At 68.5% G+C, this 57,067-nt stretch carries 46 protein-coding genes (1 of these 46 running past the window's edge); 27 read left to right on the plus strand and 19 right to left on the minus strand.

What is annotated here, in order from left to right; genetic code table 11:
- From A5624_RS25815 to A5624_RS25910, 20 genes are all read left to right on the plus strand, one after another.
- Nucleotides 1-12, plus strand: partial view of a DUF6541 family protein gene (locus tag A5624_RS25815; protein WP_066873029.1) — the 3' end only. It extends 1,986 nt beyond the left edge of the window; only the last 12 of its 1,998 coding nucleotides appear in the window; its start codon lies off the left edge, out of view; its stop codon occupies nt 10-12.
- A gap of 78 nt (nt 13-90) precedes the next feature.
- Entirely contained in the window at nt 91-546 is a 456-nt protein-coding gene (locus A5624_RS25820; RefSeq protein WP_231998015.1) for a bacterial proteasome activator family protein, read from the plus strand.
- A 20-nt stretch (nt 547-566) separates the two neighbouring features.
- Nucleotides 567-1,406: an ABC transporter ATP-binding protein gene (locus tag A5624_RS25825; RefSeq protein WP_066873034.1), complete on the plus strand. Its 840-nt coding sequence runs from the start codon at nt 567-569 to the stop codon at nt 1,404-1,406.
- Nucleotides 1,399-2,313 (plus strand): glycosyltransferase, encoded by a 915-nt coding sequence (locus A5624_RS25830; RefSeq protein WP_066873037.1) that lies wholly within the window; start codon nt 1,399-1,401, stop codon nt 2,311-2,313. Before A5624_RS25825 ends, A5624_RS25830 begins: the two co-directional genes overlap by 8 nt.
- Nucleotides 2,310-3,140, plus strand: coding sequence for an ABC transporter permease (locus A5624_RS25835; protein ID WP_066873040.1), 831 nt, complete (start codon nt 2,310-2,312; stop codon nt 3,138-3,140). The genes A5624_RS25830 and A5624_RS25835 overlap by 4 nt, the downstream gene beginning before the upstream one ends.
- 94 nt (nt 3,141-3,234) lie before the next feature.
- Complete coding sequence (locus tag A5624_RS25840; RefSeq protein WP_066873043.1) at nt 3,235-3,639, plus strand: nuclear transport factor 2 family protein; 405 nt, start codon at nt 3,235-3,237, stop codon at nt 3,637-3,639.
- Between the two features lie 95 nt (nt 3,640-3,734).
- On the plus strand, nt 3,735-4,214 hold the full coding sequence (locus A5624_RS25845; RefSeq protein WP_066873046.1) for a GreA/GreB family elongation factor: 480 nt from the start codon (nt 3,735-3,737) through the stop codon (nt 4,212-4,214).
- Between the two features lie 111 nt (nt 4,215-4,325).
- Nucleotides 4,326-4,691: a GtrA family protein gene (locus A5624_RS25850; RefSeq protein WP_156748758.1), complete on the plus strand. Its 366-nt coding sequence runs from the start codon at nt 4,326-4,328 to the stop codon at nt 4,689-4,691.
- A 32-nt stretch (nt 4,692-4,723) separates the two neighbouring features.
- Nucleotides 4,724-6,115 carry an FAD-binding oxidoreductase gene (locus tag A5624_RS25855; RefSeq protein WP_066873052.1) on the plus strand — a complete coding sequence of 464 codons (1,392 nt, stop codon included), beginning with the start codon at nt 4,724-4,726 and terminating at the stop codon, nt 6,113-6,115.
- Nucleotides 6,116-6,880: a decaprenylphospho-beta-D-erythro-pentofuranosid-2-ulose 2-reductase gene (locus A5624_RS25860; RefSeq protein ID WP_066873055.1), complete on the plus strand. Its 765-nt coding sequence runs from the start codon at nt 6,116-6,118 to the stop codon at nt 6,878-6,880. It abuts the gene before it with no gap.
- 2 nt (nt 6,881-6,882) lie between these two features.
- Entirely contained in the window at nt 6,883-8,904 is a 2,022-nt protein-coding gene (locus A5624_RS25865; protein ID WP_066873059.1) for a galactan 5-O-arabinofuranosyltransferase, read from the plus strand.
- Between the two features lie 6 nt (nt 8,905-8,910).
- Complete coding sequence (locus tag A5624_RS25870) at nt 8,911-12,189, plus strand: arabinosyltransferase domain-containing protein (protein ID WP_156749210.1); 3,279 nt, start codon at nt 8,911-8,913, stop codon at nt 12,187-12,189.
- Between the two features lie 99 nt (nt 12,190-12,288).
- Nucleotides 12,289-12,612, plus strand: coding sequence for a helix-turn-helix transcriptional regulator (locus A5624_RS25875; RefSeq protein WP_066873066.1), 324 nt, complete (start codon nt 12,289-12,291; stop codon nt 12,610-12,612).
- Nucleotides 12,609-13,094, plus strand: coding sequence for an SRPBCC family protein (locus A5624_RS25880; RefSeq protein WP_066873069.1), 486 nt, complete (start codon nt 12,609-12,611; stop codon nt 13,092-13,094). The genes A5624_RS25875 and A5624_RS25880 overlap by 4 nt, the downstream gene beginning before the upstream one ends.
- On the plus strand, nt 13,091-13,714 hold the full coding sequence (locus A5624_RS25885; protein WP_066873078.1) for a maleylpyruvate isomerase family mycothiol-dependent enzyme: 624 nt from the start codon (nt 13,091-13,093) through the stop codon (nt 13,712-13,714). Before A5624_RS25880 ends, A5624_RS25885 begins: the two co-directional genes overlap by 4 nt.
- 67 nt (nt 13,715-13,781) lie before the next feature.
- A complete protein-coding gene (locus A5624_RS25890) occupies nt 13,782-17,108 on the plus strand; it encodes an arabinosyltransferase domain-containing protein (protein WP_066873081.1) in 3,327 nt (1,108 codons plus the stop codon).
- Nucleotides 17,109-17,185: 77 nt separating this feature from the next.
- On the plus strand, nt 17,186-20,425 hold the full coding sequence (locus tag A5624_RS25895; protein WP_066873168.1) for an arabinosyltransferase domain-containing protein: 3,240 nt from the start codon (nt 17,186-17,188) through the stop codon (nt 20,423-20,425).
- A gap of 171 nt (nt 20,426-20,596) precedes the next feature.
- Nucleotides 20,597-21,112 (plus strand): hypothetical protein, encoded by a 516-nt coding sequence (locus A5624_RS25900; protein WP_066873084.1) that lies wholly within the window; start codon nt 20,597-20,599, stop codon nt 21,110-21,112.
- 120 nt (nt 21,113-21,232) lie between these two features.
- Nucleotides 21,233-21,682 carry an FHA domain-containing protein gene (locus A5624_RS25905; RefSeq protein WP_066873087.1) on the plus strand — a complete coding sequence of 150 codons (450 nt, stop codon included), beginning with the start codon at nt 21,233-21,235 and terminating at the stop codon, nt 21,680-21,682.
- Nucleotides 21,683-21,881: 199 nt separating this feature from the next.
- A complete protein-coding gene (locus A5624_RS25910) occupies nt 21,882-23,663 on the plus strand; it encodes an acyl-CoA dehydrogenase family protein (protein WP_066873090.1) in 1,782 nt (593 codons plus the stop codon).
- Nucleotides 23,664-23,734: 71 nt separating this feature from the next.
- Here the strand turns inward: A5624_RS25910 and A5624_RS25915 are convergent, their stop codons facing one another.
- The 11 genes from A5624_RS25915 to glf all read right to left on the minus strand — a co-directional run bounded on the left by A5624_RS25915 (nt 23,735) and on the right by glf (nt 43,130).
- Nucleotides 23,735-25,300 (minus strand): acyl-CoA carboxylase subunit beta, encoded by a 1,566-nt coding sequence (locus tag A5624_RS25915; protein ID WP_156748756.1) that lies wholly within the window; start codon nt 25,298-25,300, stop codon nt 23,735-23,737.
- An 8-nt stretch (nt 25,301-25,308) separates the two neighbouring features.
- Nucleotides 25,309-30,594 (minus strand): polyketide synthase Pks13, encoded by a 5,286-nt coding sequence (gene pks13 / locus A5624_RS25920; RefSeq protein ID WP_369827527.1) that lies wholly within the window; start codon nt 30,592-30,594, stop codon nt 25,309-25,311.
- A 91-nt stretch (nt 30,595-30,685) separates the two neighbouring features.
- On the minus strand, nt 30,686-32,584 hold the full coding sequence (gene fadD32, locus A5624_RS25925; protein WP_066873097.1) for a long-chain-fatty-acid--AMP ligase FadD32: 1,899 nt from the start codon (nt 32,582-32,584) through the stop codon (nt 30,686-30,688).
- Between the two features lie 326 nt (nt 32,585-32,910).
- On the minus strand, nt 32,911-33,921 hold the full coding sequence (locus tag A5624_RS25930) for a cutinase family protein (protein WP_066873099.1): 1,011 nt from the start codon (nt 33,919-33,921) through the stop codon (nt 32,911-32,913).
- A 276-nt stretch (nt 33,922-34,197) separates the two neighbouring features.
- Nucleotides 34,198-35,109, minus strand: coding sequence for an esterase family protein (locus tag A5624_RS25935; protein ID WP_066873101.1), 912 nt, complete (start codon nt 35,107-35,109; stop codon nt 34,198-34,200).
- Nucleotides 35,110-35,259: 150 nt separating this feature from the next.
- Nucleotides 35,260-36,303, minus strand: a complete 1,044-nt coding sequence (gene ag85A, locus A5624_RS25940) for a diacylglycerol acyltransferase/mycolyltransferase Ag85A (RefSeq protein WP_066873104.1) — start codon at nt 36,301-36,303, stop codon at nt 35,260-35,262.
- 342 nt (nt 36,304-36,645) lie between these two features.
- Entirely contained in the window at nt 36,646-38,619 is a 1,974-nt protein-coding gene (gene aftB / locus A5624_RS25945; protein ID WP_304441856.1) for a terminal beta-(1->2)-arabinofuranosyltransferase, read from the minus strand.
- Nucleotides 38,606-39,514 (minus strand): decaprenyl-phosphate phosphoribosyltransferase, encoded by a 909-nt coding sequence (locus tag A5624_RS25950; RefSeq protein WP_066873110.1) that lies wholly within the window; start codon nt 39,512-39,514, stop codon nt 38,606-38,608. Before A5624_RS25950 ends, aftB begins: the two co-directional genes overlap by 14 nt.
- Nucleotides 39,507-40,043: a phosphatase PAP2 family protein gene (locus A5624_RS25955; protein WP_197497877.1), complete on the minus strand. Its 537-nt coding sequence runs from the start codon at nt 40,041-40,043 to the stop codon at nt 39,507-39,509. Before A5624_RS25955 ends, A5624_RS25950 begins: the two co-directional genes overlap by 8 nt.
- On the minus strand, nt 40,036-41,922 hold the full coding sequence (locus A5624_RS25960) for a glycosyltransferase (RefSeq protein WP_066873112.1): 1,887 nt from the start codon (nt 41,920-41,922) through the stop codon (nt 40,036-40,038). The genes A5624_RS25955 and A5624_RS25960 overlap by 8 nt, the downstream gene beginning before the upstream one ends.
- A complete protein-coding gene (gene glf / locus A5624_RS25965; RefSeq protein WP_066873119.1) occupies nt 41,922-43,130 on the minus strand; it encodes a UDP-galactopyranose mutase in 1,209 nt (402 codons plus the stop codon). The genes A5624_RS25960 and glf overlap by 1 nt, the downstream gene beginning before the upstream one ends.
- 252 nt (nt 43,131-43,382) lie before the next feature.
- Between glf and A5624_RS25970 the strand changes: the two genes are divergently transcribed.
- Together A5624_RS25970 and A5624_RS25975 are read left to right on the plus strand one after the other, a co-directional pair.
- The gene (locus tag A5624_RS25970) at nt 43,383-44,453 is read left to right on the plus strand and encodes a PirG (RefSeq protein WP_197508039.1); all 1,071 of its coding nucleotides are present in this window, start codon (nt 43,383-43,385) and stop codon (nt 44,451-44,453) included.
- 128 nt (nt 44,454-44,581) lie between these two features.
- Nucleotides 44,582-46,222 carry an LGFP repeat-containing protein gene (locus A5624_RS25975; protein WP_197519036.1) on the plus strand — a complete coding sequence of 547 codons (1,641 nt, stop codon included), beginning with the start codon at nt 44,582-44,584 and terminating at the stop codon, nt 46,220-46,222.
- A gap of 7 nt (nt 46,223-46,229) precedes the next feature.
- On the opposite strand, the gene A5624_RS25980 is transcribed toward A5624_RS25975, so the two are convergent.
- Genes A5624_RS25980 through A5624_RS25995 form a run of 4 tightly spaced genes read right to left on the minus strand, consistent with a single transcriptional unit; the run spans nt 46,230 to nt 49,409 of the window.
- Nucleotides 46,230-47,045: a Cof-type HAD-IIB family hydrolase gene (locus A5624_RS25980; protein WP_066873127.1), complete on the minus strand. Its 816-nt coding sequence runs from the start codon at nt 47,043-47,045 to the stop codon at nt 46,230-46,232.
- 34 nt (nt 47,046-47,079) lie between these two features.
- Complete coding sequence (locus A5624_RS25985) at nt 47,080-47,865, minus strand: 1-acyl-sn-glycerol-3-phosphate acyltransferase (RefSeq protein WP_066873131.1); 786 nt, start codon at nt 47,863-47,865, stop codon at nt 47,080-47,082.
- Nucleotides 47,866-47,879: 14 nt separating this feature from the next.
- Nucleotides 47,880-48,635, minus strand: a complete 756-nt coding sequence (locus A5624_RS25990; RefSeq protein ID WP_066873133.1) for a 1-acyl-sn-glycerol-3-phosphate acyltransferase — start codon at nt 48,633-48,635, stop codon at nt 47,880-47,882.
- A 3-nt stretch (nt 48,636-48,638) separates the two neighbouring features.
- A complete protein-coding gene (locus A5624_RS25995) occupies nt 48,639-49,409 on the minus strand; it encodes a 1-acyl-sn-glycerol-3-phosphate acyltransferase (RefSeq protein ID WP_066873135.1) in 771 nt (256 codons plus the stop codon).
- A 76-nt stretch (nt 49,410-49,485) separates the two neighbouring features.
- Between A5624_RS25995 and A5624_RS26000 the strand changes: the two genes are divergently transcribed.
- The 3 genes from A5624_RS26000 to A5624_RS26010 all read left to right on the plus strand — a co-directional run bounded on the left by A5624_RS26000 (nt 49,486) and on the right by A5624_RS26010 (nt 52,213).
- The gene (locus A5624_RS26000) at nt 49,486-50,250 is read left to right on the plus strand and encodes a phosphotransferase (RefSeq protein WP_066873138.1); all 765 of its coding nucleotides are present in this window, start codon (nt 49,486-49,488) and stop codon (nt 50,248-50,250) included.
- Nucleotides 50,251-50,333: 83 nt separating this feature from the next.
- Nucleotides 50,334-51,884, plus strand: coding sequence for an MBL fold metallo-hydrolase (locus A5624_RS26005; RefSeq protein ID WP_066873141.1), 1,551 nt, complete (start codon nt 50,334-50,336; stop codon nt 51,882-51,884).
- The gene (locus A5624_RS26010) at nt 51,881-52,213 is read left to right on the plus strand and encodes a hypothetical protein (RefSeq protein ID WP_066873143.1); all 333 of its coding nucleotides are present in this window, start codon (nt 51,881-51,883) and stop codon (nt 52,211-52,213) included. The genes A5624_RS26005 and A5624_RS26010 overlap by 4 nt, the downstream gene beginning before the upstream one ends.
- Here A5624_RS26010 and A5624_RS26015 read toward each other — a convergent pair.
- Together A5624_RS26015 and A5624_RS26020 are read right to left on the minus strand one after the other, a co-directional pair.
- The gene (locus A5624_RS26015; protein ID WP_066873145.1) at nt 52,210-53,784 is read right to left on the minus strand and encodes an NAD(P)/FAD-dependent oxidoreductase; all 1,575 of its coding nucleotides are present in this window, start codon (nt 53,782-53,784) and stop codon (nt 52,210-52,212) included. The genes A5624_RS26010 and A5624_RS26015 overlap by 4 nt on opposite strands.
- A gap of 48 nt (nt 53,785-53,832) precedes the next feature.
- Nucleotides 53,833-54,456, minus strand: coding sequence for a TetR/AcrR family transcriptional regulator (locus A5624_RS26020; RefSeq protein ID WP_066873147.1), 624 nt, complete (start codon nt 54,454-54,456; stop codon nt 53,833-53,835).
- 69 nt (nt 54,457-54,525) lie between these two features.
- Between A5624_RS26020 and A5624_RS26025 the strand changes: the two genes are divergently transcribed.
- On the plus strand, nt 54,526-55,011 hold the full coding sequence (locus A5624_RS26025; RefSeq protein ID WP_066873148.1) for a DUF2834 domain-containing protein: 486 nt from the start codon (nt 54,526-54,528) through the stop codon (nt 55,009-55,011).
- On the opposite strand, the gene A5624_RS26030 is transcribed toward A5624_RS26025, so the two are convergent.
- The gene (locus A5624_RS26030; RefSeq protein ID WP_066873150.1) at nt 55,008-55,580 is read right to left on the minus strand and encodes a class I SAM-dependent methyltransferase; all 573 of its coding nucleotides are present in this window, start codon (nt 55,578-55,580) and stop codon (nt 55,008-55,010) included. The two genes, A5624_RS26025 and A5624_RS26030, sit on opposite strands and share 4 nt — an antisense overlap.
- Before the next feature lie 55 nt (nt 55,581-55,635).
- On the opposite strand from A5624_RS26030, the gene A5624_RS26035 reads away from it, so the two are divergent.
- Nucleotides 55,636-56,385, plus strand: a complete 750-nt coding sequence (locus A5624_RS26035) for a helix-turn-helix transcriptional regulator (protein WP_066873152.1) — start codon at nt 55,636-55,638, stop codon at nt 56,383-56,385.
- Nucleotides 56,386-56,388: 3 nt separating this feature from the next.
- Here the strand turns inward: A5624_RS26035 and A5624_RS26040 are convergent.
- Nucleotides 56,389-57,067 (minus strand): aminoacyl--tRNA ligase-related protein (locus tag A5624_RS26040; RefSeq protein ID WP_082975872.1); only part of this gene is annotated, 679 nt, incomplete at its 5' end.

Genomic DNA, 57,067 nt, shown 5'->3' on the forward strand with positions numbered 1-57,067 from the left:
CCCCACTCATAGTCCACAAAGGATGGTGAAGAGTTGAGTACCCGCAACGATGACGACGGCGTCGAGATCATCGGGGGCGTCGACCCGCGGATGATGGCACTGGCCGAGGACGACGGCGCCGACGAGCGTTCCCTGACCGATCTGGTCGAGCAGCCCGCCAAGGTGATGCGGATCGGGACCATGATCAAGCAACTGCTCGAGGAGGTGCGCGCCGCACCGCTCGACGAGGCCAGCCGTAACCGGCTGCGCGAGATCCACGCGACCAGCATCCGGGAACTGGAGGAGGGCCTGGCACCGGAGCTGCGCGAGGAGCTGGACCGCCTGACCCTGCCCTTCAACGAGGACGCGGCGCCGTCCGACGCCGAATTGCGGATCGCGCAGGCACAGTTGGTCGGCTGGCTGGAAGGACTGTTCCACGGCATCCAGACCGCGCTGTTCGCCCAGCAGATGGCCGCCCGCGCGCAGCTGGAAAAGATGCGCCAGGGAGCGCTGCCGCCGGGCATGGGTAAGCCGGGCGGCGCGCCCGGGCACGGTCAGTACCTGTAAGCGAACTCGAGTAGTTAACGGTGTCGGGTCCTCACATCGAGACGCACAACGCATGGGTGGAATTTCCCATCTTCGATGCGAAGTCGCGTTCGTTGAAGAAGGCCTTCCTCGGTAAGGCCGGCGGCACGATCGGCCGCAACAGCTCCAACGTCGTTGTGGTCGAAGCGCTGCGCGACATCACCATGTCCCTCGAGCTGGGCGACCGGGTGGGGCTGGTGGGCCACAACGGCGCGGGCAAATCGACTCTGCTGCGCCTACTTTCGGGCATCTACGAACCCACCCGCGGATGGGCGACGGTCACCGGCCGGGTCGCGCCGGTCTTCGATCTCGGGGTCGGCATGGACCCCGAGATCTCCGGCTACGAGAACATCATCATTCGCGGCCTGTTCCTGGGCCAGACGCGAAAGCAGATGCTGTCCAAGGTCGATGAGATCGCCGAGTTCACCGAACTGGGCGACTACCTGTCGATGCCGCTGCGCACCTATTCCACCGGCATGCGGGTTCGGCTGGCGATGGGCGTGGTCACCAGCATCGACCCCGAGATCCTGCTGCTCGACGAGGGCATCGGCGCGGTGGACGCCGATTTCTTGAAGAAGGCGCAGTCGCGGTTGCAGAGTCTGGTGGAGCGCTCCGGAATCCTGGTGTTCGCCAGCCATTCCAACGAATTCCTGGCCCGGTTGTGCAAGACGGCGATGTGGATCGATCACGGCGTCATCCGCATGTCGGGCGGCATCGAGGACGTGGTGCGCGCGTACGAAGGCGAAGACGCGGCCCGGCACGTCCGCGAGGTGCTGGAAGAGACGCAGCAAGCGAGTCGGGTCGAGACACCCCTGGCCCAAAGAGCATCCGGGGATGAGTGAGACCGTCTTCGCCGTCGTCGTCACCCATCGGCGCCCCGACGAGCTGGCCAAGTCGCTCGATGTGCTGAGCACGCAGACCCGGCTGCCCGATCACCTGATCGTGGTGGACAACGATTTTTCCGGCGACGGCCGGGTGCGCGACCTGGTGGCCGGCCAGCCTATCCCCACCACCTACCTGGCTTCTCGCCGAAACCTGGGCGGCGCAGGGGGTTTCGCGCTCGGCATGCTGCACGCGCTGGCCCAGGGCGCCGATTGGGTGTGGCTGGCCGACGACGACGGGCGCCCGCAGGATTCGGGCGTGCTGGCCACCCTGCTGGCGTGTGCCGAGAAGTACGGCCTGGCCGAGGTGTCGCCGATGGTGTGCAACATGGCCGATCCGGAGCGGCTGGCGTTCCCGTTGCGTCGCGGCCTGGTATGGCGCAGGCGCACAAGCGAATTACGCACCGAGGCGGGCCAGGACCTGCTGCCCGGGATCGCGTCGCTGTTCAACGGCGCGTTGTTTCGGGCCGCCACCCTGGACGCCGTCGGTGTCCCGGATCTGCGGCTGTTCATCCGCGGCGACGAGGTGGAACTGCACCGCCGGCTGGTGCGATCCGGCCTGCCGTTCGGGACCTGCCTGGACACCGTCTACCTGCATCCCTGCGGATCCGATGAGTTCCGGCCGATCCTGGGCGGCCGGATGCACACCCAATATCCCGACAACCCCACCAAGCGGTTTTACACCTACCGCAACCGCGGCTACCTGCTGGCGCAGCCCGGCCTGCGCAAGCTGGTGGTGCAGGAGTGGGTCCGGTTCGGCTGGTTCTTCCTGGTGAGCCGTCAAGACCCGCGGGGACTGGCCGAGTGGATCCGGTTGCGGCGCTTGGGGCGTCGCGAGCAGTTCGGGAAACCGAAAGGAACGCAGTGACTTTCGTTGACGCGGCGGCACAGTCGCGCACCTTTACCCGCGCCCGCAGCGATCTCGTCGACGGCTTCCGCCGTCATGAGCTGTGGTTGCACCTGGGCTGGCAGGACATCAAGCAGCGCTACCGGCGTTCGGTGCTGGGGCCGTTCTGGATCACCATCGCGACCGGTACCACCGCCGTCGCGATGGGCGGCTTGTACTCCAAGCTGTTTCATCTCGAGCTGTCGGTGCATCTGCCGTACGTCACGCTGGGGCTGATCATCTGGAACCTGATCAACGCCGCCATCCTGGAAGGCGCCGACGTCTTCGTCGCCAACGAGGGTCTGATCAAGCAGTTGCCCACGCCGCTGAGCGTGCACGTCTACCGGCTGGTGTGGCGGCAGATGATCCTGTTCGCGCACAACATCGTCATCTACGTCGTCATCGCGATGATCTTCCCCAAACCCTGGTCGTGGGCCGACCTTTCGGTGCTCCCCGCGCTGGCGCTGATCGTGCTGAACTGCATCTGGGTGTCGCTGTGTTTCGGCATCCTGGCCACCCGCTACCGCGACATCGGCCCGTTGCTGTTTTCGATTGTGCAGCTGCTGTTCTTCATGACGCCGATCATCTGGAACGACGACACCCTGCGGCAACAGGGCGCCGGGCGCTGGTCGAAGATCGTCGAACTCAACCCCCTGCTGCACTACCTCGACATCGTGCGCGCCCCGCTGCTGGGCTCGCATCAGGAACTGCGGCACTGGGCCGTGGTGCTGGTGCTGACCGCCGTCGGCTGGCTGCTGGCCGCCTTCGCGATGCGCCAATATCGCGCCCGGGTGCCGTACTGGGTGTAGCGGTCGAGGTTATCCACGGCCCGGGATTCGCCGGGGGACGCAAACCTTGCGGTCCGACGCCGTTTGAGTGGCCGAGAATCTAGTGTCACCAGTTATGGCTGGCTCTGACGATCCGATGGCGGCTGTACGGGCATACATCGATGCTTTCAACGAGGGTGACGTGGCGGGAATGGCCACGGCGTGCGCCGACCCGATGCAGATTCTTGACGGAATGCCGCCCCACGTGTGGCAGGGACCGACTGCTGCCGAGGACTGGTACACGGACGCAATGGCGGAGGGCGAACACCTCGGGGTAACCGATTACCACATCGGACTGGGCGAGCCGAAGCATGTCGATGTCACCAGCGATTACGCGTACGTGTACGTTCCCGCCACCTTCGACTACAACCGCCAGGGCAAAGCAGTCAACCAAACCGACGCGGGCTTTACGGTGGCGCTCCGCAGGATCGAAGGGAACTGGCGGCTCACTGCTTGGGCGTGGTCGAAGGGCAATGTGTAGCGGCGATGGGGCCGCCGTTCTAGGTGGTGGCGGGGGCCCCGTCGTGGTGTCACACTGAAACGCCACCTGAGCAACCGGTCGAAAGGTCCACCGACGTGAGCAAAAAGGTCCCATCGGCAGCGGACGCCGCGCGGAACAACCTCGAAGCGGAGCTGGACCGGCTACGGCAACGGCGCGAGCGCCTCGAGGCCGAGGTCAAGAACGACCGCGGGATGGTGGGCGACCACGGTGACGCAGCCGAGGCGATCCAGCGCGCGGAGGAACTGGTGGTGCTCACCGACCGGATCTCCGAATTGGACCGGCGCCTACGGGCCGGGCCGTCGGACACCGACGCGTCGGAGACGCTGCCCGGCGGCACCGAGGTGACGCTGCGGTTCGCCGACGGTGAAGTGGTCACGATGCAGGTGATCTCCATCGTCGAGGAGACTCCCGTCGGCGGGGAGGGCGAGACGTTGACCGCGCGCAGTCCGCTGGCCCAGGCCCTGGCCGGCCGCAAACCCGGCGACACGGTCACCTATTCGACGCCGCAGGGCGAGAACCAGGTCGAGTTGATCTCGGTCAAGCTGCCCCGCTGACGCTCGCCGGGAAAAGCCCGGCGGCCCCGTAGACTCCCCTCGATGGTTGCCCCGCTGCCCGATTCCGCGTCCGAGGACGTGCGCCCGGGCTTGCCCCTCACGACGCAGGTCATCCGGTTCGTCGTCACCGGTGGCCTGGCGGGAATCGTGGACTTCGGGCTCTACCTGCTGCTGTGGAAGGTCCTGGGCGTCCAGGTCGACCTGTCCAAGGCCACCAGCTTCATCGTCGGCACCATCACCGCCTACCTGATCAACCGCCGCTGGACCTTCCAGGCGAATCCCAGTACCGCCCGGTTCGTCGCCGTCATGGTTCTCTACGCCGTCACGTTCGCGGTCCAGGTCGGGCTCAACCACCTGTGCCTGGCGTTGCTGCACTACCGGGGGTGGGCGCCGCTGGTCGCATTCGTGATCGCCCAGGGCACCGCGACGGTGATCAACTTCGTGGTGCAGCGGGCCGTAATCTTCCGCATCCGCTGAGCCGCCATCGGCAGGCGGTACCCTCTTTGACGATGTCGAGCACCGATCCCGTGACCAAGCCCGCCCAGTTGATGGGCTTCGGGCGCACCGCGCCGTCGGTGGCCCAGGTGCTCTCCACCCGCGATCCCGAGGTGATCGCGAAGGCCGTGGCCCGGGTGGCCGACTCGGACGATCCCAAGGGCCGGGGCGTGATCGCCCGCGGCCTGGGCCGCTCCTACGGCGACAACGCCCAAAACGGCGGCGGCCTGGTGATCGACATGACCGCGCTCAACCGCATCCACTCGATCAGCGCCGACACCCAGCTGGTCGACGTCGACGCCGGGGTCAGCCTGGACCAGTTGATGAAGGCCGCGCTGCCGTTCGGGCTCTGGGTCCCGGTGCTGCCGGGAACCCGTCAGGTCACCGTCGGCGGCGCGATCGCCTGCGACATCCACGGCAAGAACCACCACAGCGCGGGCAGCTTCGGTAACCACGTCCGCTCGATGGACCTGCTCATGGCCGACGGCACCGTCCGCACCATCACCCCCGACGGCGAGGACGCGGACCTGTTCTGGGCGACCGTCGGAGGCAACGGCCTGACCGGGATCGTGCTGCGCGCCACCATCGCCATGACTCCGACGGAGACGGCATATTTCATCGCCGACGGCATCGCCACCAAGGACCTCGACGAGACGGTCGCCGTTCACCTCGACGGCAGCGAAGCCAACTACACCTACTCCAGCGCCTGGTTCGACCTGATCAGCCCGCCACCGAAGCTGGGCCGCGCCGCGGTCAGCCGGGGCAGCCTGGCCAAGCTGGACCAGCTACCCAAGAAGCTGGCCAAGAACCCGCTGAAATTCGATGCGCCGCAGCTGTTGACGGTGCCGGACGTGTTTCCCGTCAGCGCCATGAACAAGCTGTCGTTCATGGCGATCGGCGAGGTGTATTACCGGCTGGGCGGAACCTACAGCGGCAAGATCCAGAACCTGTCGCAGTTCTACCACATGCTTGACCTGGTCAGCGGCTGGAATAATGCTTACGGCCCAAGGGGTTTCGCCCAACACCAATTCCTGGTTCCGCCGGACGCGATGGACGAATTCAAGGCCATCATCCGCTGGATCCAGACCAGCGGGCACTACTCGGCGCTCAACGTGTTCAAGCTCTTCGGCCCGGGCAACCGCGCGCCGCTGAGTTTCCCGATGGCCGGCTGGAACGTCGCCATGGACTTCCCCAACAGGCCGGGGATCAATGAGTTCCTCAACGAACTCGACCGGCGCGTCCTGGAATTCGGCGGAAGGGTATACACCGCCAAGGATTCCCGGGTGAGCGCAGAAACCTTCCACGCCATGTATCCGCGCATCGACGAATGGATCGCGATACGCCGCAAGGCCGACCCCCTGCGGGTGTTCGCCTCCGACATGGCCCGACGTTTGGAGCTGCTGTAAATGGTGCTCGATGCCGTAGGTAATCCGCAGACCATCCTGCTGCTCGGCGGTACCTCCGAGATCGGCCTGGCCATCTGCGAACGCTACCTGCAGAACGCGCACGCGCGAATTGTCCTGGCTGCCATGCCCAATGATCCGGCCCGGGACGCCGCGGTGGCCCAGATGAAGGCCGCCGGTGCGCGCTCGGTCGAGCTGATCGACTTCGAGGCCACCGACCCCGACACCCACCCGAAGATGATCGAGGCGGCCTTCGCCAACGGAGATATAGACGTCGCGATCGTCGCCTTCGGCATTCTCGGTGACGCCGAGGAGTTGTGGCAGAACCAGCAGAAAGCGGTGCTGGCCGCCGAAATCAACTACACCGCAGCGGTTTCGGTGGGCGTGCTGCTCGGTGAGAAAATGCGCGCCCAGGGCTTCGGGCAGATCATCGCGATGAGCTCGGCCGCCGGTGAGCGGGTGCGGCGGTCCAACTTCGTCTACGGCTCCACCAAGGCCGGGTTGGACGGATTCTATTTGGGGCTCGGAGAGGCGTTGCGTGAGTACGGGGTTCGCGTGCTGGTGATCCGGCCCGGCCAGGTGCGTACCCGGATGAGCGCGCACGTCAAGGAAGCCCCGCTCACCGTCGATAAGGAATACGTCGCCAACCTCGCGGTGACTGCGGCCGCCAAAGGTAAGGAATTGGTTTGGGCACCAGCAGCATTCCGCTATGTGATGATGGTGTTGCGACACGTCCCGCGTCCCATCTTCCGCAAGCTTCCCATTTGATCATGCGCAACGCGCTGGCCACCCTCGGCCAGATGGCCTTGGCGGCGCTGGTCGCGGTAGCCGTCGCGGTGGTCTCGCTGATCGCCATCTCCCGGGTGCAATGGCCGGCGTTCCCGTCCTCCAACCAACTGCACGCCCTGACCACCGTCGGGCAGGTCGGCTGCCTGGCCGGGCTGGTCGCCGTCGGCTGGGCGTGGCGGCGCTGCAGCCGTCCCCGCGGCCGGCGGTTGACCCGGTTGGGTGGGCTGGTCTTCGTGTCGGCGTTCACCGTGGTGACGCTGGGCATGCCGCTGGGGGCGACCAAGCTGTACCTGTTCGGCATCTCCGTCGACCAGCAGTTCCGCACCGAGTACGTCACCCGGCTCGCCGACAGCCCCGCCCTGCGCGACATGACCTACCTCGGGCTGCCGCCGTATTACCCGCCGGGCTGGTTCTGGATCGGCGGGCGCGCCGCCGCGCTCGGCGGCACACCGGCGTGGGAGATCTTCAAGCCGTGGGCCATCACGTCGATCACCATCGCGGTCGCGGTCGCGCTGGTGCTGTGGTGGCGCCTGGTCCGGTTCGAATACGCGCTGATCGTCACCGCCGCGACGGCCGCGGTGACGCTGGCCTACGGCTCGCCCGAGCCGTACTCGGCGATGATCACCGTGCTGTTGCCGCCGATGCTGGTGCTGACCTGGTCGGGCCTGCGCGCCGGTGAGCGCGGGACTGGCCGCGCTCCTGACGCCGAGCGTGAAACTAACTGCACAGTCGATTCCGAGCGTGAAACTAACTTCACACTCGCGGCAGGGGTGCGCGCGGAGCCGGACGCGCCTGGTCGTGCGGGGTGGAGCGCGGTGATCGCCGCCGGGCTGTTTCTGGGCTGGACGGCCACCTGGTACACGCTGCTGTTCGGGTTCACCGCGTTCACGGTCGCACTGATGGCCCTGTGGCTGGCCGGCGTGCGCTGGCGGCGCAACCGGCACAGCGGCGGCGTCAAGGCCGCCCTCGATCCGCTGCGGCGGTTGGCCGTCATCGCCGGCATCGCCGTCGTGATCGCCTGCACCACCTGGTTGCCGTTCGTGTTGCGGGCGCTGCACAACCCGATCAGCAACACCGGCAGCGCCCAGCATTACCTGCCGGCCGACGGCGCGCAGCTGACGTTCCCGATGCTGCAGTTCACGCTGCTGGGCGTCGTCTGCCTGATCGGCACCCTGTGGCTGGTGGTGCGGGCCCGTTCGTCGGTGCGGGCGGGCGCCCTGGCCATCGGCGTGCTGGCGATCTATTTGTGGTCGCTGCTGTCGATGCTCACCACGCTGGCGCGCACCACCCTGTTGTCCTTCCGGCTGCAGCCGACCCTGAGCGTGCTGCTGGTCGCCGCCGGGGCCTTCGGCTTCGTCGAACTCGCCCAGGCGCTGGCCGCCGCGGGCCGCGACCGCGGCTGGGGCCGCGCCGTCTCCCCGGTGGCCGGCGTGATCGGGCTGGCCGCCGCGATCGCGTTCAGCCAGGACATCCCCGACGTGCTGCGGCCCGACCTCACCATCGCCTACACCGACACCGACGGTCAGGGCCAACGCGGGGACCGCCGCCCGCCCAGCGCCGAGAAGTTTTACGCCACAATCGATCACGCCATCACCCAGGTGACCGGCAAGCCGCGCGATCAGACCGTCGTGATGACCGCCGACTACAGCTTCCTGTCCTTCTACCCGTACTGGGGATTTCAGGGCCTCACCTCGCACTACGCCAACCCGCTCGCGCAGTTCGACCTGCGGGCCGCGCAGATCAACAAGTGGTCCAACCTCAAGACCGCCGACGAGCTGCTCCATGCCCTGGACACCTGCCCCTGGCCCCCGCCCACGGTTTTCCTCATGCGCCGCGGCGCCGCGGGCAACTACACGCTGCGGCTGGCCGAGGACGTCTACCCCAACCAGCCCAATGTGCGGCGCTACACCGTCGATCTGCGCGGCGCCCTGTTCGACAGCCCGCGTTTCGCCGTCCAGAGCGTCGGCCCGTTCGTGCTGGCCATCCGCAAGCCGGGGGCGTAACCGCTGATGAGCACCGACACCACGCCTCAAACGGGGCCTCAAACGGCCGAAGAACTAGCATCTAGCTCCGTGAACGACACGGGAGCGAATCACCGGATCGCCCGGCTGGTTGCCTCCGTCGCCGGGCTGCTCGGCGTGCTGCTGGCGATCGCCACCCCGCTGCTCCCGGTCAACCAGACCACCGCCCAACTGAACTGGCCGCAGAACGGCACCTTCGGCAGCGTCGACGCCCCGCTGATCGGCTACGTGGCCACCGATTTGAACATCACCGTCCCGTGTGACGCCGCCGCCGGACTGGCCGGACCCGGCAACGCCGGCAAGACGGTGTTGTTGTCGACGGTGCCCAAGCAGGCACCCAAGGCCGTCGACCGGGGCCTGCTGATCGTGCGCGCCAACAACGACCTGGTGCTGGTGGTGCGCAACGTCCCGGTGGTGACCGCTCCGCTGAGCGAGGTGCTCAGTCCGGCCTGCCAGCGATTGACCTTCACCGCGCACGCCGAGAAGGTCACGGCCGAATTCGTCGGACTCACGCAGGGACCCAACGCCGAGCATCCCGGCTCGCCGCTGCGCGGCGAGAAAAGCGGCTACGACTTCCGGCCGCAGATCGTCGGGGTCTTCACCGACCTGAGCGGACCGGCGCCGTCGGGCCTGCACTTCTCGGCGACCATCGACACCCGCTACAGCAGCAGCCCCACCCCGCTGAAGATGGCCGCGATGATCCTGGGGCTGGTGCTGACCGCCGCCGCCCTGGTCGCGCTGCACATCCTCGACACCGCAGACGGCACCCGGCACCGCCGCTTCCTGCCGGCCCGTTGGTGGTCGATCGGCGGGCTGGACGCGCTGGTGATCGGCGTGCTGGTGTGGTGGCATTTCGTCGGCGCCAACACGTCCGACGACGGCTACATCCTGACCATGGCACGGGTCTCCGAGCACGCCGGCTACATGGCCAACTACTACCGCTGGTTCGGCACGCCCGAAGCGCCGTTCGGCTGGTACTACGACCTGCTGGCGCTGTGGGCCCACGTGAGCACCACCAGCGTCTGGATGCGGTTGCCCACCCTGGTGATGGCGCTGACGTGCTGGTGGGTGATCAGCCGCGAGGTCATGCCCCGGCTGGGTCATGCCGTCAAACAGAACCGGGCCGCGGCCTGGACCGCCGCGGGCATGTTCCTGGCCGTCTGGCTGCCGCTCGACAACGGCCTGCGGCCCGAGCCGATCATCGCCCTGGGCATCCTGCTGACCTGGTGCTCGGTGGAACGCGCGGTGGCCACCAGCCGGCTGCTGCCGGTGGCGATCGCCTGCATCATCGGCGCGCTGACCCTGTTCTCCGGGCCGACGGGCATCGCCTCGATCGGCGCGCTGCTGGTCGCGATCGGGCCGCTGCGGACCATCCTGCATCGCCGCTCCACGCGGTTCGGTGCGCTGCCGCTGATAGCCCCGCTGCTGGCCGCCGCCACCGTCACCGCGATCCTGATCTTCCGCGACCAGACCCTGACCGGCGAGATCCAGGCCAGCATGCTCAAGCGGGCCGTCGGCCCCAGCCTGAGTTGGTTCGACGAACACATTCGCTACGAGCGGCTGTTCATGGCCAGCCCGGACGGGTCGGTCGCCCGCCGCTTCGCCGTGCTGGCGCTGGTTCTCGCGCTCGGCGTCACGGTGGCAATGTCGTTGCGCAAGGGCCGGATTCCGGGCACGGCCGCCGGGCCGAGCCGGCGCATCGTCGGCATCACCATCATCTCCTTCGCCGCGATGATGTTCACCCCCACCAAATGGACCCACCACTTCGGGGTGTTCGCCGGGCTGGCCGGACCGCTGGGCGCGCTGGCCGCGGTCGCGGTGACCGCGGTGGCGATGCGGTCGCGGCGCAACCGGACCGTGTACGCCGCGGTGGTGCTGTTCCTGGTGGCGTTGTCGTTCGCCAGCGTCAACGGCTGGTGGTACGTCTCGAATTTCGGCGTGCCCTGGTCCAACGAGTTCCCGGCCTGGCACTACGCCTTCGCCACCGCGCTGCTCGGGTTGACCGCGGCGGTGCTGCTGCTGGCCGCCTGGTTCCACTTCGTCGCCCCGGACAACGGGCCGCCCAGAACCCGGCTGGGCGCCCGAGTGGCCGGAATCATCCAGTCCCCCTTGGCAATTGCCACATGGGTCCTGGTGGTGTTCGAGGTGGCCTCGCTGACCCTGGCGATGACCGACCAGTATCCGGCGTGGTCGGTCGGTCGCTCCAATCTGCAAGCGCTGACCGGGAAGTCGTGCGGACTGGCCGAGGACGTGCTGGTGGAGCAGGAGCCCAACGCCGGCATGCTGGCGCCGGTGAACGCTTCGGTCGCCGACGCATTGGGCGCCGGCCTGTCGGAAGGCTTCACGCCCAACGGAATTCCCGCCGACGTGCGCGCGGACCCGGTGATGGAACGGCCGGGTGACCGCAGCTTCGTCAACGACGAGGAGAAGACCGGCAGCAACCAGGCCGGCACCGAGGGCGGCACCACCCCGGCACCGGGCATCAACGGCTCGTCGGCCCAGCTGCCCTTCAACCTCGATCCCGCCCGCACGCCGGTGCTCGGCAGCTGGCGCTCGGGCATCCAGATTCCCGCGCACCTGCGGTCCAGCTGGTATCGACTGCCGGCGCGCGACAACGCGCGCCCGCTGCTGGTGGTGAGCGCCGCCGGGCGCTTCGACCCCCGCGAGGTCCAGGTGCAGTGGGCCACCGACGATCAGGCGGCCGGCGGACACCCCGGCGGTTCGTTCCAATTCGCCGACGTGGGGGCGTCGCCGGCCTGGCGCAACCTGCGGTTGCCACTGTCGGCGATCCCGAGCTCGGCCACCCAGATCCGGCTGGTCGCCGACGACGAGGACTTGGCCCCCCAGCACTGGATCGCGCTGACCCCGCCCAGGATTCCGCAGCTGCGCACGCTGCAGGACGTGGTGGGCTCCGCCGACCCGGTGTTCCTCGACTGGCTCGTCGGGCTCGCCTTCCCGTGCCAGCGACCGTTCGGTCACCAGAACGGCGTCGACGAGACGCCGAGATGGCGCATCCTGCCCGACCGATTCGGCGCCGAGGCCAACTCGCCGGTGATGGACAACAACGGCGGCGGCCCGCTGGGGGTGACCGAGCTGTTGGTCAAGGCGACCACGATGGCCACCTACCTCAAGGACGACTGGTCTCGCGACTGGGGTTCGCTGCAGCGGCTGACGCCCTACTACCCGGACGCGCAGCCCGCCCACCTGCTGCTGGGGACGGCCACCCGCAGCGGCCTGTGGGGCCCGGCACCGCTGCGTAAAACCTAGGCGCACGGCGCTTTTCTCGAGGGCTTCGCCGCACGGGTGCGACGGCCCGCGCGGGCCGACCCTTGCCGTCCGCCGTCGGTAAGCCTAGGCTTACGGTTCGTGGTCACTTACCAAACGGGTGACGTCTGGCTGGCGCTGGCGGATGGGACGCGGCGGGCCATCGTGGAGCGTCTTGCCCACGGCCCGTCGGCGGTCGGCGAGTTGGCCCGCGACCTGCCGGTCAGCAGACCGGCGGTGTCCCAGCATCTCAAGGTGCTCAAGTCCGCCGGGCTGGTGCGCGACCGCGCCGCGGGCACCCGCCGCGTCTATCAGCTCGATCCGGCCGGCCTGCAAGCGCTGCGCGCCGATCTTGACCGGTTCTGGACCCAGGCGCTGGCCGGCTACGCGCAGACCATCGACGAGATGAACGAGGGAGCAACATGACCCAGCGGATTGGAAACGTCAACCACCACGTCGTCGTCAACGCCCCCATCGAGCGCGCGTTCGCCGTCTTCACCGAGCAGTTCGGCGCGTTCAAGCCGCGCGAGCACAACCTGTTGGCGGTCCCGATCGCCGAGACGGTGTTCGAACCCCAAGTGGGCGGCCATATTTACGACCGAGGCGTCGACGGCAGCGTGTGCCGATGGGCGCGGATCCTGGTCTACGAGCCGCCACACCGCGTGGTGTTCAGCTGGGACATCGGTCCGACATGGCAGCTGGAAACCGACCCGGCCAAGACGAGCGAGGTCGACGTCCGCTTCACCGCCGAGTCCGGTGAACGCACCCGGGTCGACCTCGTACACCGCCACCTGGACCGGCACGGGCCGGGCTGGGAGTCCGTCGCCGACGGCGTCGACGGCGACGCGGGTTGGCCGTTGTACCTCGGCCGGTACCGGGAGTTGATCGTCGGCGGTGATCCGCGATGAGCGCCGACCTGATGACCATGGCCCGCGCCGAGCGGGCCGACCTCGCCGAATTCCTGGCCACCCTGGCGCCGCAAGACTGGCAGGCGCCCACCCTGTGCACCCGCTGGAGCGTCAAAGACGTTGTCGCGCATGTGATCAGCTACGAGGAGCTGGGCGCGCTGGGGTTGCTGAAACGGTTCGCCAAGGGCGCGATCGTGCGGGCGAACCAGGTGGGTGTCGACGAATTCGCGGCCCTGACCCCGCAACAGCTGCTGGAATTCCTGCGCGGCCACCTCCAACCGCGGGGACTGACAGCGGGTTTCGGCGGGATGATCGCGCTCGTCGACGGCACCATCCATCACCAGGACATCCGCCGCGCGCTCGACCGGCCGCGGCAGGTGCCGCCCGATCGGCTCGAGCGGATCCTTCCGCTGGTGCCCGGCAATCCCCGGCTCGGCGCCGGACGCAGGATCCGGGGCCTGCGCCTGCGCGCCACCGACGTCGAGTGGACGCACGGCGACGGGCCCGAGGTGACCGGCCCCGGCGAGGCGCTCCTGCTGGCCATGACCGGGCGTCCGGCCGCCCTGGCCGACCTGGACGGTCCGGGGCTGGCCACGCTGGCGGGCCGAGTCCGCGGATAGCGTCCCCGGTGCCCGCGCGGCCCCGCGTCCTCATCGGACAAAGCAGCGTCGCTTACGATCGAGCCTCGTGCCCCACGACGGTAAAGAGCGATCGCAGCGGATCCCCCGGTCGGTGGCCGCCATCGCGGGAATCGTGGGCCTGCTGCTGTGCCTGTCCGTCCCGCTGCTTCCGGTGCGGCAGACCACCGCAACGGTCCTGTGGCCACAGGGCAGCACGGACGGGCACGTCAGCCAGATCACCGCGCCGCTGGTGTCCGGGGCGCCCCGCGCGCTGGACATCTCCATTCCCTGCCCGGACATCGCCACCCTGCCCGCCGGTGGCGGCCTGGTCGTCGCGACGCTGCCGCCGGGTGGCATGGACGCCGGGAAGAACGGGCTGTTCGTGCGGGCGAACACGGACGTCGTCGTCGTCGCGTTCCGCGACACCGTGGCCGCGGTCGCGCAACGATCGGCCGTCGCCGCCGGCGGCTGCAGCGTGCTGCACGTCTGGGCCGACGCCGGCGCGACCGGCGCGGACTTCGTCGGCATACCGGGCGCCTCGGGGATCCTGTCGCCCGAAAAGAAACCCCAGGTGGGCGGCGTCTTCACCGACTTGAAGGTGCCCGCGGGGCCGGGGCTGTCGGCCCGCATCGACATCGACACCCGCTTCATCACCGCGCCCACCGTCCTCAAGGAAATCGTGATGGCCCTGGGCGCCCTGGCGGTGCTGACGGCCATCATCGCGCTCGCGGTGCTGGATCAGCGCAGCCGGGGCGGCAGCACCCTGCTCAACTGGCGCTCCCCGATCGCCTGGCTCTCCCGGTATCGCCCCGGCACGCACCTTGCCAACTGGCGGCGGGTGGGCATCGCGACGTGGATCGCCGACGCCGGGGTCATCGCCACGCTGCTGTTGTGGCACATCATCGGCGCCACGTCGTCGGACGACGGCTACAACCTGGCCATCGCGCGGGTCGCCCCCGGCGCCGGTTACATCGCCGACTACTACCGCTACTTCGGCACCACCGACGCTCCCTTCGACTGGTACCTGAGCCTGCTGGCCAAGATGGGCTCCGTCAGCACGGCCGGCGTGTGGATGCGACTGCCCGCCACGCTGGCCGCGATCGGCTGCTGGCTGATCATCAGCCACTGGGTGCTGCGCCGGCTCGGACCCGGCCGCGGCGGCCTGGCGGCCAACCGGGTCGCGGTGTTCACCGCGGGCGCGGTCTTCGTGGCGGCGTGGCTGCCGTTCAACAACGGACTGCGGCCCGAACCGCTGATCGCCCTCGGCGTGCTGGTCACCTGGATGCTGGTGGAACGGGCGATCGCGCTGCGTCGGTTGGCCCCGGCGGCGGTGGCCATCATCGTGGCGCTGCTGAGCGCGACGCTGGCACCGCAGGGCCTGATCGCCGTCGCCGCGCTGCTGACCGGGGCGCGCGCCGTCGCCCAGACGATCCGGCGCCGCCGGCAAAGCGACGGCCTGCTCGCACCGCTGGCCGTGCTGGCGGCCTCGGCGTCGCTGATCCTCGTGGTGGTCTTCCGCAGTCAGACGCTGGCCACGGTCGGGGAATCGGCCCGCATCAAGTACAAGGTCGGCCCGACCATCGCCTGGTACCAGGATTGGCTGCGCTACTACTTCCTCACGGTGGAATCGAACCCCGACGGGTCGATGGCCCGGCGATTCGCGGTGCTGGTGCTGCTGCTGTGCATGTTCGGCATGCTGGTCACCCTGCTGCGCCGCGGCCGGATTCCGGGTGTGGCCAGCGGGCCGGCCTGGCGGTTGATCGGCACATGCGCCTTCGGCCTGTTGTTGCTGACGTTCACCCCGACGAAGTGGGCGGTCCAGTTCGGTGCGTTCGCCGGGCTGGCCGGGGCGCTGGGCGCGGTGACCGCGTTCGCCCTGGCCCGGATCGGCCTGCACAACCGCCGCAACCTGACCCTGTACGTGACCGCCCTGCTGTTCGTGCTGGCGGTGGCGACCTCCGGCATCAACGGCTGGTTCTACGTCGGCAACTACGGGGTGCCGTGGTACGACATCCAGCCGGTCGTGGCCAGCCACCCGGTGACGTCGATGTTTTTGGCGCTGTCGATCGCGACCGGCCTGCTGGCCGCCTGGCAGCACTTCCGGATGGACTACGCCGGGCACACCGAGGTCAAGGACAACCGGCGCAACCGGGTGCTGGCGTCGACGCCGCTGCTGGTGGTCGCAACCATCATGGTCGTCGGCGAAGTCGCGTCGCTGACCAAGGGCGCGGTGTTCCGCTATCCGCTCTACACCACCGGCAAGGCGAACCTCGCCGCGATCAGCTCGGGGCTGTCGAAGACCAGCTGCGCCATGGCCGACGACGTGCTGGCCGAGCCCGACCCCAACGCCGGCATGCTGCAGCCGGCGCCCGGGCAGACGTTCGGGCCGGACGGCCCGCTGGGCGGTGTCAACCCGGTCGGCTTCAAACCCGACGGCGTGGGCGACGACCTGAGGTCGTATCCGGTGGTGACCAAGCCGGGCGTGGTGAATTCCACCGGGTCACCGAACAAACCCAATGCCACCATGACCGACTCCGCGGGCACCGCCGGCGGGAAAGGACCGGTCGGGGTGAACGGGTCGCATGCCGCGCTGCCGTTCGGCCTGGACCCGGCCCGCACGCCGGTGATGGGCAGCTACGGCGAGAACTCGCTGGCCGCCACCGCGACCTCGGCCTGGTACCAGCTGCCGCCGCGTAGCCCGGACCGGCCGATCGTGGTGGTGACGGCGGCCGGTGCCATCTGGTCGTACAAGGAGGACGGCACCTTCACCTATGGGCAGCAGCTCAAACTGCAGTGGGGCGTCGCCCGTCCCGACGGCACCACCCAGCCGCTGGCACAGGTGTATCCGATCGACATCGGGCCGGAGCCGGCGTGGCGCAACCTGCGGTTCCCGCTCACCTGGGCGCCACCGGAGGCCAACGTGGCCCGCATCGTCGCCTACGACCCCAACCTGAGCTCGGACCAGTGGTTCGCGATCACGCCGCCGCGCGTCCCGGTGCTGCAGACCCTGCAGCAGTTGATGGGGTCGCGGACCCCCGTGCTGATGGACATCGCCACGGCTGCGAACTTCCCGTGCCAGCGGCCGTTCTCCGAACACCTTGGCGTTGCCGAACTACCGGCATACCGCATCCTGCCCGACCACAAACAGACGGCGGCGTCGTCGAACGGGTGGGAGGCCAGCGAGGACGGGGGTCCGTTCCTGATCACTCAGGCGATGCTTCGTACCTCGACGATCGCGACGTACCTGCGGGGTGACTGGCATCGCGACTGGGGATCCGTGGAGCAGTACTTCCGGTTGGTGCCGGCTGATCAGGCGCCGGACGCCACAATCGAACAGGGTGTGATGACAGTGCACGGGTGGAGCCGGCAGGGACCGATTCGGGCGCTGCCATGAGCGATCGCAAGGGCGGCGAAGCCGGGCGCCGGGGGCACCTCCCGCTTGCGGGGGACGGGTCGCGAACCGACCAGCAAATGAGTGTCACGACCGTCGACAAGCGCGAGCGCGAAGCGTTGTCCCGCCAGGACGTGCGGGTGACGCGCTGGGTCGCGACGGTCGCCGGGCTGATCGGTTTCATCCTGTCGATCGCCACCCCGCTGTTGCCCGTCGTGCAGACCACCGCGACGCTGAACTGGCCGCAGAACGGCCAGCTGAACAGCGTTACCGCGCCGCTGATTTCGCTCACCCCGGTCGACGTGAAGGTAACCGTGCCGTGCTCGGTGGTGCGCGGCCTGCCACCGGAGGGCGGCGTCGTGCTCAGCACGGCGCCCAAGAAGGGCAAGGACGCCGCGCTCAACGCGTTGTTCGTGGTGGTCAACGGCAAGCGCGTCGACGTCACCGACCGCAACGTGGTGATCGCCAGCGCGGCCCGCGATCAGGTGGAGTCGGCACAGTGTCAGCGCATCGAGATCACCTCGACGAAGGCGGGCGCGTTCGCCACGTTCGTCGGGCTGACCGATCCGGCGGGCAAGCCGCTCGGCGGCGGCTTCCCCGACCCGAACCTGCGGCCACAGATCGTCGGGGTGTTCACCGACCTGAGCGGGCCGGCCCCGGCCGGTCTGCAGCTCTCGGCGACCATCGACACCCGGTTCTCCACCACCCCAACGACTTTGAAGCTGGCCGCGATGGTGCTGGCCATCGTGTCCACCATCGTCGCCCTGATCGCCTTGTGGCGCCTCGATCAGCTGGACGGTCACCGGATGCGCCGGCTCATTCCGGCGAACTGGCGCACGTTCACCCTGGCCGACGTCACGGTGATCTCCGGCTTCGTGCTGTGGCACGTGATCGGGGCGAACTCGTCGGACGACGGCTACATCCTGGGCATGGCCCGGGTGGCCGATCGCGCCGGCTACATGTCGAACTACTTCCGCTGGTTCGGTAGCCCCGAGGACCCCTTCGGCTGGTACTACAACCTGCTGGCACTGATGACCCACGTCACCGACGCCAGCCTGTGGATGCGGTTGCCGGACCTGATCGCGGGGATCGTGTGCTGGCTGCTGCTCTCGCGGGAGGTGCTACCCCGGCTCGGCCCTGCGGTGGCCGCCAGCAAGGCGGCGAACTGGGCGGCGGGCATGGTCCTGCTGACGGCCTGGATGCCGTTCGACAACGGCCTGCGGCCCGAACCGATCATCGCCGTCGGTTCGCTGATCACCTACGTGCTGATCGAGCGCTCCATGCGCTACAGCCGGCTCACCCCCGCCGCGCTGGCCGTCATCACCGCGGCCTTCACCCTGGGCGTCCAGCCCACCGGGTTGATCGCGGTGGCAGCGCTGGTCGCCGGTGGCCGCCCGATCCTGCGGATTCTGGTGAAACGCCATCGCCTGGTCGGCACCTGGCCGCTGGTCGCGCCGATGCTGGCCGCCGGCACGGTCATCCTGACGGTGGTGTTCGCCGATCAGACGCTGTCAACGGTGTTGGAAGCCACCAGGATTCGCACCTCGATCGGCCCCAGCCAGGCCTGGTACACCGAGAACCTGCGCTACTACTACCTGATCCTGCCGACCGTCGACGGCTCGCTGTCGCGCCGCTTCGGCTTCCTGATCGCCGCGCTGTGCCTCTTCACCGCGGTCTTTATCATGTTGCGGCGCAAGCGAATCCCCGGTGTTGCGCGCGGGCCGGCCTGGCGGCTGATGGGCGTCATCTTCGGCACCATGTTCTTTCTGATGTTCACCCCCACCAAGTGGGTGCACCACTTCGGGCTGTTCGCCGCGGTGGGTGCGGCGATGGCCGCGCTGACGACGGTGCTGGTGTCGCACGAGAGCTTGCGCTGGTCGCGTAACCGCATGGCCTTCCTGGCGGCGCTACTGTTCGTGCTGGCCCTGTGTTTCGCCACCACCAACGGCTGGTGGTACGTGTCGAGCTTCGGCGTCCCGTTCAACAACGTGATGCCGCGGATCCACGGAATCAGCATCAGCACCGTCTTTTTCGCGCTGTTCGTGATCGTCGCGCTCTACGCGGCGTACCTGCACTTCGCGCCCAGGGACCGCGGCGAAGGACGGCTGGCGCGGGCGCTGACCGCCGCGCCCATCCCCCTCGCGGCCGGCTTCATGGCGTTCGTCTTCATCGCCTCGATGGTGGCCGGGATCGTGCGCCAGTACCCCACCTACTCCAACGCCTGGGACAACCTGCGGGAGTTCAGCGGCGGCTGCGGGCTGGCCGACGACGTGCTCGTCGAGCCCGACAGCAATGCCGGCTTCATGGCGCCTTTCAAAACAGGAGAGCCGGACAATTACGGCCCGCTCGGGCCGTTGGGTGGCGTCAGCCCAACGGGATTCACGCCCAACGGCGTACCGGACCGCACCCTGGCCGAGTCGATCAAGGAGACGGAGGTGCCGCAGCCCGGCACCGACTACGACTGGGACGCGCCGACCAAGCTGAAGGCCCCGGGGGTCAACGGCTCGACGGTGCCGCTGCCGTATGGCCTCGACCCCGGCCGGGTGCCGCTGGCCGGCAGCTACACCACCGGCGCGCAGCAGCAGAGCCGGCTCACCTCGGCGTGGTACCAGCTGCCGAAGCCGGATGACGGACACCCGCTGGTGGTGGTGACCGCCGCGGGCACCATCGCCGGCAACAGCATCCTGCACGGCCACACCAGCGGCCAGACCGTGGAACTGGAATTCGGCAGGCCCGGCAATGGCGGCGCGGTGCAGCCGGCCGGCCGGCTGGTGCCCTACGACCTGTACGGCGAGCAGCCGAAGGTGTGGCGGAACCTGCGCTTCGCGCGTTCGGCGATGCCCGCCGACGCGGTCGCGGTTCGGGTGGTTGCCGAGGACCTGTCTCTGACACCGGACGACTGGATCGCGCTGACTCCGCCACGGGTGCCTGAGCTGCGGTCGTTGCAGGAGTACGTCGGCTCCAAGCGGCCGGTGCTGATGGACTGGGCGGTGGGACTGGCGTTCCCGTGCCAGCAGCCGATGCTGCACTCCAACGGCGTCACCGACATCCCGGAGTTCCGCATCACCCCGGACTACAACGCCAAGAAGCAGGACACCGACACCTGGCAGGACGGCGTCAACGGCGGCCTGCTGGGCATCACCGACCTGTTGCTGCGGGCCCACGTGATGTCGACATACCTGTCCCATGACTGGGGCCGCGACTGGGGATCGCTGCGCAAGTTCGACACCATCGCCGACGCCCACCCGGCGCAGCTCGACCTGGGCACCGCCACCCGCACCGGATGGTGGTCACCCGGGCCGATCCGCATCAAGCCCTAGGGGAACGCCGAAAACACGGCGCCGAAATGGTTTTGCGCGTGGTTATTCGGCGTGGAATAGCGCAATGAATTAACGCCCGGGTAATTACCGGGCAAAGGTTTAATACCGCCAATCTCGGGTGAATACTCATTCCGCTGTGATCCAGTTCACACCGCGGAGCGAGGTGGCCGAATGCACACACTGACACGCCTGGGAACCTGCGCGGCCGCGGCCACCGCGGTCATCACCCCCGCCGCGGCTTCGGCCGTCGGCACCGCGTCCGCCGAGGGCGGCGGCACGACCGTCGTTTTCGACACGTATCTGCGGCGATGCGACTTCAGCAAGATCAGCATCGCCCCCAAAGTACCCGGCCCGATGCTCGGCACCGGTTCGGCCATCGTCCGCACCAGCGGATCCAGGGCGGTCGCCGAGGTGCACCTGGTCGACGCGCCCGAACCGGGCGCGCAATTCGACGTCGGCCTCATCGAAGAACCCCGTCCGTCCTCATCGACCTGCGGCCCCGGTGACCCGGGAACCGCATTTACCAGCATGGTCACCGACGGGGCAGGAAACGCAACGGCGACCGTTGCTGACACCATTCGGCCGGGCACGACCGGCGTGTGGGTGATTATCGAGCGGCCTAATGCGAACTCCCAGAACCCGGCGGAGTTCTATACGTCCGAGTTCGTGGTGCCGGTGCGGTCCTAGCCGCCGCGCGCCCGCGCGGTGGCGCCGGGCGAGCGGGTGAAGCGGGGACTTCCGGCCCTATTTTGACGTTTGAGTCAAATGTTGCGATGGGAGTATCCGAGGAAATCTGGGGAGGGAGCGGTGTCGGCGTCGCACAGGGACACAAGCCAGCAGCGAATCGCCGCGGCCGATGATGCCACCGGCGACATGGGTTCCTTGCTGCGCGCCGACGCCCGCGACGACGTCGACATGTCATCGGCCGTCGCCGAGGCGGCGGCGGACTTGGACCGCGGTTCGGCCATGCTCGTCGTGAAGCGGGGCCCCAACGTCGGGGCGAGATTCGTGTTGAACCAGCCGGTCATGAACGCGGGCCGGCATCCGGCCAGCGACATCTTTCTCGACGACATCACGGTCAGCCGCAGGCACGCCGAATTCCACTCCGAGAACGGCGAATTCCGCGTCGTCGATCTCGGCAGCCTCAACGGCACCTACCTCAACCGTGCCGCCGTCGACTCCGCGGTGCTGACCAACGGCGACGTGCTCCAGGTCGGCAACTTCAGGCTGATCTTCCTCACCGCCCAGCCGACGTAACAGCGACGAGGGGATTCGTGACCGCTGACCCCGGGCACAGTGCCGACGTCATCCGGGTACGCATCGGCGAATTCAGTTCCGGCCGAATCATTTCCGTGCGGTTCGGCACCAGTGGCCGGATCATATTGACCCGAATCGCCCGCGGCGCCCGCTTGCGGGCTACTGCCTGACGACCGGCCCGGCGCGTAGCGTCTGACCCATGAGCGACTACGCCCTAGAGGCGGTGGACCGGCTGCCGTTTTCCACCGACGAGAAATCGCAGCGCTACGCGACGGAGAATTACGGCGGCGCGGTGGGACTCAACTGGTACCTCACCGATCCCACGCTGCAGTTCACCATGGCCTACTACCTCGAGCCGGACGAACTCGCGCTGGCCGAACGCCATTTGACCCGCATCGGGGAGCTGATGGGCGGGCCGGTGGCGCGCTGGGCCGAGGAGACGGATCGCAACCCCCCGCGGCTGCAGCGCTACGACCGGTGGGGTCATGACATCAGCGAGGTGGTCATGCCGGCCTCCTTCACGCAATCCAAGCGGGCGGTCCTGGACGCCCAGCGGGCGCTGCGCACCGAAGCGCGCGAGGCGAAGATGAGCTCGTCGCTAACCATGTTCGCCTCGAATTACCTGCTGAACCAAGCCGATATCGGCATGGGCTGCGCGCTGGGCACCGGCGGCGGCATGGTCCAGTCGCTGGTGGCCGCCTACGCGCCGCCCGACGTGGCCGAGCACGTGGCGGCCAAATTCGCCTCCGGCGAGTGGGCCGGCGAGACGGCGCAGCTGCTGACCGAACGCACCGGCGGCTCCGATCTGGGCGCGCTGGAGACCACCGCCCGGCGCGTCGGTGACGCGTGGTTGTTGAACGGCTTCAAGTGGTTCGCGTCCAACTGCGCCGGGCAGGCGTTCGTCGTCTTGGCGAAACCCGAAGGCGCACCGGATTCTTCGCGCGGCGTCGCCAACTTCCTGGTGCTGCGCACCCGCCGCGACGGATCCCGCAACGGCGTGCGGGTGCGACGGCTGAAGGACAAGCTGGGCACCCGCTCGGTGGCCTCCGGCGAGGTCGAATTCGTCGACGCCGAAGCGTTTTTGCTGTCCGGCGAGCCCACCGACGCCGCTGGGCCGTCCGACGGCAAGGGCCTGGGACGCATGATGGAGCTGACCAACGCCGCGCGCCTGGGCATCGCGTTGTTCGCGCTCGGTAACGCGCGGCGCGCCCTGGTGGAATCGCTGTGTTACGCCCGGCAACGCCGGGCGTTCGGCGGCGCGCTGATCGACAAGCCACTGATGCGGCGCAAGCTCGCCGAGCTGATCGTCGACGTCGAGGCGGCGCAGGCGCTGGTGTTCGACGGTACCGGCGCCACCAACCATCGTCAGCCGCGCAGCATGCGGCAGCGCATCGCCGTGCCGGTCACCAAGCTCAGGGTGTGCCGGCTGGGGATCACCGCGGCCTCGGACGCGATTGAAATCCACGGCGGCAACGGCTATATCGAGACCTGGCCGGTGGCGCGGCTGCTGCGCGACGCGCAAGTGAACACCATCTGGGAGGGGCCGGACAACATTCTGTGTCTGGACGTGCGGCGCGGGATCGAGCAGAGCCGCGCGCACGAGACGCTGCTGGCGCGGCTGCGCGACGCGGTGTCGGTCGCCGACGATGGCGAAACCACCCGGCTGGTCGCCGGGCGGATCGAGGACCTGGACGCGGCGATCACCGCCTGGACCAAACTCGACAGGCAGACGGCCGAGGCCCGGCTGTTCCCGCTGGCCCAATTCATGGGCGACGTCTATGCCGGCGCCCTGCTGATCGAGCAGGCCGCGTGGGAGCGCGCGACCCGGGGCGGTGAGCGCAAGGCGCTCGTCGCGGGTCTGTACGCGCAGCGCTATCTCGCCGATCGCGGGGCGCTGCGCGGCATCGACGCCGACTCCGACGAGGCGCTGGAGCGCTTCGACGAACTGGTTGACGGCGCATTCGCCGCCGAGCAGACATAAAAGCACGCGAAAACGCCTCAAAATGAGCGTTTTTGGGTGCTTTTGCGTCTGCTCGCGTTGAGGCTCGAGGCCTAGATCGGGATGAGCCCGTGCTTACGGGCCGTGCGGAACCATAATTGCTTGTCCCGCAACAGTTTCATTGACTTGCGCAGCAGCAGCCGGGTCTCGTGCGGGTCGATGACCGCGTCGATGAATCCGCGTTCGGCGGCGGTCCAGGGGATCGCCATGTTGAGGTTGTAGCCCTCGATGAAGTCCTTCTTGATCTGCTGCGCCTCGGGGGTGGTGGGATCGGGGAACCGCTTCATCAGCAGCTGCGCGGCCCCCTCGGCGCCGATCACCGCGATGCGCGCGGTCGGCCAGGCGAAGTTGAAGTCCGCGGTCAGCTGCCGGGATCCCATCACGGCGTAGGCGCCACCGTACGACTTGCGGACCGTGATGGTCACCTTCGGCACGTCGGCCTCCACGACCGAGTACAGGAACCGGCCGCCGCGCTTGATGATGCCGTTCTTCTCCTGCTCGGCACCGGGCAGGAAGCCGGGCGTGTCCACCACGAACACCAGCGGGATGTTGAACGCGTCGCAGAACCGGATGAACCGCGCCGCCTTGTCGGAGGCCTCGTTGTCGATCGACCCGGACAGGTACATGGGCTGGTTGGCGATCACGCCGACCGGGCGCCCGTCGATCCGGGCGAACCCGGTGATGATGGCCGGCCCGTGCTGCGCGGCGACGTCGAGGAAGTCGCCGTCGTCGAAGATCCGCAGCAGGATCTCGTGCATGTCGTAGGCCATGTTGTCCGAGTCCGGCACGATCGAGTCGAGCTCGAGATCGGTCGGGGTGGTCTCCGGCTCGAGGCCGGGGTTGACGATCGGGGGCTCGCTGACGGCGCTCGACGGCAGGAACGACAGGAAGTCGCGGACGTACTGGAACGCCTCGGCCTCGGAGTTCACCACCTGGTGGATGTTGCCGTTGCGGGCCTGCGCATCCGAGCCGCCGAGCTCGTCGAGGGTGACGTCCTCACCGGTGACCTCCCGGATGACGTCGGGCCCGGTGACGAAGAAGTACCCCTGGTCACGCACCGAGACCAGCAGGTCGTCCTGGATCGGCGAATACACCGCTCCCCCAGCGCATTTGCCGAAGATCAGCGAGATCTGCGGCACCAGACCGCTCAAAGCCTCGTGGCGGCGGCCCAGCTCGGCGTACCACGCCAGCGAGGTGACGGCGTCTTGGATGCGGGCGCCGCCCGAGTCCTGGATGCCGATGATCGGGCAGCCGACCATCGCGCACCACTCCATCAGGCGGGCGACCTTGCGGCCGAACATCTCGCCGACGGTGCCCTGGAACACGGTCTGGTCGTGGGAGAACACCCCGACCGGCCGGCCGTCGATCATGGCGTGGCCGGTGACGCAGCCGTCGCCGTAGAGCGCGTTCGGGTCGTTGGGCGTCTTGGCCAACGCCCCGGTCTCGAGGAAGGTGCCGGGATCGACCAGCGCGTGCACCCGGGCGCGGGCGCTGGGGATGCCCTTCTTGTCGCGCTTGGCGACGGCCTTCTCACCGCCCGGCTCTTTGGCCAATTCCAAGCGACGGTAGAGCTCGGCCAGCTTCTCGGCGGTGGTGTGCTGAATGGGAGCCGGCGCCATCTCCGTCACTATTTGCCTACCTCACTCGTCTGACTGGTTTCGGCCTCCACCTTATTCAGCACGTCGGAGAGGTGAGCACCGACCTTGCCGATGATCGGTTCGTCGATGGCCTGGATGTGCTCGCCGCCGATCGGCACCACCTCGAGGTCGGCCACGTACTCGCCCCAGCCGCCGTCGGGCTGGCGGATCGCATATCGCGGCTCGAACTCGATGACGTCGTCGTGGTAGCGGTCGGCCATGTACAGGGTGACGTGGCCGTCGTACGGCTCGATCTGGACGGTCTCGAGCGCCCGGTTGTCCAGGTAGGACGTCCGCTGGTGCTCGACGATGCCGCCGGGGATCTGCACACCGCTCTGCTGGACGATGTCCAGCACGAACTTGACCTGGCCCTCGTCGTCGAGCTCCTCGAGCTGCTCGTAGGGGATCGCCGGAATCTCGACGTTGAAGGTGCGCTCGGCGAACTTCGCGTACCGGTCCCAGCGCTTGCGGGTCTCCTCCTGCGTCTGGGGGATCTCCTCGCCGGCGCGCACGGTGTCGATCATCCCGACGAAGCGCACGTCCTCGCCCGCGCGCTTCAGACCGATCGCGCACGCGTAGGCCAGCGCGCCGCCGAGCGACCACCCGGCCAGGATGAACGGCTTGCCCGCGTTCATCTCCAACAGCTTCGGCACGTACTGGGCGGCCCGCTCCTGGACGGTGCCCTCCACGCGCTCGAACCCGTACATCGGCGTATCCGCGGGCAGCCGGTTCAGCAGCGGCTCGTAGACGACGGTCGACCCGCCGGCCGGATGGAACACGAACACCGGCGGCTTGGAGCTGCCCTCGGGGCGCGCCGCCCGCAGCGTGCGGACGAAGCCGTCGATCTGCCCGGCCTCCAGGTACTGACGCACCTTTTCGGCCAGCGCCTCGATGGTGTCCGACGTCAGGACGTCCTCGGCGGTGACGTCACCCTCGGCGCGCTCGGAGAGCCGCTGCGCCATCTTGGCCGCGGTGTCCTCGTCGAGCTTGGGCAGCGGGTTGAAGATGCCGCCCGGCGACTTGCCGGTCACGATCGCCCAGGTGGCGAAGGTGACCCGCTCGGCGGCGTCGCGCGGCGGCACATCGGAATTCAGCGCCTTGGCGACCGCCTCCTGGCTGAGCGCCGCGGCCAGGTCCGGCTTCGCACCGTTGGTCGCCGCGCCCTTCGGGCCCGACGGGTCCGTCGGAGGCGGCGGGATGGTGGCGTCCGACGGCGGTGGTTCGGGCTGCGTCTGGGGCTCGGCCTGCGGGTCCGGCGCCGGTGCGGCGGCCGTCGTCGGCGTGGCCCCGCTGAGCAATTGGGCCTGCTCCCTGGCGATCTCCTCGGGCGTCTGCGTCTTCTGGTGCTCGTGTAGCTGCTCGACCTCGTCGCGGTGCTCGACCGCGTACTCGATCAGCTTCTCGATGGCGTACAGGTTGGCGTCGCGCACGGCCGTCAATTGGATTGGCGGCAGGTCGAAGTCGTATTCGACGCGGTTCTTGATCCGCACCGCCATCAGCGAGTCCAGGCCCAGCTCGATCAGCGGCACCTCCCACGGCAGGTCCTCGGGCTCGTAGCCCATGGCCGCCGAGACGATCAGCCCCAGCCGCTCGCCGACGGTCTCGCCGGAATCCGGTGACCAGCGGCCCACGCTGGACGGCAGGTAGCGGTTAGTCAGGCTGTCCGACAGCGTCTCGGCGTCGGCGTCCTCGGCCGGCGCCTCGGGCGCCTCGACCGCGGCGGTCGTGGTCGGCGCGGCGATGGCCGCACCGGCGCCCACCGCGGTGGGCAACGCCGCCACGCTCTGACCGGCCCGCGACACCAGCGCGTCGTAGACCAGGGTGAAGGACTCGTCGATGCGGGCGTGCACCTGGACCGAGGCGCCACCCGGGTGCCGGGTCATGGTCGTCACCAGCCGCGCGCCGGCGCCGGGCACCGCGCGCTGCTCGGACGCCACCAGCTGCGCGTCCGAAAGGACTTGTTTCGCAGCGGATTTCACCAACGCGGCCAGGTCCGTCTCGCCGTTGCGCGGCGCGTACTCCCAGACGTGGCGCCCGTCCGGCAGCGCGACGTGGGTGCCCGGCATGATCACCGAGCCGTCGCCGGAGAAGTGCACGTCCAGCCAGTGCTCTTTGCGCTTGAACTTGGTCAGCGGGATGTTCGCGTAGTCCTCTGGCCCTTGGGCACGGGTGAACAGCGTGCGGATGTCCAGATCATGACCGTGGACGTAGAGCTGGGCCATGGCCGAGATCATCGACTCGACGTCGTCCTGCTTTTTGGCCAGCGTCGGAATCAGTTGGGCATCATGCAATCCCGCGGCGGCGGTGGTCAGGCCGATCTGCATCAGCGCCACCGGGTTGGGCGCGAGCTCCAGGAAGGTGGTGTGGCCGCTGTCCACGGCGTTGCGCACGCCGTGGGTGAAGTAGACCGAGTGCCGCATTCCCTTGACCCAGTAGGCGACGTCGTGGATCGGCTCGCCGCCGGGTTTGATGTAGCTGCCCTCGTGCACCGTCGAGAAGATGCCGACGGTCGGGCTCATCGGCGCGATGCCCTGCAGCTCCGCGGAGAACTCCCCGAGCAGCGGGTCCATCTGCGAGGTGTGCCCGGCGCCCTTGGTCTGCAGCTTGCGGGCGAAGCGGCCCTCGGCCTCGGCGCGGGCGACGATGGCGTCGATCTGCTCGGGCGGACCGCCGATCACGGTCTGACTGGGCGCGGCGTAGACGCACACCTCCAGACCGGGGAAGTCGCCGAACACGGTTTTGAGCTCGTCGGCGGAGTACTCGACGAGCGCCATCAGGCGGATGTATTCGCCGAACAGCATGGCCTCGCCCTCGCCCATCAGGTGCGAGCGTGACGCGATCACGCGGGCCGCGTCGGGCAGCGACAGGCCGCCGGCGAAGTAGGCCGACGCGGGCTCGCCGAGCGACTGGCCAATCACCGCAGCGGGTTTGGCGCCGTGGTGCTTGAGCAGCTCGCCCAGCGCGATCTGGATCGCGAAGATGACGACGTTGGAGGTCTCGATGCCGTACTCGTGGGAGTCGTCGAGGATCAGCTCGAGCACCGAGTAACCCCGCTCGTCCTGGATCAGCGCATCGACCTTCTCAATCCATTCGGCGAAGACCTCGTTGCGCAGATACAGGTTCTTGCCCATCTTGCGGTGCTGCGCACCGAAACCGGCCATCGCCCAGACCGGGCCGCTGGTGACCGGCCCGTCGGTGCTGAACACGTTGGGCTTCTGCTTGCCCTCGGCGACCGCCCGCAGGCCCTTGATGGCCTCTTCGTGGTCGTGGGCCAGCACCACCGCGCGCGAGCGGCCGTGGTTGCGCCGCGACAGCGCCCGGCCGATCGATTCCAGCGACGACGCCTGGCCTTCCGGACTTTCCATCCAGTCCGCGAGCTCGGCGGCGGCGGCCTTCTTGCGCGAGGTCAAAAATCCCGACACCGCGAGCGGGATCAGCGGCTTGGTCGGTTCCGATTCCTCTTGCGCGGCAAGCTCTTCGGCCGCGATCGCTTTGAGGCGCAGCGCCTCGTCGGTGAGGCCGGGCAGCTCGTATTCTTCCTCCACGGCCTCCGAGGCGTCGGGGATGATGTTGCCGAAGTCGTCGAACCGCAGCGAGTGGCTTTCCAGCGTGGGCGCCTCGGCGGGGTCTTCGCCGGCGGCCGCCGGAGCGATGACCTCGGCCTGCGGCTCGGGCTCGCGTTCGATCACGTCGCGGGGCAACACCTCGCGCACGACCAGGTGCGCGTTGGCCCCACCGAAGCCGAAGCTGGACACCCCGGCCAGCGCGTAGCCGCCGTATCGCGGCCAATCGCTCGCGGTGTCAACGACTTTCAAGCGCATGCCGTCGAAGTCGATGTAGGGGCTCGGGCCGGCGAAGTTGATCGACGGCGGCAGCTTGTCGTGCTGCAGCGCCAGCACCACCTTGGCCAGGCTGGCCGCACCGGCCGCTGACTCCAGGTGTCCCACATTGGTTTTCACCGCGCCCAGCAACGCCGGGCGGTCGGCCGGGCGGCCGCGCCCGACGACGCGGCCCAGCGCCTCGGCCTCGATCGGGTCGCCCAGGACGGTGCCGGTGCCGTGCGCCTCGATGTAGTCGACGGTGCGCGGGTCGATTCCGGCGTCCTTGTACGCCCGGCGCAGCACCTCGGCCTGGGCGTCCTGGTTGGGGGCGATCAGCCCGTTGGACCGGCCGTCGTGGTTGACCGCGCTACCGGCGATGACGGCCAGGATCTGGTCGCCGTCGCGGCGGGCGTCGTCGACCCGCTTGAGCACGAACATGCCGCCGCCCTCGGAGCGGGTGTAGCCGTCGGCGTCCGAGGAGAACGACTTGATCCGGCCGTCGGGAGAAAGCACCGCGCCGATCTCGTCGAAACCGAGCGTCACCAGCGGGGTGAGCAGCGCGTTGACACCGCCCGCGACGGCCACGTCGCATTCGCCGTTGCGCAGCGCCTGCACCGCCTGGTGCGTCGCCACCAGCGAGCTCGAGCAGGCGGTGTCCAGCGCCACCGAGGGACCGCGGAAGTCGTAGAAGTAGGACACCCGGTTGGCGATGATCGAGCTGGCCGTTCCGGTGATCGCGTAGGGGTGCGCGACCGTCGGGTCCGACACCGCCAGGAATTGGTAGTCGTTGTTGGAGAAGCCGACGTACACGCCGACCGCCTCGCCGCGCAGGCTCGACGCCGGGATGCGGGCGTGCTCGAGCGCCTCCCAGGTGAGCTCCAGCGCCATCCGCTGCTGCGGGTCGATGTTGTCGGCCTCGGTCTTGGCGACGGCGAAGAACTCCGAGTCGAAGCCCTTGATGTCCTTCAGGTACCCGCCCCGGGTGCGCGCGGTGCTGACCCGCTCGGCGATGCGCGGCTCCTCGAGGAATTCCGACCAGCGGCCCTCGGGCAGGTCGGTGATCGCGTCGCGGCCCTCCATCAGCGCCGTCCACGTCTCGTCCGGGGAGTTCATGTCGCCGGGCAACCGGGTCGCCAGGCCCACGATCGCGATGTCGACGCGCTCGGCGGGACCGGTGCGCGTCCAGTCGGCGCCGTCGAGCTCGTCGTCGGCCACCTCGGGCTCGCCCTCGACGATGCGGGTGGCCAGCGATTCGATGGTCGGGTGCTGGAAGGCGACCGCGACCGACAGGGTGACCCCGGTCAGGTCCTCGATGTCGGCGGCCATGGCCACGGCGTCGCGCGACGCCAGGCCGAGTTCGACCATCGGCACCGACTCGTCGATCTCGTCGGCAGGCTTCCCGACGGCCCGGCCCACCCAGTTGCGCAGCCATTCGCGCATCTCGGGCACGGTCATGTCGGTCCCCTTAGCGGGGGGCGCGGCGGGCACCTCCCCGCCCGGAGTGTCGTTTTCGGGGTGCTCAGTGTCAGCCATGGTCCTCAGAGATTCAGTCAGTGGACTTGGCGAAGGCCGTCGGGGAACCGACGCCGCTTCGCAGACTGCCGTCGAGGTAGGCCGCGCGGCAGGCGCGGTGCCCGATCTTGCCGCTGGAGGTGCGCGGGATCGTGCCCGATTGCACCAGCAGCAGGTCGCGGACCGTCACGCCGTGGCGCACGGCGATGGCCGCCCGGATGTCGTCGGCGATGGGCTGGTAGTCCAGCTTGTGCGAGCCGGCCGCGCGCTCGGCGACGATCACCAGCTGCTCGGAGACGTCGTCGGGGTCGTACTTGATGCCGGTGTGCGGGTTGTCGAAGACTTCCTTCGGCAGCTGGTTGGCCGGCACCGAGAAGGCGGCCACGTAGCCGGTGCGCAGCGCCTTGTTGGCCTCTTGCGCCGAGTACTCGAGGTCCTGCGGGTAGTGGTTGCGGCCGTCGATGATGACCAGGTCCTTGATGCGGCCGGCGATGTAGAGGTGGCCCTTGTGGTAGGTGCCGTAGTCGCCGGTCTTGACCCAGGTGCCGTCGTCCGGGGCGCCCTCGGCGTGCGACTGGCTGATCCGCGACTTGAGGATGTTGCGGAAGACGTCGTTGGTCTCGTCTTCCTTGCCCCAGTAGCCGGTGCCCAGGTTCTTTCCGTGCAGCCAGATCTCGCCGATCTGGCCGTCCGGCAGCTCGCTCGCGGTCTCCGGGTCGACGATGACGGCCCATTCGTCGACGCCGATGATGCCGGCGGAAACCTGCGGAACGGCCTTGGGTGAATCGGCGGGCACCTCGACGAAGCGCTGCTTGTTCAGCTCGTCACGGTCGACGTGGATGACCGTGGGCGCCTGGTCCATCGGCGTGGTGGAGACGAACAGCGTCGCCTCGGCGAGGCCGTAGGACGGCTTGATCGCGGTCTCCCGCAGGCCGTACGGCGCGAAGGCCTCGTAGAACTTGCGCATCGACGCCGGGGACACCGGCTCGCTGCCGTTGAGGATGGCCTTGACGTTGCTCAGGTCCAGCGGCGGCTCGCCCTCCTTGGGCACCCCGCGCACCGCCGCGTGCTCGAACGCGAAGTTCGGCGCGACGGTGAAGACCTCGCTGTCGGGATCGTCCTCGGGCTTGCGGGCCATCTCCCGGATCCACCGGCCCGGCCGGCGCACGAAGGCGGCCGGCGTCATGAAGGTGAAGTTGTGGCCCAGCACCGGCGAGAGCAGCGCGGTGATCAGCCCCATGTCGTGGAAGAACGGCAGCCAGGACAGGCCGCGGTCGCCCTCCTTGCCTTCCAGCCCGTTGAGCACCTGCAACACGTTGGTGGGCAGGTTGAGGTGGGTGATCTGCACGCCGGTCGGGGTCCGGGTGGAGCCGGAGGTGTACTGCAGGTAGGCGATGGTCTCCTCGTCGGCCTCCGGCGGCTCCCACGTCGCGGCGACCTCGTTGGGGACGGCGTCGACGGCGATGACGCGGGGCCGTTCCTTGGCCGACCGGGCGCGGATGAACTTGCGGACGCCCTCGGCGGCGTCGGTGGTGGTCAGGATCGTCGAGGGGGTGCAGTCGTCGAGGACGGCGTGCAGGCGCCCGACGTGACCCGGCTCGGCGGGGTCGAACAACGGGACCGCGATCCGGCCGGCGTACAGGGCGCCGAAGAACGCGATCAGGTAGTCGAGGTTCTGCGGGCAGAGCACGGCGATGCGGTCGCCCGGCTGGGTGACCTGCTGCAGGCGGGCGCCCACGGCCCGGTTGCGGGCGCTGAAGTCGCGCCACACGATGTCGCGGTATTCACCGTCGCGTTCGGTGGAGAAGTCGACGAACCGGTAGGCGAGCTTGTCGCCACGCACCCTCGCCCATTTCTCAACGTGCTTGACCAAGTTGGTGTTGTCCGGGAACTTGATCTTTCCATTCACGATGAACGGGTTGTGGTAGGGCATTCCGCTCTCCTGTCGCACCTGTTTTCGGTCGGCTCGGCCGACGCTGTGTTCCTTGGTCGGCTCCGCCGACGGCTTCGTTCTTCAGCCGGCTGAGCCGACGGTTACATGTCTACGCACGCGCGCCGGACCTCGCACGGCACCCGATGGGCAACGCCGGCCATGTGCCAGCCCAGCCACCATCGACCCCGACTGGGTGCGCGACGAAGGTCCGATAGCTCTTAAATTCCTCTTAATGTTACGGGCCTGCCTACGGCAGACCAAATCACAAGGTACCGCTGTTCGCTACCGTCAACCGCCACCTGAGGCTTGTGTCCCACCGCCGTTGATCATCCGTGTTTTGGTTGTGGCGCATTTGCGATCAGGCCGTGAGCCCAGTTCAGCGTCCAGTCGGTTGCCGGCGCCCCGTCGATGCTCCAGCACTGGGTCGTGGCGTACAGGGCGTGCACCGGCTGACCGGCCCCGCCGGCCAAGGTGTTCAGCGTGGCCGGCAGGTTGGCGATGCTGAAAGCTTCCTCCGGAGCTGCGCAGATCAGGTCGCCGGGCGCGCAGATCTCGTTGGTCTTGTCGTTGAGGTCGCCGAAACCACCCGGGCGCGCGCCGGTCATGGTCAGGCCCATCCCGGACAGGATGGGCACCTCGTGCAGGGTGACCTCGGCGCCCTGCCCCGGCGGGTTGGGGCCGATGTCGTTGCCGACGCCGATCTGGCGGCGGCCGTCAGCGATCAATGTCACACCGAGCACCAGGTCGTCGTCGACGGGTCCGCGGCCGTTGCCGATATCGCTGGCGATGTCACCCGCGATCACCGCGCCCTGCGAAAAGCCCATCAGCACGTAACTGGTCAGCGGGCATTTGGTGTTCATGTCGGTCATCGCCTGAACGGTGGCGCGGGTGCCCTCGGCGCGGCTGGCGTTGTAGGACATCTGGGTGTCGCCGCTCAGCGGGTTGTGGAACTGCGCGGTGTACGGGGTGGTGTAGGCCTGCAGCCGCGACGACGGGAATTGCTGGGTGAGGCTGGCGGTCGCCTTGTGCAGCAACGCGTTGGGGAATTGCGTCGGATTGCCGGGGTCGTCCGCGACCGCCGACTCCCACGTGCCGGGCACGTTGACCAGCAGCACATCGGGGCACGACGCGTCCTGCGAGGCGGGCCGCGGCTTGTGCGGGTGCGTGGTGGTCGACGACGGAGGCAGCACCCCGGTCGGCACCGCGCTGGGCTCGGAGTTGTGGCCGCGCAGCAGGGTGACAGCGGCCAGGATGCCCAACAGGACGACGGCGGCCACGGACAGGGCGGCGATCCAAGCGAGGGTGCGTTGACGCTTACGCCGCGCGCTTTTAGCCATGTTCTCCTGCCAGCAGAGTCGGTGGATCGCAGCTACGCGGTCCTCCCGACCCCTGCTGCACCCCCTACACGGTACCGGCTTTGCCGAATGCGCTTTTTGGGCAGCGACGCGCTACATCAATGGCGCCGACCCGCAGCGCCCGGCGTCGCCGCGCTCGCGATCGCCGCCACACCAAAGGCGCCGACCCGCAGCGCCCGGCGTCGCCGCGCTCGCGATCGCCGCTACACCAAAGGCGCCGACCCGCAGCGCCCGGCGTCGCCGCGCTCGCGATCGCCGCTACCGAATGGCTCCCACGATGTCGCCCGACATCGCGCCGAGCTGCCCCGACCACGAGCCCCAGTCGTTGCCGCCGCCGCCGGGGAAGTCGAAGTGGCCGTTGTGTCCGCCGTTGCTGCGGTACTGCTGATAGAACTCCCGGGAACTGCCCATCGCCGCGCCCGCCTGGCCGATCATGGCGGCGTCGTCACCACCCATGTTGGTCGGGCTCCACACCCACACCCGGGTGTTGTTCTGCGCCAGCAACGAGGCGTGCACGTAGGGGTCGTGCCACTTCCAGCGGCCCAGCTGCGGGGCGCCCCACATGCCGTTGCCGTCGATGCCGCCGAACTGCTGCAGGCCGGCCAGGATGGCGCCGTTGTAGTTGGTGCTCGACGGGTAGAGGAACCCGGACAGCGATCCGGCGAAGCCGAAGCGGTCGGGGTGGAAGGCGGCCAGCGCCATCGCGCCGTACCCGCCCTGCGAGGCGCCGACGGCGGCGTGGCCGCCGGGGGCGAGGCCCTTGTTGGCGGCCAGCCAATCGGGCAGCTCGCTGGACAGGAAGGTGTCCCACTGCTTGCTGCCGTCCTGCTCCCAGTTGGTGTACATGCTCCAGGCGCCGCCGGCCGGGGCTACCACCGAGATGCCCTTGCCGCCGAGGGTGTTCATCGCATTACCGGCGGTGACCCAGTTGCTCACGTCCGGGGCCGCGTTGAAGGCGTCCAGCAGGTAGACGGCATGCGGTCCGCCGGCGAGGAAGGCCACCGGGATGTCGCGGCCCATCGCCGCCGAGGGAACCATCAGGCTTTCGTAGCCCGCCGCGCGGGCTTTGCCGACGGTTGCGGCGGGCTGCAGCGCGAAGGCCAACCCGACCGCGAGTACGGCTACGCAGAACAACCGCAGCAGCGCTGACATACCCCGCCCGACCGTCATGTCCACCCTCCATCGTCTAGTCGCTGAAAGCACATTAGCCAGCGGCTTAGTTCCCCCGCCCGCGGGGTAGTGAAACACGTCACAGGCGCCAACGGCCAGCGGCGGAAACCCCGAAGGGTTCCCGCCGCTGGTCGTCTTGCTTGGCGTTGGTTAGGTGCCCTGGCCGTTTCCGGCGTTGGTCGCGGCGGCTGTGGCCGGACCCGCACCCGGGGTGGCGCCCAGCACCGACTGCAGGTCAGGCTTCATCGCCTGCAGCTGCGCGCCCCAGTAGGGCCAGTCGTGGGTGCCGTTGGCGTCGAAGTTCCACACCGCGTTGTGGCCACCGGCCCCGTTGTAGGCGTCCTGGAACTTCAGGTTGGACGTCCGCACGAAGCCCTCGAGGAACTTGGCGGGCAGGTTGTCGCCACCGAGGTCGGACGGCTTGCCGTTACCGCAGTACACCCAGATGCGCGTGTTGTTGGCGACCAGCTTGCCAACCTGCAGCGACGGGTCGTTGCGCGCCCAGGCCGGGTCTTCCTTCGGACCCCACATGTCGGCGGCCTTGTAGCCACCGGCGTCACCCATGGCGAGGCCGATCAACGACGGGCCCATGCCCTGCGACGGGTCCAGCAGCGCCGACAGCGAGCCGGCGTAAATGAACTGCTGCGGGTGGTAGGCGGCCAGGATCAGCGCGGACGAACCGGCCATCGACAGGCCGACCACGGCGCTGCCGGTGGACTTGACCTGCTTCTGGCTCTCCAGGTACGCCGGCAGCTCGGTGGTCAGGAAGGTCTCCCACTTGTAGGTGACGCAGCCGGCCTTACCGCAGGCGGGCTTGTACCAGTCGGAGTAGAAGCTGGACTGACCACCGACGGGCATGACCGTCGAGATGCCCGACTGGTTGTACCACTCGAACGCCGGGGTGTTGATGTCCCAGCCGTTGAAGTCGTCCTGCGCACGCATACCGTCGAGCAGGTACAACGCCGGGGAGTTCGGGCCACCGCTTTGGAACTGGATCTTGATGTCGCGGCCCATCCCGGCGGACGGAACCTGCAGGTACTCCACCGGCAGACCCGGGCGCGAGAAGGCCCCGGCGGTCGCCGAGCCTCCGACGGCGCCAATCAGGCCCGAGAGCAGCGCCGCACCAGCGGCCGCCACGACGAGCCGGCGCGGCATACCCGCCACGGCGCCGCGCAATCTGTCGACAAGCGTCATCCTTGCTTCCTCATCCTTCTTGCGGCCTCTCGGCGCATTGCACCGATCGGGCGCTTCTTGCTTGATTGGATCGAACCTGCCAGCGCACAGGCGCGGCAGTGCTCGTGTAGTCAACCACACCTTATGGCGTTCGGTCGCATCGAGGCGGCGGCGCCGACCGCCGAGCAACCCTCGTACCCAGCGGTTTTCAATTAAAACATGTGTCTAAGAGGCGCGCTTTCAACATGTGCTTGATCGTCATTGCGAGCTGGTGAGAGGCCAATTGTGATGTTGCTAGCATTTTTTCGCGGCGGGCGGGATGTGATTTGTTCGGGATGTACCGAAATTTCTTCTGCGCGACGCTTACTCGCGCGGTGGAGGCGGTGCCTCCGGGGGTATCGGCAGCCCGCATCGCGCCAGTTCGTAGCGCGGCACCCGATCGATCCGATACCCGGTGAAACGGAAGGAATTCACCAGATTGGACAGGAATCGGTGCGGGGTCATCGGGGCGCGCACCGAGCTGAGCACCGCCTTCGTGTCGGGGCACTGCAGCGCCGCGACGGCCTCTGCGACCCACTGCGCATCCAGGTACCCCGGAATTCCCGGCGGCACCTTCACCCAGGGGCCGTCGGCGATCACCCAGTCGGGAAACAGGTTCTTGTCGTGCCCGATGCGGCCGTGCTTGAGCCGTTCCGTGTGCTGCGCAAGCGGATTCGCCAAACCGATCTGGTCGATGACCCGGACGTCGAGCCCGACGTTCATGCCCACCATGCCGAGGTTGGTGAAAAACACGGCGTGCTGCGGTTTTTGCGGTGACTTATCACCCGGCGCCGGCTGAGCCTGCGGCACCAGGTCCCATTGGATGTAGTTGCCCGACGGCAGCAGTAACGCGCCGTCGGGAGTGTTGTTGAGGGCGGTCAGGATGGCCGCCATCCGTGGGTAACCCAGGTAGTCCGCGGCGGTCAGCGGATGCGCGTGACCGGTGGCCTGGGCATAGAAGCGGCGCTCGTCGACGATCCCGGAATAGGTGACGTGGGTGGCGTCGTCGCCCATGCCCGGCGAATTCGCCGCCCACAGCGCCCATCCGGCCAGTCCCAGCCAGAGCGCGCCCGCGGCGCCGGCGACCCAGTTACCGGTCTCCCGCGAATAGTCCTGGCCGTCGGGGATGGCGATCGGGACGACGGCGACGGGAGCCAGCAGGCAGAACAGCGGCGCCAGCAGCACCCGCGCGTGCATGAAGTCGCCGCCTTGCCGGATCCAGTACAGGGCCTGCAGCAGACCGCTGACCAGCACCCACGCCACCACCGCCGGCGGGCTGTGCACGGCGCGGGCCAGGCGGCCGTAGTCGGGCGCCAGCGCGGGGCGCAGAAACGACGGCCGGCGTCGCGCGGCGAACAGCAGCGCCCCCAGCGGCACCAGCAGGACCAGGGGGATCCACACCGCGTAGGGCGCGTCGAAGTTGAACAGGTAGATCATGCCCTGCGACCACTTGTCCCCGGCCGCGTCCTTGGCCAGCGCGGTGCCGGGCACCAGCAGGCCGTAATAGCCCATCCGGAAGATCTCGTAGGCGACCGGGACGAAGCCCCCGGCCACCACGACCAATGCGCGGCGGCGCCAGGTCCGGGCCGCGATCAGCATCATGATCAGCGCCAGGCCGCCCATGAGGGCCAGCTCCGGGCGCACCAGCACGCTGAACCCGGCGACGAAGGCCAGGGCGCCGGCGAACACCTTGTTATCCGCGCGGTTGCGCACCGGCTGGGCCCAGCAGACCATCATCCACCAGAGCAACCCGAGATACGCCAGGGCCAGGCCGCTCTCCAGCCCGGAGGTGGCGAAGTCCCGCGCGGGCGGCAGCGCGATGTAGACGAGCGCACCGGCGGGCAACATGATCGCCTTGCGGCCGCGCAGGCTCGGCGCATACAACCGCGCGGCGCCCAGCATCAGCAGCGCTATGCCCGCCACCGAAAGCACCAGCGCCAGCGCGAGCGCCACATACTCCATGCGCAACGGGCCGCCGACCCAGCTCCCCAGGTACATCAGGTAGGTCCAGGCGGTGGAGGTGTTGGCCTCTACCCGCTCACCCTGGTTGAACACCGGGCCGTTGCCCGCCAGCAGGTTGCGCACGGTGCGCAACACGATGAGGCCGTCATCGGCGATCCACCGCCGCTGCCAGCTCCCCCAGCCGAACAGCACGGCGACCACCGCCACGCTGATCCACAGGCTGACCCGCACCATGGTGGTGTACGGAAACACGGGCCAGCCGGGCCGCCTGAGCACCGGCCGGCTGCGCATCATGCGCGCTTTGAGAGCCTGCAGTTCGGGGCTAACCGAAGGCAACGGCGGCTCCGACTGTCGCGATCCACGCCAGGAACAGCAGCTGCAGCACCCGGTCCCGCAGCGCGATGTCTTCGGGTTCACCGGCCAGGCCGCCGTCGACGTCGACCGCGTAGCGCAGGATCGCGATGGTGAACGGGACCAGCGACACCGCGTACCAGGACCCCGAGTGGTGGTCGCGCTCGAACGCCCACAGGCCGTAGCAGATCACCACCGCGGTCGCCGACATCGTCCAGACGAATCGCAGATAGGTGCTGGTGTAGCTCTCCAGCGACTTGCGGATCTTGGCGCCGGTGCGCTCGGCGACCTGCAGCTCGGCGTAGCGCTTGCCGGCCACCATGAACAGCGACGCGAACGCGGCCGACAGCAGGAACCATTGGGACAGTGGGATTTCCGTCGCCACGCCGCCGGCGATGGCGCGCAGCAGGTATGCCGACGACACGATGCAAATGTCAAGCACCGCTTGGTGTTTGAGGCCGAAGCAGTACGCCAGCTGCATGGCGAGGTAGATGGCCATCACCAGCGCCAGGTTCGGCGTCACCAGCCATGCGATGCCCAGCGAGGCCGCACCCAGCAGCACCGCCAGGAGGTAGGCCAGCCACTCGGGCACCACGCCCGCCGCGATCGGGCGGAATCTCTTGGTGGGGTGCTCGCGATCGGCCTCGACGTCGCGGACGTCGTTGACCAGATACACCGACGACGCCCCCAGGCTGAACACCACGAACGCCAGCCCCACCTGGGTGAGCATCTGCCCGTAGTCGTACCGTATGCCGCTGCCCAGCCCGGCCACCGGTGCGGCCAGCACCAAGACGTTCTTCACCCACTGGCGGGGCCGGATCGCCTTGATCACCCCGGTGATCAGGTTGCCCGGCGGCCGGGTCACGACGTCCTCACTCATCCAGCCACACCTCTCGTGCACGGCGCGCGAGCGCCGCAACGACGGCGCCCAGGGCGATGCCGAAGGCGACGTCGCTGGGGTAGTGCACGCCCAGCAGCATCCGCGACAAGGCCATCGGGGGCACCAGGACCGCGGGCAGCGGCAGGCCGGTGGTCCGGCCCATCAGGATGGCCGCGGCGGTGGTCGAAGTGGCATGTGCGGACGGGAAACTCAGCTGGCTGGGCGTGCCGACGTTCACCGCGACGGCGGGATCATGCGGCCGCTTGCGGCGCACGATCCGCTTGACGACGACGGCGGCGGCGTGCGCGGCGAACGCGCCGGCCCCGGCCACCAGCCAGTCGCGGCGCCGCTTCGGTGACAGCAGCGCGCCGAGCGCGGCGACGACCACCCAGCCGAGACTGTGCTCGCCGAAGTGGGACAGCGCTCGGGCGGTGGGGAGCGCCCCGGGACGGTCGCTCAGCGCCGCCTGGACGGCGACCAGCGCGGCCACCTCGCCGCGGGGCGCCTGTGCAGCGGCGGCCTCATGCATGTTCTGCAGCTGGCAGCAACGCCGTCTCCCACTTCTGCTTGCTGGACAACACCGGCAGGGCGTCGCGGTACACCCGGCGCATCTCGTCGAAGCGGCTGAGCAACTGACGCTGACGGCGCAGCGATGCGAACAAGAGCGAGAACATCTTTCGCCGGTCCCGCTGCCGGTAGACCACGCCACAGCCGTCCGCCGTGGTGACCGTCACGCCGTCGACCGTGCACAGCCGGAACCAGCGCGCATCCTGGGTGGGCACGTTGAACTCGGGCCGGATGTGGGATTCGGTGTCGGCCTTGGTCATGTTGTGCAGGATGCCGCGGGCCAGCCGGTAGCTGATCGAGACCGGGTTCACCGGCGGCTTCATCGCCTTGGTCTTGTGCGACGGCGCCGGCAATTCGCTGGCCGCCGGCAGCACGACGGCGTCCGGGTATTCCTTGCGCAGCCGATGCACTTCCGGCAGACCCGATTCCAGGATCGAGAAGATGTGCTCCGGGCCGGCGAGGAAGTCGTCGATGGCCCTGTTCTGAATGGCGACCGTCGAATACTCAAGGCAGGCAAGGTGTTTCAAGGTCGCCTTGAGGTGGCTGCGGACCAGGCCGGTGATGTCACCCTCCCAGTGCAGCGCCGCCACCACCAGCCGGTTGCGCAGGTGGAAGTAGGCCTGCCAGTCGATGGCGTCGTCCTTGTCGCTCCAGGCCATGTGCCAGATCGCGGCGCCGGGCAGCGTGACCGTCGGGTAGCCGTGCTCGCCGGCGCGCAGACCGTATTCGGCGTCGTCCCACTTGATGAACAGCGGCAGCGGCTGGCCCAGCTCCTCGGCGACCTGCCGCGGGATCATGCACGTCCACCAGCCGTTGAAGTCGACGTCGATGCGCCGGTGCAGCAGCGCGCTGCGATCGTTCTTGTCGTTCAACGGGAACTTGGCGAAGTCGTGGTCGTACTCGGCGTGCGGCGCGGCGGTCCACATGAAGTTCGCCTGGTTGACGACCTCGCCCATGATGTGCAGGTGTGACGGCTCCTGCAGGTTGAGCATCTGCCCGCCGATCAGCGTGGGCGTCTTGGCGAACCGGTTGAGCGCCAGCACCCGCAGGATCGTGTCCGGCTCGATGCGGATGTCGTCGTCCATGAACAGGATCTGTTGGCAGTCGGTGTTTTTCAGCGCCTCGTACATCACCCGGCTGTAGCCGCCGGAACCGCCGAGGTTGGGCTGGTCGTGAATGGACAGCCGGCTGCCCAGGCCCGCGGCCGCTGCGGCGAAGTCCGGGTGGTCGCGCACCTTGCGGGTGCCCTGGTCGGGGACGATGACCGCACCGATCACCTTGTCCACCAAGGGATCCGCGGTGAGGTCGGCCAGCGCGTTGACGCAGTCGGCGGGGCGGTTGAAGGTGGGGATGCCGACGGCGATGTTGGCCGTGCCCGGCGCGGGCTCGGTCGCGTACCAGCCGCCGCTGATGAGGTTGACCGCGGTGTCGGTGGTGATGTCGAACCAGATCCAGCCGCCGTCCTCGAACGGCCGCAGCGGCACCTCGATCTCGACGACGGCCGGCTGCTCGTCGGTGCCGACGAATTGGCGGCCCTGCACCGAGATTCGCACCCCGGTGGCCTTGGTGCGGTAGACGTCGACGCGCCCGGTTCCGGTCAGCTCGACCCGCAGCACCACGGACTGACAGATCGACCAGCGCCGCCAGTAGCTGGCCGGGAACGCGTTGAAGTAGGTGGCGAACGACACCTCGGACTCTTTGCCGATCTCCAACGACGTACGGCTGGTCGCGTGCGCGCGCCGGGCGTTCGTCGTCGACTCCTCCAGGTAGAGCTTGCGCACGTCGAGCGGCTCGCCGGGACGCGGCAGGATGATCCGGGACAGCAGGCTCACGGCGGACATTAGCGCGCGCCTTCCTCTTTGTTCTGGGCTTCCGTCAGGGATGCGCCGTCACGCAGGTGCGGCGCGAGAACGTTGTCGTACATGCTCAAGGCGCTGGCGATGGCCATGTGCATATCCAGGTATTGGTAGGTGCCCAGCCGGCCGCCGAACAGCACTTTGGACGACGCGGTCTCGGCCTTCGCCCTGGCCCGGTAGGCGGCCAGCAGGGCGCGGTCGGACTCGGTGTTGATCGGATAGTAGGGCTCGTCGTCGTCCTCGGCGAAGCGCGAGTACTCGCGCATGATCACGGTCTTGTCGGTCGGATAGTCGCGCTCGGTGTGGAAGTGACGGAACTCGTGGATGCGGGTGTAGGGCACATCGGGGTCGTTGTAGTTCATCACCGGTGTGCCCTGGAAATCCCCGATGGGCAGCACTTCCAGCTCGAAATCCAGCGTGCGCCAGCCCAGCCGGCCCTCGGCGTAGTCGAAGTAGCGGTCCAGCGGCCCGGTGTAGACGACCGGCGCGTCGGGGCTGTCCGCGCGCAGTCGGTCGCGCACGTCGAACCAGTCCGTGTCCAGCCTGACCTCGATGCGGTCGTCGGCGGCCATGTTGCGCAGCCAGGCCGTGTAACCGTCGACGGGCAGCCCCTCGTAGGTGTCGGAAAAGTAGCGGTTGTCGAAGGTGTAGCGCACCGGCAGCCGGGTGATGTTGGCGGCCGGCAGCTCCTTGGGGTCGGTCTGCCACTGCTTGGCGGTGTAACCCTTGACGAAGGCCTCGTAGAGCGGGCGGCCGATCAGCGAGATCGCCTTCTCCTCGAGGTTCTGCGCGTCGGCCGTGTCGATCTCGGCGGCCTGCTCGGCGATGAGCCGGCGCGCCTCGTCGGGGGTGAAGTACTTGCCGAAGAACTGCGACACCAGGCCGAGCCCCATCGGGAACTGGTAGGCCTGCCCGTTGTGCATCGCGAAGACGCGGTGGCGGTAGTCGGTGAACTCGGTGAACTGCCGCACGTAGTCCCACACCCTCTTGTTGGAGGTGTGGAACAGGTGGGCGCCGTACTTGTGCACCTCGATGCCGGTGGTCGGCTCGGCTTCTGAGTAGGCGTTGCCGCCGATGTGCGGGCGGCGGTCCACGACAAGTACGCGCTTCCCGAGCTGGGTAGCCACGCGCTCGGCAATGGTCAGTCCGAAGAATCCAGAGCCGACGACGAAAAGATCGAAACGAGCGGTCATCGGTTGCTTAGGGTATCCGACCGCGTGGCCCTAACCCATTTGGCGAGGCCATGCGGCGGGCTCGGCTTGTGACGACGCCGTTAATGGCGCCACGGATCCGCGATCACAGTCGGGGTCGCAATTGCCTCACGATTCAATATCACCACTCTAGTAACAGGATCACCACTCGTACCATCGACTTTGTGTGATTCCCACCAGCTAGGACCGGCGGGACGCGCCGACACAACACATAGTCAGATAGAGGAGACTTCCGTGCCGAACCGACGCCGACGCAAGCTCTCAACAGCCATGAGCGCGGTTGCCGCCCTGGCAGTGGCGAGTCCTTGCGCATACTTCCTTGTCTACGAGTCGACCGCCGGCAACAAGGCGCCCGAGCACCACGAGTTCAAGCAGGCCGCGGTGATGAGCGACCTGCCCGGTGAGCTGATGGGCGCCCTGTCGCAGGGGCTGTCGCAATTCGGGATCAACATGCCCCCGATACCGGCGCTGAACGGGGGCGCGACCGCCACGCCGGGTCTCGCCAGCCCCGGCCTGGGCACTCCGGGCCTCGGGACCCCCGGACTGGGGACGACGGGCCTGACCAATCCGGGCGCGACCAGCCCCGGCCTGGCCAGCCCCGGCTTGACCAGTCCCGGTCTGGCCAGCCCCGGCTTGACGAGCCCGGGCCTGACGAGCCCCGGTGCGGCGCCATTGACGCCCGGACTCACCGCTCCCGGCGCGTTGCCCACCACCCCCGGTGGCGGTGTCGCGACTCCGGGTGCCGGGCTCAACCCGGCGCTGTCCAATCCCGGACTGACCAGCCCGGCCGGAGTTTCGCCGGGCCTGGGTGGGCCGGCGGTGTCGCCGAGCGAGGTGCCGATCGACTCCGGGGCCGGGTTGGACCCGGGCGCCGGTGGTACCTACCCGATCCTGGGCGACCCGTCGACCTTCGGTAACGCGTCGCCGATCGGCGGCGGCACCGGCCTGGGCGGCGGATCGGGCACCGGCGGTGCCAGTGGCGGTCTGGTCAACGACGTGATGCAAGCCGCCAACCAGCTGGGTGCCGGCCAGGCGATCGACCTGCTCAAGGGCTTGGTGATGCCGGCCATCACGCAGGGTATGCACGGTGGCGCGGGTGCTCTGCCGGGCGCTGCGGGTGCTCTGCCGGGTGCCGCGGGTGCCCTACCGGGTGCCGCGGGCGCTCTGCCGGGTGCCGCGGGTGCCCTCCCGGGTGCCGCGGGTGCCCTACCGGGTGCGGCCGCGGGCGCTCTTCCCGCCGCCGCGGGCGCGGCCGGCGCGTTGCCGGCGGCCGCCGGTGCGGTACCGGCGCTGCCCCCGGTCTAGTCCTTTACAAACCCTCCACAAGACGGCACCGCAGAAATATCTGCGGTGCCGTCGATTTTTGGTCGACATTCGCCGCCGCTCAGTTCGTGTCGTCTCATAGATAACATTAGGAACACACGTAACATCGGCTGGTGTCTCGCAGTCGTGCGCCGACGATGCTGCTCACCGCCATGGCGGCGACCGTCGTCCTGGTCTCGTGGGTGGCCGACACGACACGCGATCGCGGCGCCGCCAGCCCGGGGCCGTCGCGCGGCACCCAACTGGCCGAACAGCCGCTGGTCGGGTTGGGGGCCGGCGTCACGGTCCGCGAAATCAGTCAGGGCACCCCCTTCTCGCTGGTTGCCCTCACCGGCGACCTGGCCGGCACGTCGACGCGCGTGCGGGCCAAGCACCGCGACGGCTCGTGGGGCCCCTGGTATCAGACCGAGTACGAAACCGCGGCACCCGACGGGGCGACAACGGCGGGGTCCCTCGAGGGGCCCCGCGGCACCGATCCGGTGTTCGTCGGCACCACCACGACGGTTCAGATCGCGGTCACCCGGCCGCTGGACGCCGCGGTGACCCAACCGCCCCCGGCGCCGCCGACGGAGAAACCCGATCTGGGCTATAAGCCGGCATCCCGGGAACAGCCCTTGGGGCAGAACATCTCGGCCGTCCTCATCTCCCCACCGCAGGCGCCGGCCGACACGCATTGGACACCACCGGCCGGAGTCTTGATGCCCGGCCAGGCCCCGCCCATCATCAGCCGCGCGCAATGGGGCGCCGACGAATCGTTGCGATGCGGTTCCCCGCAGTACGACAACGGGATTCGCGCGGCGGTGGTCCACCACACCGCCGGCAGCAACGACTATTCGCCGCTTGAATCGGCCGGCATCGTCAAGGCGATTTACACCTACCACAGCAAGACGCTGGGCTGGTGCGACATCGCGTACAACGCGCTGGTGGACAAGTACGGCCAGGTGTTCGAGGGCAGCGCCGGCGGGATGACCAAGGCTGTCGAGGCCTTCCACACCGGCGGATTCAACCGCAACACCTGGGGTGTGGCGATGATCGGCAACTTCGACGACGTGCCCCCCACCCCGATCCAGCTGCGGACCATGGGCCGGTTGCTGGGCTGGCGACTGGGCCTGGACAACGTTGACCCGAAGGGCACGGTGCAACTGGAATCGGCCGGCAGTCACTACACCACCTTCCCGGCCGGCGCCGTCGCGACGCTGCCGACGATCTTCACCCACCGCGACGTCGGGAACACCGATTGCCCGGGCAACGCGGCCTACGCGTTGATGGACGAAATGCGTGATATCGCATCGCATGTCAACGATCCGCCCGAAGAGTTGCTCAAGGCGCTGCAGGGCGGTGCGATCTATGACCACTGGCAGGCGATCGGCGGGATGAGCAGCGTACTGGGCTCGCCGACCTCACCGGAAGACAGCGCGGAGGGCGACGCCCGCTTCGTCACCTTCGCCCGGGGCGCGATGTACTGGTCGCCCGACACCGGCGCCCAGCCGGTCACCGGCGCCATCTACGACGCCTGGGGCTCGCAGAGCTATGAACGCGGCCCGCTCGGATTGCCGACCAGCGCGGAAATTCAAGAGCCGCTACAGATTACGCAGAATTTCCAGCATGGCACGCTGAACTACGAGCGGCTGACCGGAAACGTCTCCGAGGTGGTCGACGGGATCACCATTCCACTGACCACCGAATCCCCGAGCGGCCCAACGGTTCCGACCGAGCACTTCTCGCTGCCGTCACACCCGACGCCCACGTGACGCAGCCCTAAAGCCACCAGCGTTCCAGCACGCGGCCCACACCGTCGTCGTTGTTGGGGGCGGTCACCTCGTCGGCGGCGGCCTGCACGTCGGGATGGGCATTGCCCATCGCAACGCCATGTCCGGCCCACCGCAGCATCGGCAGATCGTTGGGCATATCGCCGAACGCCACCACCTCCTCGGGGGCGATCTGCAACGGCCGCGCGATCTCGTCGATGCCGGTGGCCTTGCTGGTGCCCAGCGGCACGATCTCGACCAGTCCGTTGTTGGTGGAGTAGGTGATGTCGCCCGCGATGCCGATGTGCTTGGCCAATTCGGCCGCCATGTCGGCGCTGCGGGCTCCGGACCGGCGGATGAGCAGCTTGATCGCCGGGGCGCTGAGCAGATCCTGGATCGACACCTCGGTGTTGTCCGGGTTCAGCCAGGCATGCTCGTAGCCCGGCGAGCTGACGAACTGCGGCGTCGCCGTGTCGTGCGCGCTTTCGCCGATCCGCTCGACGGCCAAACCGGCGCCCGGGATGACGCGGGTGGCCAGCTCCGCCAGCTCGGCCAGGGTGTCGACGCTCAGCGTGCGGGTGGACACCACCCGGTCGGTCGCGGCGTCGTAGATGACGGCGCCGTTGGCGCACACCGAGATCGGCGCGAAACCCAGCGCGTCGACGACCGGACGTATCCAGCGCGGCGGGCGGCCGGTGGCCACCACGAACTGCGCACCGGCGCCCACCGCGGCGCGGATGGCGTCGCGGGTGCGCGGGGAGATCTTCTCGTCGTCGTCGAACAGGGTGCCGTCGACGTCGCAGGCGATGAGCGCCGGCAGGGTCATCGAGACCGTCCCCCTCGCCGGCTGGCCGGACCGCTCAATGCAGCCCGCTCTGGTTCTGCCCGGGCCGGGTCACGCCGTCGGTGCCGTACTTGCGCATTCGCTCCTGCAGCTCCGACAACCGCAGGGCCCGGGAATCCTCTTGGGTGGGCGCGCTGCCGCCCAGCCGCCGCGGCACCCAGAATTCGTCCTTCGGGTGCGGATATTCCTCCTGCACCCGGTACAGCAGGTCGTTCATCGCCGAACGCAACAGCAGGTTGAGTTCCTCGGGTGTGCCGCGCGGCGGCAACGGCTGCCCGGCCGCCACCGTGATCGGGACCTTGTTGCGGAACACCTTCTTGGGATGGTCCTTGGGCCAGATCCGGTGCGCGCCCCACACGACGATCGGAACGATCGGCACGTGGGCGTCCAGCGCCATGCGCGCCGCCCCCGTCTTGAACTCGCGCAGTTCGAAGCTGCGACTGATGGTGGCCTCGGGATGCATCCCGATCAGCTCGCCCTCGCGCATGCGCTGCACGGCCACCTCGAAGGCGTCGTGCCCGGACCTGCGGTCCACCGGGATCAGCCGGGCGTGATTGATGACGTAGTTGACCGCCTTCACGTCGGCCATCTCCGCCTTGATCATGAAGTAGGCGCGCCGGTGACGCTCGCGCACGGCCATCAGCGTCGGCAGCCAGTCCAGATAGCTGGTGTGGTTCTGGGCCAGCAAGGCGCCGCCGCGCGCGGGAATGTTCTCCAGGCCGTGATAGGTGAACTTGGTCCCCTGCATCGCGACCATCGGCGGAACGATCCATTCCGCCAGCCGGTAGAACCCCTCGGGCATGTTCTCTCCTTCGCCTACTGCGACGGGCGCTCGGCCCTTTTAGCCGCGCGGGCCGCCGCCTCGGTTGCCTCGATGCGAGCGGCCTCGGCCGGGGTCGGCGCTGCGCCGCCCAGCCGGCGCGGCAGCCAATACGCTCCCGGCTCGCCCGGATAGTCCTCTTGCGCGCGGTGCAGCAAGGTGGTCATCGAGTCGCGCAGGGCGGCGTCGGTCTGCGCAATGTCTTCGCGCGCCGTCAATGGCGCGCCTACCTGCACAGTAATGGGTATTTTGGCGCGGCCCACATTTCGCGGGTGATCCTTGGTCCAGATGCGCTGCGCCCCCCAGACGATCACCGGCACGATCGGGACGTCGGCTTCGATGGCCATCCGCGCGGCGCCGGTCTTGAACTCCTTGAGCTCGAAGCTGCGGCTGATCGTGGCCTCCGGATACACCCCCACCAATTCACCCTCGCGCAGCCGCTGCACCGCCACCGCGTAGGCGCCCGCCCCGGCGCCGCGATCCACCGGGATGGTGCGGGTGTGCTTGATCAGGAAGTTGACCGGCTTGACCTGCTGCATCTCGGCCTTGATCATGAACCGCAGCCGACGCCCCCGGAGGTGGACGGCCAGCGCGGCCGGCAGAAAGTCGACATAGCTGGTGTGGTTGATCGCCACCACGGCGCCGCCCCGCTCGGGGATCTGCTCCTCACCGCGGAAGGTGATCTTGGTGCCGGTGGCCCTGACCACCAGATGAGCCAGCAGCTCCAAGGCGCGGAAGGTCGGCTCCACCATCGATCACGACTCCGGCGCCCCTGCGGACCGGGCCCGCCGGGCCGCCCGGGCGGCCGCCTCCTCGGCCTCCAACTGGGCCGCCTCCGCCAACGATGGCGCGCCCCCGCCCAGCCGGTGGGGCACCCAGAACTCGCCGGCGGGGTGCGGCCCGTACATTTCCTGCGCGCGCTCCAGCAGATGCTGCATGCGCGAGTGCAGCAGCCCCTTGAGCTCCTCGACGGCCAGCGTCGGCTCGATCGGTTCGCCGACCAGCACGATGATCGGAACCTTGGGCCGCCAGAGCTTTTTCGGGTGGTCCTTGGTCCAGATCCGCTGGGCGCCCCAGACGATGTGCGGAACGATCGGCACCCCGGCCTCGACCGCCATCCGCGCGGCGCCGGATTTGAATTCCTTGATCTCGAAGCTGCGGCTGATCGTGGCCTCGGGATAGACGCCGACCAGCTCGCCGTCCTTGAGGTTGCGGACGGCGTCCTCGAAGGAGGCGGCGCCGTCCTGGCGATTCACCGAGATGTGCCGCAGGCTGCGCATGATCGGCCCGGTGACCTTGTGGTCGAACACCTCCTGCTTGGCCATGAACCGCACCTTGCGGCCCAGACCCTGCTTGTAGGCCGGCAACCCCGCGAACGTGAAGTCCAGGTAGCCGGTGTGGTTGATCGCGATGACCGCTCCGCCGCTGGTCGGCAGGTTCTCCACGCCGGCGATCGTGATCTTCAGGCCCTGGACGCGCCAGACCAGGCGGGCGAGTTGAATGACAGTCCCGTAAACCGGTTCCACAGCAGTTCAGCCTAATGCTCCCCGCCACCCGCCGTCCCCAGAGCCGAGAATCCAAAGCGCCGCAAGGAGGCCGTCGTTGTCCGCCCCGTCATCCCCACCGCCTGTGCCTGCGATCGTCGACCGGTTCGCCGCCGGCCGGCCGGTGCGGGCGGTCTGGGTCAATGAGCTCGGCGGAGTGACCTTTCGGGTAGGTGCTGACGCGGCTGCTGGGCACGCCACCGGCGGGGTTGAATTCATCAAGGTGGCGGAGCCGGGCACCACCGACCTGGCCGGTGAGGCGCAGCGTCTGCGGTGGGCACGTCACTACCTGAGGACGGTGCCGGAAGTGCTCGGCCACGGGATGGCCGGGGACCATTCGTGGCTGCACACTCGCGGGCTGCCCGGCCTGCCGGCCGTGCATCCACGGTGGCTGGCGGCACCGGACGTCGCGGTGTGCGCAATCGGTGCGGGTCTGCGCGAATTGCATGACCGGCTTCCGGCTCAGGCGTGCCCCTTCGACTGGTCGGTGAGTGCGCGGCTGGCCGCATTACCGCCGGCAGCCCGGTCGCCGCTTGGTGAGCCACCGTCGGTCGACCGGCTGGTGGTCTGCCACGGCGATGCCTGCGCGCCGAACACGTTGATCGATGGCCAGGGCCGCTACAGCGGACATGTTGACCTCGGCGACCTCGGTGTGGGCGATCGGTGGGCCGACCTCGCGGTGGCAACGCTGTCGCTGGGCTGGAACTACCCCGGTCGGGGATGGGAGGGGGAATTCTTCGCCGCATACGGTGTCGAGCCCGACCCAGTGCGCATCGACTACTACCGGCGGTTGTGGAACGCCGAAGATGCCGGCTCGCGCTAAGCTCGGGGGCTGAAAAGCCGTCATCCCCGGCCGAGGCCGCAGAAGCCTTTCGAAGGCCTTCTACCGGCCCCAGGAAGGTATCAGTGCAGGTCACCAGCGTCGGCCACGCCGGATTTGTGATCCAGACCCAAGCGGGCAGCATCCTGTGCGACCCCTGGGTCAATCCGGCCTACTTCGCGTCCTGGTTCCCGTTCCCGGACAACAGCACGCTGGACTGGGACGCGTTGGGTGCCTGCGACTACCTGTATGTGTCGCACCTGCACAGGGACCATTTCGACGCGAAGAATCTGGCCGAGCACGTCAATAAGGACGCCGTGGTGTTGCTGCCGGACTTTCCGGTACCCGACCTGCGAAACGAATTGCAAAAGCTGGGGTTTCACCGATTCTTCGAGACCAGCGATTCGGTCAAGCACCGGATCGCCGGCCCGAAGGGCGAGCTTGACGTCATGATCATCGCGCTGCGGGCGCCCGCCGACGGTCCGATCGGCGATTCGGCGCTGTTGGTTTCCGACGGCGCGACAACGGTTTTCAACATGAACGACGCCCGGCCGGTGGATCTGGACGCGCTGGCCACCGAATTCGGGCACATCGATGTGCACCTGCTGCAGTACTCCGGGGCCATCTGGTACCCGATGGTCTACGACATGCCGGCCCGCGCCAAGGAGTCGTTCGGCATTCAGAAGCGGCAACGCCAGATGGACCGCGCCCGCCAATACCTCACCCAGGTCGGGGCGACGTGGGTGGTCCCGTCCGCGGGGCCACCCTGCTTCCTCGATCCGGAACTGCGCCACCTCAACGACGACCATGCGGATCCGGCCAACATCTTCCCCGACCAGGTGGTGTTCCTGGATCAGATGCGCAGACACGGCCACGCCGGCGGCCTGCTGATGATTCCCGGGTCGACCGCCGATTTCACCGGCTCGCAGCTCAATTCGCTGACCCACCCGCTGCCCACCGACCAGGTCGAGGCCATCTTCACCACGGGCAAGGCCGACTACATCGCCGACTACGCCGAGCGGATGGCGCCCGTCGTCGCCGCCGAGCGGGCGAGTTGGGCACCGGCCACCGGGGAGCCGCTGCTGGAACCGTTGCGCGCCCTGTTCGAGCCGATCATGTCGCAAAGTGACGAGATCTGCGACGGAATCGGTTATCCCGTCGAACTGGTGCTGGGGCCGGAAATCGTGGTCCTGGACTTCCCGAAACGTGCCGTGCGGGAACGCATTCCGGATGAAAAGGTCCGCTACGGTTTCGAGATAGCGCCGGAGCTGGTTCGCACCGTGCTGCGCGATCGCGAGCCGGACTGGGTCAACACCATCTTCTTGTCGACCCGGTTTCGGGCTTGGCGTGTCGGCGGCTACAACGAGTACCTGTACACGTTCTTCAAGTGCCTGACCGACGAACGGATCGCTTACGCCGACGGCTGGTTCGCCGAGACGCACGACGACTCGGCGTCGGTCACGCTGGACGGCTGGGAGATTCAGCGCCGCTGCCCGCACCTCAAGGCCGACCTGTCGAAATTCGGGGTCGTCGAGGGAAACACGTTGACCTGCAACCTGCATGGCTGGCAGTGGCGACTGGACGACGGACGCTGCCTGACCGCCAAGGGCCACCAGCTGCGGAGTTCGCGGGCGTGAGCGCATCTTACGACGACGGCCTGATCCAGCTGGATCGTGCGGCGATTACGTTGCGCCGCTACCACTTTCCTTCCGGCACGGCGAAGGTGATCGCGCTCGACGCGATCCGCGGGTACAAGGCCGAGCAGCTGGGCCTTTTCACCCAGCGGTTCCGGATCTGGGGCAGCTCGGACTTCCGCCGCTGGTTGCCGCTGGACATCGGCCGCCCGCTCAAGTCGACGCTGATCACGCTGGACGTGCCGGGCACGCGGCCCAGCCCGGCGTTCACGCCGGCGCGTCCCGAAGAATTCACCGCCCTGCTGGACGACCTGCTCGGCCGGCGCGGTTAGGACGCCCCCGCGGCCCCGCGGTCGGCGAGCGCCTGGCGCGCCGCGTTGTAACCGGGGATGAAGGTGATGCCGGGGCCCCCGTGACAGCCCGCGCTGCCCAGATACAGGCCCTCGATCGGGATCGGCTGGCCGAGGAAGCCCCGCGGGCCGGGCCGGTTGGGCCCGATCTGGTTGGCGTTCAACAGACCGTGGCAGTAATCCCCGCCGGGCGCGCCGAACATGACGCCCATGTGCCTGGGCGTGAAGGTGGTGTGCCGGATGATGCTGCGTTCGAAATTCGGGGCGAGCCGGGTGACCTTGTCGATCACCCGCTGGCCCATCTCGACCTTGGCCTGCCCGTAGTCGACGTCGCCCTCGATCGGGAAGAACAGCGCGAACGCCGACGCGGCGTGCTTGCCGTCGGGTGCGAGGCCCGGGTCGTTCTGCGACGGGATCTGCAGCACGACGGTCGGGTCGGCCGGGACGATGCCGCGCCGCGCGTCCTCCCATTGCTGCTGGACTTCCTCCGGCGTGCAGAACAGGCCGATCGAGGCCTGCATGGCCGGTGAGTTGAGGGCCTCATACGGCGCGGCGAAGACGGGCGCCTCCTCGAGCGCGAAATGCATCTGCAGGTAGCTGCCGCGGTGGTCGATGCGGGCATAGCGTTCCCGGATATCGGCGGGCAGCGCGCCCTGTTCGATCATCTCGTTGAGCGTGACGTCCGGCGCGATCCCCGAGACGACGATCGGGGCGTGCAACGTCTCGCCCGCCTCGGTGCGCACGCCGGTCACCCGCCCGTCGGCGACGAGGATCTCGGTCACCTTGGTGCGCAACCGAAGTTCACCGCCATGACTTTCCAGGACGTCGCACAGGTGCGAGGTGAGCGCGCCGATGCCGCCGCGCAGCTTCTTCATCTGCATGGTGTCGCCGTCGGGTACGCCGAGCCCGAAGGCGAGCGCGGCCGCGCTGCCCGGCGTGGCCGGGCCCCGGTAGAGCGTATTGACGGCCAGCACGGTCATCGAGCCGCGGATCGCACCGAACTTCTCCCGGTCGGGCAGATAGCGGTCCAACACGTCGGTGACCGAGCCGAACAGCATGTCGTCGATCGCCGAGCGCTCGAATTCGTTTGTGGCGCAGGCATACATCTCGTCGATGCTCTTGGGTAATGTGCCGGCTTCGAACCGGCCCAGCGCGCGGGTCGGGCCCTGGCTCCACGCCATCAGCCCCGCCATCCCGTTGACGGCGTCGGCGCCGTGCACCTCGTTGAGATGGGTGAACAGCTTGACGGGGTCGCTGTACTGGATCAGCGGATCGTCGCCGACGCCGCGCACCGCCACCGACATCACGTCCAGGTCGATGGTCGGCAAGGTGTCCAGGCCCAGGTCGTCGACCACCACCTGCGACGTCGGGAACTGCACCGAGCCGGCGATCTCGAACTGGTATCCGTCGAAAAGCTCGACGGTGGAAGCCATGCCACCCGCGTAGAGCTTGGGATCCAGGCACACCGTGCGCAGCCCGGCCTTGGCCAACAGCACTGCCGCGGTGAGCCCGTTGTGCCCGGCACCGATAACTATCGCGTCGTATTCAGTCATGTCCTGCCCTCCGAAAGGGAGGCTCGCACGACCGCAAAGTTTTGTCAATTATGACGAAACTGCGGTGATCCACGTGCCGGAGATCCCGCCGCGCAGCGACTCGAGCGCCACGTGGGTGATCCGGGCCAGTTCGCCGAGCGACCGGTCGTCGCCGACCATCCAGGCCTCCATGGCGCCGAACACCGCGGCCGCGATGCACCGCGCGGTCACGGTGACCCGCAGCCGCACATCCGGCGTTCGATCGGCCGCGCCACTGCGCCGGCGCAGCTGCTCCTCGATGGCGTCGGCCAGGTCAGCCTGGACGTCGCGGATGTGGCGGACGATGCGCCCCTGGTCCAGATCACCGCCCCGCAGCGCGGCGATTTTCGTCACGGCCTCAACGTCATACGGGAAGGCGAAGACCGCCGCCTGCACCGAGTCGATGACCGGCTCGTCGACCGGCCTGGCCTCCAGCGCCGCGCGAAACCAGTGCAGCCCGGTGTAGTCGGCGAACAGCAGGTCGTGCTTGGAGCTGAAGTGGCGGTAGAACGTCCGCAACGACACCCCGGCGTCCGCGGCGATCTGCTCGGCCGACGTGTCCTCCACGCCCTGGGCCAGGAACCGCACCACGGCGGCCTGGCGCAGCGCTTCGCGCGTGCGCTCGCTGCGCGCCGTCTGAGCGGGCCGGACCATGGCAGTAAGGTATCAAGAAACTTTTTGACAATATTGACAAAACTTCCGAACCGGGGCGAGACTGCGCCCATGGTCTCGCTACTCACCCACGCGGTACTCGGACTGGCGGTCATCAGCTGGATCGTCCTGGCCAACAGAGAAGTTTTCACCCGGCCGGCCGGCGGCCCGCTGTTCTCACCGATGGAAGTCGTGTACTACGTCGTCGGCATCGCGTCGGTCGCCCTCGGCTGGTACTTCAACATCACCTACGTGCAGCAGTACGCGCACGGATCCACCAATCCGCTGTGGGGCGAACACGGCAGCTGGCTCGAATACATCAGGCTGATGTTCACCAACCCGGCCGCCAGCTCGGCCAGCCAGGACTACACGATCGCCAATGTCGTTCTGCTGCCGATCTTTACGATCGTGGACGGCTACCGCAGGGGCCTGCGCCACCCGTGGCTGTACTTCGTGTCCAGCCTGTTCACCAGCTTCGCGTTCGCGTTCGCGTTCTACTTCGCCACGATGGAGCGCCAGCGCCGCCACGAACGCGACCGTACGACGGTAGCCGCTTAGCCGACCGGTTTGGTGGCCCGCCATTTCTGCCGGCCGCCCTTGACCTCGGTGTGGATGTCGGTGAATCCCGCCGACGCAAGCCGCGCCGGCAGGTCGGCCGGCGGAATCGGGTTGTAGGTGTCGGCGACGTGCAGCAGCCGAAATGCCAGGGACGGGACGCCGTCGCTGCCGGCGAAGACCCCGCCCGGTTGCAGCACCCGGAACGCCTCGGCGAACAGGCGGTCCTGCAGTTCGGCGCGAGGCACGTGGTGCAGCATGGTGAAGCACACCACCGAGGTGAAATGGTCTGTCGGCAAACCGGTTTCGCTGCCGTCGCCGTGGATGATGCGCGCGCGATCACCGTAGCGGCGCTGCAGACGATCGGCCATCGCGCCGTCGACCTCGACCGCGGTGAGCGAGGCCGCCCGATCGATCAGCGCACGCAGCGTCGCCCCGTAGCCGGGGCCGATTTCCAAAGTCCGCGCGCCCAATTCGACGTCCCGCAGGGCCCACGGCAACAGCTGATCGGCCACCGCCTGCTCCCAGCCCGCGGAGCTACAGCGCCGCCGGTGCAAAAGATTCATCGCCATACCGAGAACGCTAGGCGCCCACACGGGGTGCGGGCTTCCGATATCCTGCCGTGATATGTCGGAATGCAGCCATCACGGGCTGGCGACTTCGTCGCAGACGTTGCCGCCGGGATCCCACATCGAGCGGCACCGGCATCCTCTGCACCAGATCGTCTACCCGTCCTCGGGTGCCGTCTCGGTGACCACCCCGACCGGAATGTGGATCACGCCGGCGAACCGCGCGATCTGGATACCGGCGGGGTGCTGGCACGAACACAAGTTCCACGGCACCACGCAGTTTCACGGCGTCGCGCTGGACCCCGACCGCTACCGCCGCGGCCCCGCGGCCCCCGCCGTGCTGGCGGTCAATCCCTTGATGCGCGAACTGATCATCGCGTGTTCGCAAACCGATGGCACCGACACCGACGAGCACCACCGGATGCTGGCCGTGCTGCACGACCAGTTACAGGCCACCAGCATCGGGGAGGCGCTGTGGATTCCCACACCGGTCGACGGCCGGCTGCGGCAAGCGTGCGCGCTGATCGCCGACAACCTGCGGGAGTCATTGTCGCTGCGGCAAATCGGTGACCGGCTCGGGGTCGGCCAGCGCACGCTGAGCCGCCTGTTCAGCGACGAACTGGCGATGACGTTCCCGCAGTGGCGCACCCAGGTGCGGCTGCAGCACGCCCTGATGTTGCTCGCCGAGCGGCGCGACGTCACGTCGGTGGCGGCCGAATGCGGCTGGGCCACACCGAGTGCGTTCATCGACACCTACCGGCGAGCCTTCGGGCATACGCCCGGCCAGGTGGCCGCCAAGGCGCGCTAGTTATTAGTGGCGATTCGGCTCGAGCACCTCGGTGCCGACGAACGGCACCAGGGCCTCGGGCACCCGCACGCTGCCGTCGGGCTGTTGGTGGTTTTCCAGGATCGCCACCAACCACCGCGTGGTGCCCAGCGTGCCGTTGAGCGTGGCGGCGGTCTGCGGTTTGCCCGCCTCGTCGCGAAAGCGGGTGGCCAGCCGGCGCGCCTGGAACGTGGTGCAGTTCGAGGTGGACGTCAGCTCGCGGTAGGCGCCCTGCGTGGGAACCCAAGCCTCACAATCGAATTTGCGCGCGGCCGACGACCCGAGATCGCCCGCGGCGACATCGATCACCCGGTACGGCACCTGGATGCGGGCCAGCATCTCGCGCTGCCAGCCCAACAGCCGCTGGTGTTCCGCCTCGGCGTCCGCGGGGGTGCAGTAGACGAAGCCCTCGACCTTGTCGAACTGATGCACCCGAATGATGCCGCGGGTGTCCTTGCCGTAGCTGCCGGCCTCGCGGCGAAAACACGACGACCACCCCGCGTATCGCAGCGGCCCGCCGGACAGGTCCAGGATCTCGTCGGCGTGGTAGCCGGCCAGCGGCACCTCCGAGGTGCCCACCAGGTAGAGGTCGTCGGCCTCCACGCGGTAGACCTCGTCGGCGTGGGCGCCCAGGAACCCGGTGCCGGCCATCACCTCGGGGCGC

It is taken from the genome of Mycobacterium sp. 1482292.6 (assembly GCF_001672995.1).
Classification (GTDB): Bacteria; Actinomycetota; Actinomycetes; order Mycobacteriales; family Mycobacteriaceae; genus Mycobacterium; species Mycobacterium europaeum_A.

Coding starts and splice junctions, on each gene's coding strand:
- A5624_RS25990 (WP_066873133.1), bottom strand. CDS start 48,635: ATGGTGGAGCCGACCTTCCGCGCCTTGGAGCTGCTGGCTCATCTGGTG.
- A5624_RS25900 (WP_066873084.1), top strand. CDS start 20,597: ATGCACACACTGACACGCCTGGGAACCTGCGCGGCCGCGGCCACCGCG.
- A5624_RS25885 (WP_066873078.1), top strand. CDS start 13,091: ATGAGCGCCGACCTGATGACCATGGCCCGCGCCGAGCGGGCCGACCTC.
- A5624_RS25910 (WP_066873090.1), top strand. CDS start 21,882: ATGAGCGACTACGCCCTAGAGGCGGTGGACCGGCTGCCGTTTTCCACC.
- A5624_RS25950 (WP_066873110.1), bottom strand. CDS start 39,514: ATGAGTGAGGACGTCGTGACCCGGCCGCCGGGCAACCTGATCACCGGG.
- A5624_RS25830 (WP_066873037.1), top strand. CDS start 1,399: ATGAGTGAGACCGTCTTCGCCGTCGTCGTCACCCATCGGCGCCCCGAC.
- A5624_RS25860 (WP_066873055.1), top strand. CDS start 6,116: ATGGTGCTCGATGCCGTAGGTAATCCGCAGACCATCCTGCTGCTCGGC.
- A5624_RS25960 (WP_066873112.1), bottom strand. CDS start 41,922: ATGTCCGCCGTGAGCCTGCTGTCCCGGATCATCCTGCCGCGTCCCGGC.
- glf (WP_066873119.1), bottom strand. CDS start 43,130: ATGACCGCTCGTTTCGATCTTTTCGTCGTCGGCTCTGGATTCTTCGGA.
- A5624_RS25980 (WP_066873127.1), bottom strand. CDS start 47,045: ATGACCCTGCCGGCGCTCATCGCCTGCGACGTCGACGGCACCCTGTTC.
- A5624_RS25935 (WP_066873101.1), bottom strand. CDS start 35,109: ATGACGGTCGGGCGGGGTATGTCAGCGCTGCTGCGGTTGTTCTGCGTA.
- ag85A (WP_066873104.1), bottom strand. CDS start 36,303: ATGACGCTTGTCGACAGATTGCGCGGCGCCGTGGCGGGTATGCCGCGC.
- A5624_RS26035 (WP_066873152.1), top strand. CDS start 55,636: ATGTCGGAATGCAGCCATCACGGGCTGGCGACTTCGTCGCAGACGTTG.
- pks13 (WP_369827527.1), bottom strand. CDS start 30,594: ATGACCGTGCCCGAGATGCGCGAATGGCTGCGCAACTGGGTGGGCCGG.
- A5624_RS25880 (WP_066873069.1), top strand. CDS start 12,609: ATGACCCAGCGGATTGGAAACGTCAACCACCACGTCGTCGTCAACGCC.
- A5624_RS25870 (WP_156749210.1), top strand. CDS start 8,911: ATGAGCACCGACACCACGCCTCAAACGGGGCCTCAAACGGCCGAAGAA.
- A5624_RS26025 (WP_066873148.1), top strand. CDS start 54,526: ATGGTCTCGCTACTCACCCACGCGGTACTCGGACTGGCGGTCATCAGC.
- A5624_RS26030 (WP_066873150.1), bottom strand. CDS start 55,580: ATGGCGATGAATCTTTTGCACCGGCGGCGCTGTAGCTCCGCGGGCTGG.
- A5624_RS25820 (WP_231998015.1), top strand. CDS start 91: ATGATGGCACTGGCCGAGGACGACGGCGCCGACGAGCGTTCCCTGACC.
- A5624_RS26020 (WP_066873147.1), bottom strand. CDS start 54,456: ATGGTCCGGCCCGCTCAGACGGCGCGCAGCGAGCGCACGCGCGAAGCG.
- A5624_RS25955 (WP_197497877.1), bottom strand. CDS start 40,043: ATGCATGAGGCCGCCGCTGCACAGGCGCCCCGCGGCGAGGTGGCCGCG.
- A5624_RS25915 (WP_156748756.1), bottom strand. CDS start 25,300: ATGGCGCCGGCTCCCATTCAGCACACCACCGCCGAGAAGCTGGCCGAG.
- A5624_RS25865 (WP_066873059.1), top strand. CDS start 6,883: ATGCGCAACGCGCTGGCCACCCTCGGCCAGATGGCCTTGGCGGCGCTG.
- fadD32 (WP_066873097.1), bottom strand. CDS start 32,584: ATGCCCTACCACAACCCGTTCATCGTGAATGGAAAGATCAAGTTCCCG.
- A5624_RS25930 (WP_066873099.1), bottom strand. CDS start 33,921: ATGGCTAAAAGCGCGCGGCGTAAGCGTCAACGCACCCTCGCTTGGATC.
- A5624_RS25840 (WP_066873043.1), top strand. CDS start 3,235: ATGGCTGGCTCTGACGATCCGATGGCGGCTGTACGGGCATACATCGAT.
- A5624_RS25895 (WP_066873168.1), top strand. CDS start 17,186: ATGAGTGTCACGACCGTCGACAAGCGCGAGCGCGAAGCGTTGTCCCGC.
- A5624_RS25855 (WP_066873052.1), top strand. CDS start 4,724: ATGTCGAGCACCGATCCCGTGACCAAGCCCGCCCAGTTGATGGGCTTC.
- A5624_RS25985 (WP_066873131.1), bottom strand. CDS start 47,865: ATGCCCGAGGGGTTCTACCGGCTGGCGGAATGGATCGTTCCGCCGATG.
- A5624_RS26015 (WP_066873145.1), bottom strand. CDS start 53,784: ATGACTGAATACGACGCGATAGTTATCGGTGCCGGGCACAACGGGCTC.